Genomic DNA, 55,728 nt, shown 5'->3' with positions numbered 1-55,728 from the left:
CTCGCGCTGCGGCAGGGAGAGGGCGAGCGCGCCCGCGCCTACGTGGCCGAGGCGGTGGAGCGCGACCCCTTCGACGCGGAGGCGAAGCTGCTGCGCGCGGAGCTGGAGGCCGTGGACCTGCCTCCGCCTCCCATGCCAGAGGAGCAGGTGTTGCGCCCGGAGTTCACCGCCGCGCTCACCGCCGCGCTGGGCCGGGCGGGAGTGGCCTTCCGGCGCCAGGGCCGCGACCTGCTGGTGAAGCTGGCCTCGGGCGGTGTGGGCCGCGTGGACGTGGGCTCGCTGTATGCCGCGTATCGCGAGGCACCGGGAGCGCAGGGGCTCACCGCGCACGTGGACGCCTTGGCGTCGAGGTTGGGCGGCCTGTCCTCGGGCGTGGGGCCCACGGGTGTGTCATTGGACACGCTGCGCCCGGTGTTGCGGCCCTCCGGCTTCGTGGCGGGGACGCAGGGCGCGCTGTTCCGTCCCGGGCCTGCGGGGCTGGAGGTCTTCTACGTGCTGGAGGACGCGGAGTTCGTGCGCTACCTGCCCGTCTCCGCGCTGAAGGAAGCGGGGCTCACGCTGGAAGCGGTGGACGCGGCGGCGTGGCACAACCTGGAGCTGCGTCCCGCCGACGTGCGGCCCGTCGTCATCGACCAGGGCGAGGTGCGGCTGGCGGAGGCGTTCTCCGGCATCTGGGCGGTGGCGGGCGGCGACGGGCACGACGGCGCACGGCTGCTCACGAAGTCGCAGCGTCGCAGGCTGGAGGCCGCCACGGGCGGAGGCCCGCTGCGCGTGAGCCTGGGCCGGCGCGAGGTGGCGCTCCTGTGCCGCGACCTGGACGGTGAATCGGTGCGGAGGCTTGCTGAACTGGGACATGCGCCGGACGGAGTGCCTGGGGTGTTCCTGTTGGAGGGATCATATTTGTTTTTGGCGTGAACGAACGCTTTGATTTTGAGAATAGTCTCTGCTCGATCGGCCGCCGCCAAATGGCCTGTCGACATGGACGCTTCTATGCGGCTTTGGAGTATGCGATTGCTCTGTCCACTAGCTCGTGTTCGCCTCTGACTCGGCCATAAAAGGCGTTCCGCATATCGATGATGGCGTTCCGATAGGCACAGATTACAGTTGCTCGATCTAGCCAGTCGGAAGAGTCTCTATAGAGTCCTTCCAGGCGCTCGAAGTCTCTGAGTGACGCAAAGAGACCAATGTATGCAATTGCATATGGGCGAACAATAAAACGTTCTGGCGACCAAGTGGAGAGCGAGCGACAGTGCTCTACTACTGATTCGATTCTAAGCTTGTTGTCGAATAGCCATCTCAGGCAGGTGTAGACTTGGTGGATGAAGAGGGTGTCGCGGCTCTGGATTATTTCAGCTACCGCTTTGGCGATCTCGGCTTCCCGCCCATTTGTCTGCTGAAGATAGTGGAGGCATGTGGATGTTTCTTCTGGGCGCTCAGTCAGCAGTCGCAGGCTATAATCAACTGCATCAGGAACCTTGGCCTTGCCTAGACGGTTCAAAAGATAGTGAAAAAGGGTCTTGTCAAATCCGCCTAGACTTCCCTGTTCGAACTGTCTCCAGGTTCGCTGGAGTACTTCGAGAGGTGGAGATGAAAGATTTTCTAGTGCTCGTCTGGACTCTTCCATTCCGACGTAGCCAATCTCTTCCAGTAGATCGAGCTCTTTAGCGATTTCTTCGCTCACGTTCTTTATTATTGGAGCGACGCCATCAAAAAGGGCGGTTGCTTCATCTCCCGACAATATCTTGCTTTTTGATGTCTGGAGGTTGAGTCCGCGTTCACGAAGGAGCACGGTCACTCTATGAAGTGCTCGCCGCGCTTCTTGTTCTGTTCTGGCGAAAACTCGGATGTCGTCGAGATAGCGGAGATGCGTAAAGCCTTCGTCTTGTAGGTTGTGATCGAATGAGTCTAGGTAGAGTTCTCCAAGTAGATGGCTCGGATTGTAGCCTTGAGGAATGCCTCGCCGCCTCGGCCCAGCCCACTTGTTTAGGCAACTTGAGATCTGATCAGCTGTCTTTGTGGGAATGCTTAGGTTTTTGAGGTCCGAAGAAAGTTTTGATAGGTCTATGTTTTCGTAGTAGCCAGAAATGTCGGTGATGAAGACGAATTTCGCGCCATTAAGGATGGTTTGAATGGACTTCTCGCGGAAGTGTTTCCATCCGCTGTATGCGTCCTTAAACCAACTGCCTCCTTCTGAGATCCAATGAGACTGGCGAATTGTTCCTTCCGACCAGGAGATGGCCTTGCTTATTGTTTGCTTGCACTTAATTAGGAGGTAGCTTATCGCGACTTGGTCCTCTAGTGAGAGGTGTGCCGCCGGGCGAATGTGGTATCCGGGCTTTGGGACATCTACAGGTCGGGCCTGCGCTGCAGTGTACTTGTTTTCGGCGAGTTGTGTGGAGATGCGCTCAAGCCACGATAGGTCTCTCTTGAGAATGTCGATCTCAAAAGGGTGCTTGTAAAACAGATCTCCGCGCTGGTCTTCTGTTACGAGTTCTAGAGCGCGAATGATGTCTGTGTCTGAGGGGCTTGGGCTGGTGCTCATATGTTAATCGTCAAGTTTGCTGGGTGAACTGTTCTGCGGACACTGAGGAGATGGGAGGGGCGCTTGGTGTAATTGATGGGGGCAAGTGTCCTAGCGGCGGACCTGTCTGATTGGATGATAGTATTGCAGGGCCTTGGTCGTTTTCACCAATTGGGTCTTGGGCCACCCAGCCTCCCTATATGTCCTGGGGTTTGCTTGCCTGTGCGGGTGTTCAGGTGGAGGGGAGTGATCGCCGCAGGAGAAATTATTCTCGCGGGCAAGATATACGTGAGGTGCACTTGCGGATGCCCAGCGCTAGTATCAAGCATCGCAGAGTGCCCTGTTGATAGGATAGGCGCACTGCTGCTTAGGCTTGGGGCCCCTGCGGCGGCGAATCAGTTCTCCTCTAGAGAACATGTCGTCTGTGCGCTGACGAAAATGATTGGGTGAATTCCAATGGTCGCAGCGTCGAAGGCTGGAGGCAGCCAAGGGCGGAGGCCCGCTGCGCGTGAGCCTGGGCCGGCGCGAGGTGGCGCTCCTGTACCGCGACTCGGACGGTGAATCGGTGAGGAGGCTCGCAGCGCTGGGGCACGCACCGAACGGAGTGTTCGCGCTGGACGGCGATGTGTTGCGGCCGGGATGAAGCACCCGGCCGTGGAAGGGACGAAGGGCCAGATGGCGGGACGCTTCATCGTGGGGCCGGACGACAGGGAGTGGCGGGCGTCCTCGGGCCCGGGGCTGGGCATGGTCGTGCCGCATGAAGGAATCTGGCGGCAGCGGCCTTCCCTGCACTTCGAGGCCTCCTCGGAGGAGGGGATCCGGCTGATGAGCCAGGGGCAGCCGCTTTTCTGGATGCGCATCCACTTCCGCTGGTCCTGCTGTGGCGTCCTGAGAGGGCCCGCCCGTCCGCCCTTTCCCTGGGCCCTTGCGCCCATCCAGGCCACGCAGGCGCGGGGCGTGCCCCATGAATCGGGTTCCCGGAGCTGGTGGGAGTCCTGGACGTGGCACTTCGCGCGCGAGTTGGAGGCCGCGACCGCCACCGTGCTCCATTCCGGTCGCTGGTCCCTGCATCCGCTGCGGGTGGTTCCCGAAGAGCGTGCCCAACTCAACTCCCCGCCGGGCAATGGTCCTGGCTATCCACCGGCGTCGCCCTACGCCTTGGAGACCGCGCTGCGCTTCGACCCTTTCTGGGTCGAGCGATGGTCGTGGAGCAGCTCGGACGCCCAGCTCTGGCCAGAAGCGAAGATGGGGGCGGTGCTGGCCCTGCGGGAGCCTTCACGTCCTGACGCCAGCCGCGTGAAGGCCTGGCGAAAGCACGTCCGGGACGGAACGCTCCCTCCAGCGTTGCTGCTCTACATGGAACTGCCAGAAAAGTGGTTGGTGGTGGATGGGCATGACCGGATCCACGCCGCCCTGCTTGAAGGCGCCATGCCTCCTCTGCTGGGGCTCTGGCCTGTCATCACCCATCCGACCCGGTTCGAGCACGACAACCCGAGGAGTGGTGGGACGTCGCCTGGCGCCATCACACGGGCCTGGCCCATCCAGAAATCCGATTGGCAGGCCAGTGTGTTGCGGTCCCATCCTCGGCGGCCTGACGGTGTGACCGCCGAGGACTGGGAAGGGTTTGTGGGAGACTGGGCCTGGGCGCGCGGGAATTGATGCGGCACTACGGAGCGCTGAGCGCCTCCTGATACACCTTCAAATCGCGCGCGCTGAAGAGCACCACGGTGACGCGCTCCAGCTCCGGCCGACGTGCCAGTGCCTCTCGCATCTCCCGCAACGCGATGGGGGCGGCCCGTTCGATGGGGAAGCTGTAGCTGCCCGTGGAGATGGAGGGGAACGCCACCGTGCGCAGCCCGTGCTGCTCCATCAGCGCGAACACGCTGCGGTAGCACGAAGCCAGCAGTGCGTCCTCGCCGCGGTCCCCGCCCCACCACACGGGGCCCACCGCGTGGATGACGTGTGCCGCGGGCAGCCGGTAGCCCTTCGTGATGCGTGCCTCCCCGGTGGGACAGCGGCCCAGCGTGCGGCACTCCGCGACCAGCTCCGGACCCGCCGCGCGGTGGATGGCGCCATCCACGCCGCCGCCACCGGACAGCGCGGAGTTCGCCGCGTTCACCACCGCATCCACCGCGAAGCGCGTGATGTCTCCCTGAATCAACTCCAGACGTTCGGTCATCCCGCGCTCCCCACCGGCAGGGTCTCCACGAACCGCACCTCGCGGAAGCCCAGCGTGAGCAGCAGGCCCCGCAGCGAGCGTTCCGCGGACTGCCGCGCCTTCTCCTGGAGGCGCCGGTCCTGCCGCACCTCTTTTTCGAAAGCCAGACGCGCCTTCTCCAGGAGCTGCGCCGTCTGCGTGCTGTCCAGGTTGGAGTCGATGATCTCCGTCTCCCCGGGCCGCAGCGCCACCGTCACCTGCATGGGCGGCAGGAGCACGTCCACGCGCGTGCCCACGGCGTGCAGGTGGCTCGAATCGAAGCGCTGGAAGTCGAACCCCAGGTGCGCGTCCGCGAACACGATGGCGCGGCCGTGCGGGTTCTGGAGCGTGTAGCTGGCCCAGAGCAGCACGTCCTTCCACAGCGCGTCCGTGGCCTGCGGCTCCGGTGTGAACGTGACCTTCTTGTAGAGGGACACGTCCAGCGTCTCCAGCCGGGCCACCTCCCGCATCTGCTCCACCACCGCCGCTGTATCCGGCAGCCGGGAGGACGCGGGACGCAGCAGCACCCAGGCCCCCAGCGCGCCGAGCGCGACCGCGGCGAGGAGGGACAGGGCTCGCGAGACGTTCTTCGCCATGGCGGGAAGTCTACCCGCTTCCGGAACAGGGGCGTCCTGGGGCAGCGTGCGGACGCGGGCTTCCGGACAGGCGCTCGGGATGGAGAGACACGGTGGAGCTGACGGACGCGGAGGTGGAGGCCCTGGGTTCGCACGGGTACTTCGTGCGGGACGGCTTCCTCGGGGAGGCGCGGGCCCTGGCGGTGCGGGCCGCGGCGCTCGCGCGCGTGGAGGCCGGGACGCTGAAGCCCGCGGGCATCCGGCGCGGCGCGGACCACTCGCTCGACACCTCCGTGCGCGGCGACCACATCGAATGGGTGCTGCCCGGCGCGGCCCCCGAACTCGAAGCCCTGTGGCATCGCTTCCAGGCGCTGGGAGAGGCCGTGTCCTCGGGCGCGTACCTGGGGCTGGGGCGCTTCGACGTGCAGCTCGCCTGCTACCCAGGCGGCGGCGCGCACTACGCCCGTCACCGCGACGCGTTCCCGGGCCAGTCCAACCGCCGGCTCACCGCCATCTGGTACGCGAACGCGGGCTGGACGCCGCAGGACGGCGGCCTCCTGCGCCTCTTCCCGGAGGACACCGGCGCCCCGGTGGAGGTGGCGCCCGTGCTGGACCGCCTGGTGGTGTTCCTGAGCGAGCGGCTGGAGCACGAGGTGCTGCCCGCCCACGCCTCCCGCCTGGCTCTCACCGCGTGGTTCTACGGCCGGGGCACCTGAGGGCTTACAGCACCTCCGCGCGTTCTAGCCCGCGTCGAACGCGGCGCCCGCATCGAAGGACGGACCCGGGCCCGCGTCGTAGGCCGTGCCCGCGTCGTAGGACGGACCGGGGCCGGTGCCCTCCAACGTGCCGATGATGTAGATGTCGCCCGTCCCCGTGCCCGGGCAGTTCTGTGGATTGCGCTTCAGCTGGAGCTGCGCGTACGCCACGGAGCCCTGGTACACGTCCACGGCCGCGCTGCCGGCGTACACCTCCAGCCCCGCCCGGTTGTAGGCCCGCACGTCCACGACGCGCCGGGACCCGACGGGGATGTTGCTCAGGTAGCCCTCGATGTAGCCATTTCCCACGTAGAGGGATTGGGGGGAGGAGGGCGGAAGGTCCGGCGCGCTCACGGTCGCCGCGGCCGCCGTGACGCCGCACGCGTCACCCGCCAGGGAGATGCTCATCTTCACGGACTCGGTGCCCTCGGCGTCGTCGAACTCCTCTTCCGGCCCGGCACCGCAGGCCGCGATCATCAGCGCGCAGCCCGTTCCCAGCACGAATCCCCATCCGGTCCGCTTCATGTGGTCCCTCTCCCTGGTGGCGCGTCGTTCGCGCGACCTTGAGACACGCACCGCGTCCGGGTTGGGACATGCCCCGTGACGAAAGTCCCGGACCGCAACGGCGCTGAGAGGGAAAAGACCGGAGCCTGCCTGCTCTCCGGCCGTCTCGGACCCGAACGGATTCCAGGGGGAACGGCGGCGTCCGTGGCGCCTGTCGTGTAGCGGAGGCGTGTCTAGGTTCTTCCCCAGTCATCTTCGTACGGGGGTTTGAGATCATGTTCCAGAACAGGACGAAGCGTCATTGGGTGATGGGGCTGGCGTTGGGGGCGTCCATGACGTTCCTCGCTGGCTGTAGCAGCTCGAAGGCCGCGCGCGTGGACGACGCGATGATGGCCCGCGTCCCCGAGGAGCAGCTGGGCGCCGTGCGTGACGCGCAGCTGGCCCGCACCAAGGCCGCCGACAACGTGACGCGCGCCGAGGTGGCGGTGCGCGACGCCGAGCGCGCCTCGGAAGTGGCCCGCCGCAACGGCGACGCCGCCGAAAGCCGCATGGAGGCGGAGAAGGCCGCGGTGAAGGCCGCCGAGGCCACCGGCCAGCAGAGCCCCATCGCGCAGGCGAAGATCCGGCTCCAGGGCGCCGATGCCGGACGCATCGCCGCCGACGCCGAGGTGGCCTGGCACGAGCGCAAGACGGACACCGCCAAGGCGGAGAAGGACCTGCGCGACGCGGAGCTGAAGGTGGCGGACACCGAGCTCAACCTGGCCCAGTACAAGGCACTGGAGAAGAGCGGGGACGTGCGCGCCCAGGAGATGTCCGAGGCGAACTTCATGTCCGCCGTCGCCGAGGCCAAGCGCGGCGTGGAGGACGCCCGGCGCCGCGTGGGCGAGCAGAAGCGCGTGGAGCAGGACGCCCGCGCCGAGTGGCAGCGGCTGCGCTCGCAGGCCCCGCAGGGCTACGGCGGCAGCGGCACCGCGGACTGACGCCCAGGCGTGAAGCAGCGGGACGACGGCCCCGGGCACCCACGACGGTGCCAGGGGCCTGTCTCCTGGGTGTGGCTACTCCACCTTGAGGGTGGCGGAGCCCTTCAGGTCGCGCTGGAGCGTGAGCCAGAGCGCCTTGCCTTCCGTGTCCACGGAAGCGAAGTAGTCCGTGTCCGGGGTCAGCGCCTGGCCATCCAGGCTGACCGTCGTCGGCGCGCTGGCGGCGGTGTAGCCGTGCACCACGAGCATGGGGTGCGCGAGCGTGCGGCCCGCGGTGTCGAACGTCAGCGTCACGCGGTTGGAGGCGGCCTCCGCTTCCCACGTGGCGTAGACGGGGTTGTAGCCCGCCACGTCATACGCGACGGCGTCCGAGCGGCCCACTCCGCCCGGTCCGCGCGTGCGCACGGAGCCCTCGGAGGCGGTGAGCTTCACGCCCTGCCAGGCCTCCACCTCCGACACGAGCGACAGCACGGGGTTGGCCGCGTGCGTGCCCAGCACCATGAAGACGGAATAGCTCTGGTAGGGATATCCGGAGAGCATCACGCCGTTGTCGCCCAGGCGCGGGTACTGCGACATTCCCACCGCGCCGAAGTTGCTGCCCCACGCGAGCCGGTGGGAGTTGGTGACGGACGGCAGTTCGTACTGGTTGAGCTGGTAGGCCCAGTTGTAGTCCTCGGGCATGGGGCCGTTGGCGTGGCGCGTGCCCCACTGCGGATACAGCCAGTAGCCGCCCGCGGCCTTCTGCTCCCACGTCTGGGTCTGCACCGCGCCCATCTCCGCGTCCGGCGCGGCGGTCCACATGCGCGTGTAGGGGACGACGTTGAGCTCGCGGTAGTCCCAGCCGGTGTTCAGCGTCACGGGCGAGGACAGCGTGACGAAGCGGTATTTGTCACCCCAGCCCAGGCCGGCGATGTCCGTGTTGGCGTTGCCGTCGAAGCCCAGGTCGCCGTAGGGCGAGCGCACGTCGGCTTCAATCTGGTTCGCGGGGAAGCCGGACGCGTCGTGGGTGATGGCATACAGCGGGTGGTCCCGGCCGGTGGCGAACAGGTACTGCACGGTCACCTGCACCACGTGGCCGTCCAGCGACAGGGGCCACTTCAGCTCGTGCAATGCGTGGTGCGCGCCCTTGAAGACGAAGCGGCCGGTGCCGCGCACGTCCTGTGTCCACGCGCCCCACGTCTGGCCGTCCTTCAGGTGGCTGGTCACCATGCCCCAGCCGGGCACCTGCGGGTTCTGGCCATCGCAGGTGCGCTCGGCACCGGCGACCTCGTAGGTGTAGCGGCGGATGTAGCCGCCGTTCCAGCCCGCGGGGTCCGCCGCGTCGTTGCGCACGAGCGACACGGAGCGCACGTGGCAGTCGCGGTCGCGCCAGACGTAGCGGTCCGTCTTGAAGCCGCTCAGGTCCCTGGCGCACTGCAACCGCAGCGGCGCGCACGTGCCACTGGCTGGATCCGCGGTGGTGCTCTCCACGCAGGGGTCCGTCGCGGGGTTCTCATCGGGGGAGGGGTCATCACCCGGGCGCACGTCCTTGCCGCCACAGGCGGTGAGGCCCAGGGCCAGCAGGGCCACGGTGTGTCGCGCGAAGATGAGAGCGGGCTTGATGGCGGCGGAGGTCATGGTCCCGAGGCTTTGCCACCCTCACGCACGGTGATGCAAGCCTCCACGCGGAGCGCCTGGGTGTTTGTTCCCATGGAAGCAGGCGTGCGGCCGAGCGGTGGGGCGCACGGTGGGGAGGCCCCGGAGCCTCAGGGCCGTGTCCACCCTGCTGACATGGCGAACGCACGGCAGCTCGTCACGGTGGGAGTCCTGGGTCTCTTCGCGGTGCCAGCGGTCGCGGCGGAAGGGGTGCAGGGGCGGGTGCAGGAGTTCTTCCTGGGAGACGGGGCGCCACCGCAGCAGCGGGGGCAGGTGGAGCTGGGCACGGGGCTGGAGTGGACGCGGCAGGAGGACGAGACGCGCTTCGAACTGCCCGTGCGCGGCGAGTACGGCGTCAGCGACCGGGTGCAGTTGGAGGCGAAGGTGGCGCTGACGACGCCGGAGGATCCGCGCGGGCTGGACACGGCGGAGGCGGGCATCGGTCTGGCGCTGGTCAATGACAGACAGCGAGGCTTCACGCTCAGCGTGGGCATGGACCTGGAGGCCACGCGGGAGCTCGCGGACGACCGCTTCCGCCCGGGCTTCGAGCCGTACCTGCTGGCGTATCAGGACGTGGGCCCGGTGGGCTTCAACCTCCAGCTCAAGGCGGAGGAACTGCCCGGCGTGCGCGGCCTGGGCAGCGAGCTGCATCCAGACTTCGCGGCGGGAGCGGTGCTGGCCTTGGGGCCGCTGCGGCCCATGGTGGAGGCGGGGTGGCGGGACGAGGACGGCACGTCCACCGTGCTCCTCTCACCGGGGTTGCTGGCGCGCCCGCTGAAGTCATTGGAGTTCGGCGTGGCGGTGCCCTGGAGGTTCCACGCGGGGGGCGCGCGCGACGTGGGCGTGATGGGGATGCTCACGTGGCAGGGCGGTGGGGCGTAGCGGGGGATTCGTTCAAGCGGGGTCCAGGGACCAGGTTCCTTCTTCCCATCGCTTCAGGGCTTCCTGGGCCTCGAACGGGATCAGCCCTTTTCCCTTCGAAGCCTCCTCCAACACCGCCTTTGCTTCAGTGGTGCGATACCGCAGGAGGAATGCCGCCGCTGCCGTTCGAACGTCCATCCGTGGATGGGTGAAGAGGGTTGCGAGCGCATCCCGTCCCACATCCCCCTGGGTCCTCAGCCGCTTGAACGCTGCAATCGATTCATTCGCGTGCTTGTTCGCGGCTTTCGCGTCCCCCTGCATGATGGCCTCTGTTTGTGCCGCTGCATGCTGCGCGAACTTCTCGACGAGTTTCTGAAGGGCTTCCGTCACCATAGTCCGTTCCGAATATTCTCCATTGCGCGCAGCCCGAATGCAGATTGGGCTTCGAATGATTGGGTGCTCAGCCACTGCCGAACGGTCAGCGACGTCGAGCCTGTGATCCGATACTGGTGCGACGAATAGAACGCACTCACCGAGTTATGAAGTGCCTTGTCGAGTGGAACAACATTCTCCGTGTTGTGGAGCGCCTGTGGCCCGAAGCGCGCCACGTTCCCGTCGGTCTGCTCCACGATGTGGTGCCACTCCTTCCCATTCCCCGCCGGACCCATGGCCCGCTTGAACGACTTGAAGGACGCATAGCCCTGCGGCCCGCTCGGTGGAGAACCTCCACCGTTTCCATCGCCCACGGTGTCATCGACTCGTTGGAGGATGATGGCCGCCCCGGGGCCGCTGCTCAACACCGCCGCCGCGCGTCCCACCGGCACGGAGACGCGCTCCAGCACCAGCACACCTTCTGCCGACAGCGACAGCACGGGCAGAGTGGCCTCGGCGCCCGACGCCAGTCCCTTCAGCGTCCGCGTCGTGGCCGACGCCGAGCCCCAGGTGGCGAGCACCCCCGTCGACAGCCGGGCTGTCTCGCGGATCTGCTCGCCGGCCGTCATGTACTGGAATCGCTCCCAGTACTCGGGTGACGAAGCAATGAGGGCTACGACGCCCGCAGGGAGGTTGCGCAGTCCCGCGATGCTGTCCGCGGGGCGGGAGAGGAGTTGCCCCAGCGCGTGGTACAGCTCCACGAAGGCGTCCTCGGCGCCATCCAGCGAGCGGCCGAGGACGTCCGCGTCGTCGTACACCTCGGCCAGAGGCCGCGAGTCCGATGCCTGGAGCTGCGCATCGACCTGACGGAAGACACCGCCCTTGCCGCTGTAGAAGCGGCCCAGTTCGAAGTTGCCCGCGCGGAAGGCGCCCTCTCTCCATTGGATGGGCGCGACCTTCTGCTGCGTGTGGCCGTTGAGTGCCCACGCGAGGTAGCCGTCAGGCCTCAGCACCGCCACCTGCTCGCGGGCGAAGCGCGCCACCCGCCGTGCCAGTTCCTCGCGGGAAACCTCGCCGCGCTCCAACACCTCCCGCAGGAGGAAGCCCGCCGCCATGCGAGGCGGGAAGGTGCCGAGCGTCACCGGCTTCTCCATCAACCGGCCCAGCACTTCCACCGCGTCATCCGGAGTGAAGGGATTGCGGCGCAGGGGCAGCTCGTCCACGTCCTCCAGGCCGGCGCGCACCAGCAACTTCTCGAAGGCGTCCACGTCCAGCAGGCCCATCTCCAGGGCCTGCCGCGAGACCTTCCCGGGAGGCGCGAGGATGACCGTCCCTACCGGCATGCGGGCGAAGGGACGCCGGTGGAGGCGTTGGGCGTCCGCTTCCTCATCGGACTCGTCGTCTCCGGGAGCCTCCGATGGATGGGCGGCACGCTGCCGGAGGACCCGTGAGCCTCCTCTTGCTGAAGAAGTCTCCACGCCCGCGCAGCCCACCATCAGCAAGGCCGCGAACAGCGCCACGACACTCACGCGCATTGGCTACCTCCAGGGAGCCCACCGGGGAGGGCGGACGCCTCGAATGCTTCCACTCCGGTCCGAAATGGCGGCGGCATCGGAAGGCGGTCGATTGGTGGCGCACCGGTTTCAGGGGAACGTCACGTTGCCCAGCGTGACGGTGCGCGGTCCGTCCTCCCAGAGCTTCAAGGAGAACGGTCCCTGGACACCGGCCTCTGGGGCCTCGGCTTCGACCACGATGCTCCGGGCTTCACCCATGGGACTGGATGGCTGCTGCCAGATGCGGAGTACCTTCACTTCCGCTCCGCTCCTGCCCCGAAGTGTCGCCCCCTTCGAGATCCAGGACTGCTCCCCCGCCTTCGTCGTCAGCTTGACCACGACGGCAACAGCCTTCGTGGCTCGGTAGGTGGTGACGGAGATCGCCTTCAGGGCACTTCCAGCCAGCAGAAGAATGTCCTTGGTCACGATGCGTCCCGCCACACCGTTCTCATCCAGGGTTCCGGTGAAGAGGAGTCCCGCCAGCCCGGCCGGAGCCTCATTCTCTGCCATCAACCGTGAGGTCTCGTCCCGGCAGCGCTCCAACTCCGCACGGACCTCCCGGGTCTCTTGTTGATAGGTCTCGAGCGTCCGCTTTCCGCGATAGACCTCGACGAGAGGTTCCGCCTTCGCGGGATGCACCCAGAGGAGAAAGGATGCACTCACCGGCGCCGCACCATCCCTGAAGCGCACGACGAGCCGGAAGTGCTCGCCAGGAGTTACACGCGAAGACGGAATCAGGCGGAGGGTAGCCTGGCCGATGTCCACCAGCGAGAAGCGCTCCCGCCCCTCCAACTCGATGCCCTCACGCACCAGGTCCGAGTCGAAGTAGAGGCCCGTGGAGAGCCCTGCGCTGACCGCGATTTCCGCGATGGATGGACTCCCGTCAGGAGGCAGCTCGATGCGCCGGGCGCCCGGCACGGAGGCCGAGCTCTCGGATTGAGCGAATGCCGCCGCGCTCGCGGACAGGAGCGCCAGGAGGACAACCGTGGAGGAAGAGGTCACTTGGCGGCGTCTCCCAGGCAAGCCTGCTACTCGAACTCACGCACCGCCTTTACACGCACCGTGGTGAAGACCCGGGCACTCGACGGTGAGTCGTCTCCAGGTTCCCTCGCCATGCCCCGGCCTCCCTCCTCCGCGAAGACCTCCAGACACACAGGAAAGCTGTCGCCTGCCTTTGTCGTCGCCCACGTCAAGCGCCCATAGACGCGGTCCCTCACGATAAGCCGGCCTGACAGTGCCGTACCGCTCGGAATGTCTCTCACGTCGTCGGCCAGGAGAAATTGGGTGGGACCTTCGGACACCGACATGATGCGTGGCTGCGAGAAGTCGAAGGCTGCGATGTACTTGTCACCCATCACGAAGCCCCGTTCCTGCATGGCCTTCACCGATCCTATGGGGCAGGGCTCGGGCGGTGGTGGTGGGCGCACCTGTGGGCCAGGGCAGGCCATCAAGGCCGTGCAGGCCGCCGCGCCCGCCGCACGGGTCATGACGCTCCGGATTTTCCTCGCGGGATTCGAAGGGAGCGGAAGGGAGGGAGTCTCTGGCGTCTGGCTCGTCACGGTGGCGGCAACCTCCTGGAACGTCGCGGGAAGTGCGACGGCCGCGGCGATGGCCTCGGGCCCTCTGGGAGCCGCAGCCAGGTCAGATTGAGATGACTTGCCAGCGTGCGCTACTTCCTGACGAGGCGTGACCGTCCCTGGAGATCGAGCCGTCCCGCGCAGCAGCGCTCCCGCGGCGACCACCGCCAGGATTGTCAGCACCACCGCCCACGCCGGGAAGGGATGCAGTGGCTTCACCGTCGTCGGCGCACGCACGTCCTGCCGAGGCTGGTGCATTGGCTGGTTCCGCCACTTCTCGACGCGGTCCTGTTCGCCCTCCGTCGTCGCGGTGTCCTCGCCGGACGCGGCGCACAGGGGCACGTCCCACGCTGCGTCCGCGCCCCTCAGGACTTCCTCCAGTGCGGCCATGACGGCGAGAGCATTCGGCGTGCGCACCTCGGGTGTCTTCTCCAGCAGCCCCATGCACACGTCACTCAACGCTTGAGGCACGCGCTCGTTCACCTCGCACGGTGGCGAGGGTGTCCGGGTGAGCACGGCCTCGATGAACTCCGCGTCGCCCCCACCGTCGAAGGGCTTGCGCCCCGTCAGCAGCCAGTAGAGGACGACGCCCAGCGCCCACAGGTCATCCGGTGCGCTCGCCACGTAGCGGGCACCAGGAACCCGCGCGTGCTGCCGGAAGTACCGCCACGCTTCGGGGGCGCGGTACTCCGACGTTCCCGGCGGCAGGATGTCCTTCGTCAGTCCGCGCGCGCCCGTGTAGTCGCCAATCCCGAAGTCCACCAGCTTGGCCAGGCCGTCCGAGGCGCGCACCATGACGTTGGCCTCCTTCACGTCCCGGTGCAGCACCCCCGCCGCGTGCGTCGCGGCGAGCGCCCGCGCCACATCCAGCACCGCGCGCGCCACCTGCCGTGCCGACGGTTTCTCCTCGTCCGCCCAGACGTCCAACCGGCGTCCGTCCACGTACTCCATGACGATGACCGCGAAGTGCGGCTCGCCCGGAGGCCACAGCCCGTAGCCCTGGAGGCCCACGACATGGGGGTGGTGCAGCTTCAGGAGGATGGAGACCTCACGCTCCACCCGTGCCCCGACTCGCGGCAGGTGCAACAGCTTCAGCGCGAAGGGCTGTCCCGCGTTGCGCGCGAGGTACACCGTACCGAAGCCGCCTTGGCCCAGCTGTCGTTCCACCGTGTAGCCCAGCACCTGGGTCCCGGGCAGCAGGACGGCAGGCGGTGGCCTCATGGCGTCCTCCCTTCTCGCATGCGGCCTCTTCCCAGCGGGGTCCGCACGCCATCCAGCGGGCGAGGGCCGGAAGCGGACATCTCGGATACGCTGCGCACCCTCCATGAATGAAGAACTCGGCATCACCATTGGCGTGGCGGCACGTGCCGCCCGCGAGCAGCTGGGATTGACGCAGGCCGAAGTCGCCGAGCGCATCGGACTGGTGCACCCCGTCTACAGCCGCCTGGAGCGCGGCAAGATGTTGCCCAGCGTCCCATCCCTCTACCGCCTCTGCCGCGAGCTGCGCGTCTCCCCCGAAGCGATGCTGGGCCTGACGCCGGAGGGTGACGTGCGCAAGGGCCGGAAGCCTTCGCCTCGGGAGGAGGGGGATGCGCCGGACCTGCGGCGCCTCCTGCACCTGGCGCGCAAGTTGGACGCGGAGAAGCTGGACGCCCTCCTGCACGTCGCCTCCGTGCTGGCGCGCTGACGCGCTACTTCTTCCTCTCGCTCTCCTCCAGTTCCTCCTGGAAGAGGCCGCCCTCGCCAAACACGCTCCCTTCCGCCAGTAGGCGCGCGGCTTCGTTGGCCGCTTCCTGGCGGCCGTAGCCCGGGTGCCGCCTGACGAGCGCCGCGCGAAGGACGTCACGGATGTCCTCCGCCGTGGCGATCCGCTCCTGGGGTTCGATGCGCAGGGCGGCGTGCAGCAGTTGCTTCACGTCCAGCGAAAGCCGCTTCACCGCCGCCTCGACCTGCGCGGGTCCGAAGCTGGCCAGCCGCACCCGTGTCTGCGTCAGCGGCAGCGGGGGGACCTCCACCCGCGGCGGACTCAGGCGGATGGTTGGGTGGGGCACGTCCTGCACGTCGAAGGGATGCTTGCCGGTGAAGAGCTCCACCAGCAGCAGGGCCAGGCTGAAGACGTCGGAGCGCGGGGTCAGCGGCAGCCGCTCCAGGTATTCGGGTGAGGCATAGGCCACGTCATCCCAGACGAGGTGCGCGGCCGACTCTTCACGTCCAATCACCACGGAATAGGACGCGCCGAAGTTCGCGAGCTTCACCTCGCCGTGCGCCCCCACGTAGACGTGCCGGGGGTTGACGTCGCGGTGGATGATCCCCAGGGGCTTGCCCGCGTCGTCCGTCAGGGTGTGCGCATGGTGCAGCGCCTCGGCGAGCTCCGCCCCCACGTAGAGGGCGAAGGCTTCGGAGACCGGCCGGCCGCGCGCCACGCTCGCGCTCAGCAGCATCTCCAGCGAGGGGCCATCCACGTACTCCATGACGACGTGCAGCGAGTCCTGGTGCACCTTGCGGTGGAACACCTGGGCGATGGCGGGGTGACGGAGGCGGAAGGCCCGTTGGATCTCCTCCCCCAGGCGCGTGCGGCCCAGGGTGGTGGAGGGATTGGCCAGCCGCCGCACGAAGCAGAGCCCGGGCAGGGGGTCCCCCTGCTCCGGATGACGACGGGCGAGCATCAGCAGCTCCCCTGTCCGCATCCGCACCAGCTCGCGAATGGCCTCGTAGCGAACGCCTTGGATGGTGAAGAGCGGCCGGGGCCAGCCGGGCGTGGGCAGGAAGAAGCCGAGGCGCGGCGCAGGGGTGGACGTGGACATGACTCCTCGGGGCCAGGGTTCGGCGCGACGGCGCCATCCGGGGAGTCTGGGCATGGTGAACCTGAAAAGTCCATATGCTTTGGACTTAAAAGGTAAAGTCCGGAAATGAGGGTGGACCGCCCCGGGCTGCATCCCCCTCGCTAGATTGACGGCGCGAGCAGCACGACGGAGTAGCCCACCGCCGTGCGCGCGCCCGGGTTCTCGTAGGAGTGCTTCTGGTCGCCCCGGAAGACGACGACGTCACCCGCTTCGAGGACGAACCGCTCCCCGCTGGCCACCAGCGCGAGGGTTCCGGACTCACAGGCCAGGTACTCGCGCGTGCCCGGGGTGTGGGGCACGCCGGTGATGCGCGCGCGGGGCGGCAACTCCAGCCGGTCGAACTCCATGCCGGGCAGCGGATCCGGCAGGAGCTTGCGCAGGAAGGCCGCCCCCCTTTGACGCACGGGCAGGCTGTCGCGCCGGTAGTGACGGGCGCTCGCCTTGGGCCGGGCCAGCAGCTCCTCTAGCGACACCTGGAGTGCTCCCGCCACCCGGTGCAGCACCGACAGCGTGGGGTTCGCCGCGCCGGATTCCAGATGCGCCCAGGTGGCCCGGGGCACGCTCGCCAGCTTCGCGAGCTGCACCTGCGTGGCCCCCCGCGTCTCCCGCAGGGTCCTCAGGTTGCGCGCCAGTCTGCCCGGAAGGTCCTCTTCGCTCATGCGCTGGCATTCTGCCAACGCATTGGCGGCCATGCCATCCCGTCGGAGCCCCTCCGCTATCCCTTCTCCTCAAGGAGGAGCAAGCCATGGACATGCGGAATCAAGCAGTGCTGGTGACGGGCGCGAGCCGGGGACTGGGCCGGGCCCTGATGGAGGCCGTCGCCCGGCGTGGCGCCCGGGTGGTCGGTGTGGCACGTGACGCGAAGGCGATGGACGCGGCGGTGGCACCCCTGAGGGCACAGGGGCTGACGGTGCACGGGCTCGCCTTCGACGTGGGGGACAAGCAGGCCATCTACCCGCTGGTGGGCGCGGCCACCGCGCTGGTGGGGCCGCTGGACGTGCTGGTGAACAACGCGAGCAGCCTGGGGCCCACGCCGCTCCCGCTCCTCCTGGACACGGCTTGCGAGGACGTTTCGCAGGTGCTGGAGGTCAACCTGCTGGGACCCTTCCGTCTGACCAAGGCCGTTGCCGGGAGCATGGTCGTCCGGGGCCGCGGGCTCATCCTCAACATCACCTCCGACGCCGCCGTGTCCGCCTATCCCCGCTGGGGCGCCTACAGCGTGTCGAAGGCCGCGCTGGAGCACCTGACGCGCATCTGGGCCGCGGAGTTCGAGGGCAGCGGTGTGCGCCTGCTCACCGTGGACCCCGGTGACATGGACACGCGCATGCACGCCGACGCGCTCCCGGACGCCGACCCCGCGACGCTGGCGAAGCCGGAGGACGTGGCCGCGCGCATCCTCGCGCTCGTGGAGGCCCGGGACACCGCGTCCGGCCAGCGGTTCGAGGCCGCGAAGTGGGAGGCCGCATGAACGCCGCGCGCTGGCCCCGGGAACACCTCGACGCGGCGAGGCTCCTTCACGTGGAGCCTCGCGCGGAACGCCTCACCGACACCGTCGCTTCGGAGTTGCCCCAACTCCTGCGTGAAGGCGACCTGCTGGTGATGAACGACGCGGCCACGCTGCCCGGCTCGCTCACGGGCCGCACCGGCGCGGGCGCACCCATCGAGCTGCGATTGCTCTCCCACGAACCGGACGACACCTGGACCGCCGTCCTCTTCGGCGCGGGCGACTGGCGCCGGCGCACCGAGGACCGGCCTCCTCCGCCGGAGCTCCCCGTGGGCTCCCGACTGGAGGTGGGTGGACTCACCGCGCGGGTGCTGGAGGTGCTGCCCCCATCCCCCCGGCTGCTGCGCGTGGCCTTCGACGTGAGCGGCGCGGCGCTCTGGCAGGCGCTCTACACGGCGGGCCGTCCGGTGCAGTACGCATACACGGCGGGACCGCTGGCGCTGTGGCACGTGCAGACGCTCTACGCCTCACGGCCGTGGGCCGCGGAGATGCCGTCCGCGGGACTGCCCCTCACCGCGTCCGTGCTCCTGCGGCTGAAGGCGCGCGGCGTGCGCTGGGCATCCCTCACGCACGCGGCGGGGCTCTCCTCCACGGGGGACGCGGCGCTGGACGCGGCGCTGCCCCGGCCCGAACGCTCGGACATCCCGGAGCGCACGGTGGCGCTGGTGGAGGAGACGCGAGCACGGGGCGGACGCGTGGTGGCGGTGGGCACCACCGTGGTGCGCGCGCTGGAAGGACGCGCGACGCAACACGGGGCGCTGGTGCCGGGCGAGGACGTGACGGGCCTGCTGCTCGGGCCCGGCTACGTGCCGCGGGTCGTGCACGGGCTGCTCACCGGCGTGCACGACCCGGGGAGCAGCCACCATGCGCTGCTCCAGGCCTTCGCGCCGCTTCCGCTGTTGCAGCGGGCCGCGGCGCATGCGGAAGGCGCGGGCTACCTGGGGCACGAGTTCGGCGACACGTGCCTCCTCCTGGATTCATGACGCGCGTCACTGGAGGGTGGCGCCCGGCTCCAGCTCCACCTTCACCCAGCCCGGCTTGCGCAGGTCGAAGTTGCGGTACGCGTCGATGGCGGAGGCCATGGACTTCACGTGGCTCAGGATGGCCGTGGGGTCCACGGTGCCGGAGCGCACCAGCTCCAGCAGCTTGGGGATGTACTTGCGGTGGTTGCAGTTGCCCATGCGCAGGGTGAGGTTCTTGTTCATCGCCTCGCCAATGGGGAACGCGGTCATCGTCTGCGGGTACACGCCGATGATGGACAGCGTGCCGGCCTTGGCCAGCGACTGCACCGCCCACTGCGCCGCCTGGGACGGCCCGTCGCCGGGCACCCAGTTGTCGCCGTCCGGCTTCTGCTTGGGGGCGACTCTCTCCACCTCGCGCTTGAACTCGGGCTTCTCCGCCTTGGCCTTCTTGGCGGCCGGGCCGTGGTGCGCGTGCTGCGCGTCCACGCCCACCGCGTCGATGGCGCGGTCCACGCCGATGCCCGCCGTGAAGCGCTTGAGCGTCTCCACCGGGTCCTCCTGCTCGAAGTTGATGACCTCCGCGCCCTGCATCCGCGCCAGCGCCAGCCGGTCCTCGTGGCTGTCGATGGCGAAGACGCGGCCCGCGCCCAGGAGCCTCGCGCTCACGATGGCGAACAGGCCCACCGGACCGCAGCCGAACACCGCCACGGTGTCACCGGGTTTGATCTCCGCCATCTCCGCGCCGAAGTAGCCCGTGGGGAAGATGTCGGAGACGAGGATGGCCTGGTCGTCGGTGACGCCGTCGGGCACCTTCACCATGGTGACGGCCGCGTACGGGATGCGCGCCTTCTCCGCCTGCATGCCGTCGAAGGGGCCCGTCATCTCCGGGCCGCCGAAGAACGCCGTGCCCGCGGCGGGGCCGTTGGGGTTCGCGTCGTTGCACTGGGCGTAGTAGCCCGCGCGGCAGTACGAGCAGTTGCCGCACGCGATGGTGGAGCAGATGACCACGCGGTCACCCACGTTGAAGTTGCGCACGTCCTTGCCCAGCTCCTCGATGACGCCCACGCCTTCATGTCCGAGGATGGTGCCGGGCTTCATGCCCGCCATGGTGCCGCGGATCATGTGCAGGTCCGTGCCGCAGATGGCGCTGGCGGTCAGCCGGATGATGGCGTCCGTGGGCTCCTTGAGCTTCGGCTCCGCGACGTCGTCCAGCCGGATGTCCCCAATGCCGTGGAAAACGACTGCCTTCATGTTCCGCTCCTTGCCCGCGCCAGGGCCCTGAAAGACGTGAAGGCCCACGGCGCTTCCAAAGGCGCACGGGACCCGTTCGTCTGGACTCTGGTCACGGCGGTGGAGCCGGGCAGGACTGGCGCCGCGCTCCCTCCACCGGTGAGCAGGCGGAGAGGCAGTAACCCTAGCGTCCGGTCGAGTGGACCTGGAACGCGAGCCGCTTGCCGAACACCTTGCGGAACTGGACGACCTCGCGCTCGGCGTTCCACAGCTCCAGGTCGAGGGGCTGCCGGGCGTGCAGGTGCAGGGTCACCGCCTCGCGGCCATCCGTCACCTTGAAGTCGCGGATGGGCTGGTGGTGGCTGTGGTCCAGCGCGTTCGCCAGGCGCAGCAGCGTGGCCAGCTTGCGCACGCGCCGCGCTTCGGACGGGGTGAGCCCGGCCATGCCGGAGTGGGACAGCTCCGGCTGGGAGCGCCGGTGGTAGCGGGCGACGCGCGCGATGATTTCGCGCTCGTGGTCCGCGAGGCCCGGGAGGTCCGCGTTGTGGATGAGGTAGTACGTGTGGCGGTGGTGGCGCTCGTAGCTGACCGACGTGCCGATGTCGTGCAGGAGCGCGGCGACCTCCAGGTGGGGGCGCACGGACAGGGGTAGCTGGTGCAGCGCGGCCAGGCTGTCGAAGAGGGCCAGGGACAGGCGGGACACCTGGCGGGCGTGCTTCTCATCGAAGCGGAAGCGCTGGCCCATGACGATGGCCGCGTCCGCGAGGCTGTGGTCCTCGCGGGATTCGTCCTGGCGGTAGAGCAGGTCCACCAGCAGGCCGTCGCGCAGGCCGCGGTTGACGACGCTGACGGACTCCACGCCCAGGTGGCGCACGACGCCCTCCAGGATGACGGCGCCGGAGACGATGATGTCCGCGCGGCGCGGGTCGAAGCGCTTGCGGCGGCGCTCCGGCGGCATCTTCGCCAGGGTCTCCACGGTCTGGGTGAGCTGGCGCATGGTGGCGTTGCCTCCGTTCTCCGCGGCGGCGAAGCCGACCACGGCGCCGATGGTGCCGGACGAGCCCAGCGCCACGCGGGGCAGGGCGGGGAGCTTCTCCGGGAGCGTCTTGTGGAGGACCTCCTCCACGAAGCTCCGCATCAACCGCAGCTGCTTGGGCGTCACGGCGCGCGCGGTGTCGAACACCTCCGTGAGGCGCACGGAGCCCAGGGCGAGGCTCCAGAGCTCGTCCGGCTTCTCGCCGGTGGCGATGGCGACCTCGGTGCTGCCGCCGCCGATGTCCACGAGGAGCGAGCGGGTGTTGGCGGGCTTCCTGTGCAGCACGCCCAGGCAGATGAGGCGGGCCTCCTCCTTGCCGCTGACGACCTCCAGCTCCAGGCCGGCCTCCTCGTGCACGCGGCGCACGATGTCCTGGCGGTTGCGGGCCTCGCGCAGGGCGCTGGTGGCGACGGCGCGCACCTGGGCCTTGTGGCGGCGGCAGAGGGCGGCGTAGCGGCGCAGGGTGGAGAGGAGCCGGTCAGCGGTCTCCGGGGGCATCTCTCCGGTGGTGAAGACGCCCTCACCGGGGCGGATGGGGTCTCGCTCCTGGTGCAGGGTTTCGAGCGAGCCCTCGGCGTCCGGGCGGGCGAGCTCCAGGCGTACGGCGTTGGTGCCCACATCGATGGCGGCGAGGACGGGAGGCGGGGTCGGACGGGCAGGAAGGGCCATGGGCTCGCGGGCGGAAACGCCTGGGAGGGGCACGGTCCTTCCGGGCCGTGTCCCTCCGGGTGGGGGCGATTCCTAGCGTAGCCGTGTGACAGCCGTGTGGCGTTGGTGAAGATGGGGTTTCAGGAGGGGGAGGCGCCGGACTCGTCCAGGGCGCCTTCGGCGCGGATGCGGCGGGAGCGCTCCATCAGTTCGCGCCAGTTGGCCTCGTACTGGTCGCGGGCCGTCTTCCAGACCTGCCCGCGCGCGTGGCGCATGTTCTTGAGCAGCTCGCCGGCGTTCTTCACGCCGCGCGTGATGAAGTCGAGCTCCTCGCGGGTGAGCAGCGCGTCCTCGGCTCGGGATTGCTTGCGGGAGGCCTCCCAGCGGTCCACCTGGGCGCTCAGCTCACGCAGCTCGTCCTCGCGCTGGCGGCGGTAGGCGACGCGGAGCTCCTCCCAGCGGGTGCCGGCGCGGTCCAGGTGCTCATGGAAGCGGCGGCGGGCCTTCTCCGCGCCGTCCTTGACGCGCTCCCAGTCACTCTGGTCGGCGCGGCGGAGCGCCTGGAGCTCACGGGTGACGTCGTCGTTGAACGCGCGCGCGCCGGTGAGGACGTCGAGCGTTTCTTCGTTGTCGGCGAGTTCCGCCTGGGCTTCGATTTCGCGGAAGCGAGCGGTCGCCTCGCGCTGCTCGGCCTCCATCTTCTGGATGTATGCGTCCTGTTCCGTCATGGCGTTCTCCCAGGCACGTTGGATGGAAGAAGCATGGGAACGCACGCGAGGCGGTGCAGGGCAGGGGGACGGGAGGCGGAGCGCTCAGTCGAGGAAGCGGCGCTGCCAGCGGCGCGTGGAGTCGAAGAGGTCGGAGTCTTCTGGACCGGACGTCTGGTACAGCCAGGGTTCGAGCACGCGCGCGAGCTCCCGGTAGGCCGGCAATGTCTGCCCTTGTTCGGTGTCACCGGCTTCTGGATAGGGGCCTAGCGTGACGACCGCCCGGTCCTGCCCTATCGCCTGCACGGTGGTCCCAGGCGAGTGCAGGCGGGAGCGCAGGGCATCCGTTCCGCCCAGTTCGTTGAGCACGGGAGGGCCCAGGAAGTTCATCCACGCTGGGGCCCGGACGTGGGTGCCCAGGTCCCGCGCTACATCGTCCAGGTTGATCACGTCCATGGCCGGATGGCGGAAGGCGAGCCTCTTCGCCTCGTCACGGACGGTCGATGCAGTGGGGTAACCGTTGAAACAGAGGCCTGCATGGCCGTAGCTGAAGGGGAGTGGCTGCGCCATTTCGAGCGCCCATCCGCGAATGCGCTCGGGCCCATGCGCTTCCAGGATCTTCGTGGGAAATGAAACCCGGAGTGCGCTGACTGCGTCCGGCCCCCTGAAATCATCTGGATGGCTGAATGCATGCCCGCGGTATTCGAAGCCGAATCGGTCGCCAGTCCTGTCTTGGCCCGCCAAGGCAACGGATGCCCACAGGGGGTTGTGGAGTTTCTGGTGTATGGCGCTCCACGCGGCTGCATCGAGGGGCTGCCAGTAGCCGTCGGAATCCGGGGCGCTGTTCAGGGACTCCTTCCCCATGACCTTCAGATAAAGGTCCAAGGCCTGCCGGACACCTGCCCTCAATGTGTCATGTGACTGCTGCATATAGAAACAGAACTCGAGTCCGTCCTGGGCAACAAGCAGCTCACCCTCCCAGTCCTTCACGCTCAGGCGGATGCGAGGAATTGTCATTGGAGCACTCCGTGCCGGGGGACGACGCGCAAGACCTGAGACCTGCTCAGCCCCAATGCTTTCATGTAGAGGTTCTTTTGCGTGGGAACGCTTCCCGGAGACGCGCCTTCTGCTGGCACCTCCCGCCAGACCGCAGGCTCATCGACGTTGTAACAGGAGAACTTGAAGTCATAGACGGCGTTCGCTTCCAAGGGGCTCCCTTCGTGGATGACGACATCGGGGACGAGCGTGCCTTTCAGTTCGCTTTGGAAGCGAGGCTGCTTCAGCAACTGGACCTCTTCGGCGCTGAGCAAGGTCGTAACTCCTGTGCGCCGGTCGACACGGTAGGTTGGCTCAAGACTGAACCGTCCGGGGCGGAGTGACTCCAGCTTCTGCTGGGCACACTCCAATGCCGCCGCGTGCATTTTGTCGCCCAGCCACATGGCACGAGAGACGGACTCACCCTTCTCATTGCGGAGGGTTTCGTTGCATTGCGCCTTCGAAGGGCTCTGGCCGTCATGGTAGCGAAGCAGGACCTGCGACCGTGCCAGGTCCGCGCACTCCTTCAGCACGAACTCCACTGCCCTTTGCGTGTCCTCGTCCATCATCGCCCGGGCACCCGCCACCACCACCGCCACTTCCGCCGCGCGAACCCCCGGGAGCACCGACTCCGCCCCGGTGCACAGCGCCGGCTGGGTCCGGCAGGTGTTCGACACCGAGTCGAAAGCCCGCTGCTCGTACGTGTGCGCACGCGGCCCCGCGCAGCCGCCGAGCCCCACGCACAGCAGCACCCACAGCCAATCCGGCCAGCGTCCCAGTCCCATGTCTCCATCCTGCCAGTCCTCGCCTGGCAGGTAGGCACCCTGGCGTGAGACAGCGACACCGCGCCTTTCCATCACACCTGTGAGAACCCACCCCGTCAGGGAGGGCCCATCGACGCATGAGACGTGAATCGGTACCCTTCGGCCCCGTGACCGCCGCCGCCGAGAAATCCGAAAGACTTCGTCACCGCAAGATTGGCGCCTGCCGCGTGCTCGGCGAGCTGGGCCGGGGCGGCATGGCGCTCGTGTATCGCGGCCTGCACGAGCTGCTTCAGCGCGAGGTCGCCATCAAGGAGCTGCTCCCGGAAGGCCAGCGCGACCAGGAGGCCCTGTCCCGCTTCCGCCGCGAGGCCCTGGCGCTCGCCGCCTTCCGCCACCAGAACATCGTCACCCTCTATGACCTGGTGGAGAAGAACGACAGCCTCTTCATGGTCATGGAGTACGTGGACGGCCCCACCCTCCACACCCTCATCAAGGACGGCCCGCTCCCCCCGGACGTCGCCGCCGTCATCACCGCGCGCATCGCCAGCGCGCTCGACCACGCCCACTTCCGCCGCATCATCCACCGCGACCTCAAGCCCGCGAACGTCATGCTCACCAAGTCCGGTGAGGTGAAGCTCATGGACTTCGGCATCGCCAAGGACGTCGGCCTCGAAGCCCTCACCCAGCAGGGCATGGCCGTGGGCACGCCGTCGTACATGTCCCCGGAGCAAGTGACTGGCGCACCGCTCGACGCGCGCACCGACATCTTCTCCCTGGGCGTCCTCTTGTACGAAGCCCTCACCGGCGTCCGCCCCTTCGTGGGCAAGACGGCCGGCGAAGTCTTCGCCCGCATCCGCGACGGCAAGTTCACGCCGCTCCAGAAGGTGGCCCCGCACGTGCCGCCACCGCTCGCGCGCATCGTGAAGCGCGCGCTGTCGGTGAAGCCGGAGGCCCGCTTCCCGGATGCCGCGGCCATGCGCCGCGAACTGGACCTGTTCCTGGCCCACGAGGTGCGCGTGTCCCACCCCGCGCTGCTCGTGGCCTACCTGCGCTACCGCGAGAAGCTCACCGAGACCGAGGCCCTGGCCCACCTCACCCAGCAGGAGCTGGGCGTGCTCGACGTCTTCGCGACGAAGAAGCCCGTGCGCGCGCCTGGCCGCTTCAAGTGGGTGGTGGCCGCGCTCACCGCGGGCGCGGTCGCGGCCGGCACCGGCCTCTACCTGTCCCAGTCCCAGTGGGCGCCGCTCCTGGAGCAGCTCACCCGCTGAAGGAGGGGCCTCAGGCCTGCTTCTTCTTGTCGTGCGTGACGGTGACGATGGTCCCGATGCCGCCGCGCACGAAGAAGTCACCCACCACCGTCAGCTTGCGCGGCTGGATGGCCTTGATGATGTCGTCCGCGATGGTGTTGGTCACCTTCTCGTGGAAGGCGCCCTCGTTGCGGTAGGACCACATGTAGAGCTTCAGGCTCTTGAGCTCCACGCACAGCTGATCCGGCACGTACTTGATGGTGAAGCGCGCGAAGTCCGGCTGGCCCGTCAGCGGGCACAGGCAGGTGAACTCCGGCACGTCGAAGGCGATCTCGTAGTCGCGATCGGCGGCGGGGTTGGGGAAGGTCTGGATTTCCTTGGACGGCTGAGAGGACATGCGCTGTCGTCTAGCACACGTTCGGCGCGTGTCACCGCCCTCCAAGAAGTCGCCCCCCCGGCTGCCCTGCGCGGGCTTTGTTCGGGTTCCAACGTGCCAGCACCCTCCAGGACAGGAGAACGTCCGGGGGTGGTTGGCGATCATGCTCGGGGATTCCTATCTCCCTCCGGCGACCCCAGTAGCGAGCGCGTCCCGCCCCTCCCATGCTGCCACCCAACGACGTCGAGGATGTCCTCTCGTGCCTGCCCCAAGCGCTCCTGCGCGTGGGTCCTGACCTGCGCGTCCAATGGTGCGAGGAGGGCTTCGCGGCCAAGACGGGCGTGACGCTCTCTCCGGGGAACACGCTGCTGGAGGCCCTGGAGCCCGGCCGCAGCCTGGACGCCCTGGAGCGCGCCATCCGCGAGCAGCGGGCACACTCCGGCCACGCCATCACCCGCGCGCTCCGGCAGGTGCGTGTGCAGGTGAAGCCCACCCACACGAACGGCTCGGCCGGGGCGTGGCTGGTGGTGGAGCCGTCCGGCGTGGACGACGAGGGCGCGTTTTCACAAGCCGTGCGGGAGATTGCCCGCGCGGTGGGTGAGTCGCTGGAGGTGGACCGCGTCTGCTCGGCCGCCGTGGTGTCGCTGGTGCGGTGTGCCCAGGTGCGGCGCGCGGAGGTGTTCCTCTACGAGGAGGACGACGCGACGCTGAAGCGCATGGCGGTGTCGGACCTGGAGGGCCTGGACGCGCCCCAGGACGCGTTCGACCCGTCGGAGGACCCCTACCGGCAGGCCCTGGCCCTGCGCCAGCCGCAGCTGGGCATCCAGCGCGGCTACGGCGACGCGGTGGGCTCCGTGTTCGCGGCGGTGCCGCTGTGCGCGCCGCGCCGCACGGTGGGCCTGCTGCTCATCTACAAGGAACAGGGCGCGTCCTTCTCCGTGCGCGAACTGGAGATGTGGAGCGCGGCGGCCAGCCAGCTGGCGGTGGCGGTGGAGAACGCGCGGCTGCTCCGCGAGGCCCAGTCCGCCCTGCGCGTGCGCGAGGAGTTCATGTCCATCGCGTCGCATGAGCTGAAGACGCCGCTCACGCCGCTGAAGCTGGGCCTGTACTCCATGGAGCGCCGCATCGCCGCGGGGCAGCCGGTATCGCTCGCGAGCGTGCTCAAGTCCAAGCGGCAGGTGGACCGGCTCGCGGGGCTGGTGGACGACCTGCTGGACGCGAGCCGCCTGGAGCTGGGGCGGCTGGCGCTGGACTCGTCGCCGCTGGAGGTGGGGCAGCTGGTGGCGGAGGTGGTGGACCACTTCCGTCACGCCTTCGAGCGCCCCTTCACGGTGGACGTGCCGCACGACGGCGTCTGGGTGCTGGGGGACAGGGACCGGCTGGAGCAGGTGCTGGTGAACCTGCTGGAGAACGCGCACAAGTACAGCCCGGCGGGGGCGCCCATCGCGGTGAGGGTGGGGCGCACGGCGGAGTCCGCGCGCATCCAGGTGCAGGACCACGGCATCGGGATTCCGGGCGCGGATCAGGCCCTGGTGTTCCAGCGCTTCTACCGGGCGCGCAACGTGTCGCACCGCAACTTCGGCGGGCTGGGGCTGGGCCTGTTCATCAGCCACTCCATCGTGAAGATGCATGGCGGCGCGCTGGCGCTCCGCAGCCGCGAGGGCGAGGGCTCCACGTTCATGCTGGACCTGCCGCGCATGTCCGCGCACGAGGTGCGGCGGCTGCCCCGGCGCGTGCTGGTGCTGGACGAGGACTCGCATCAGGAGGCCGCGGCGGAGCGCACCCTGCGCGCGGAGGGCTTCGAGGTGTTCACCGTGCAGAGCGGCGCGGAGGCCCTGCGCAAGGCGACGCACCTGCCGGTGGACCTCATCGTCCTGTCGACGAGCGCCACGCAGGCCGCGGTGGCCAGCTTCCTGGAGACCTTCGCCACGCTGCCTCGCGCGCGGCCGGTGCCCATCCTGCTGGCGGGGGATGCGCGGCCGTGGTGGGCGCAGGAGAACGCCGCGCTGTGTCCCAGGCCGTACCGGCCGGAGGAGCTGCTCGCGGGCGTGCGCACCGTGCTGACGCGCGAGAAGCGCCGGACGTTGACGCCGGTGGAGTCGGAGCTGCCGCTCGTCACGCCCGCGTAGGGTCAGCGCGCGCGGAGGACGCGGAAGTCCGTGGGGTGGACTCCCGCCTGTTCCAGGGCCTCGCGTGAGCGGGACTCCAGGAAGGTGCCGAGCTCCACCTCGCGCTGCGCGGCGTAGCGGGTGGTGACGACTTCGGGCAGGTGGCCCGGGTGGCACATCCACTCCGTGACGCCTTCGCCCGGCAGCGCCGCCAGGGCCGACGAGAAGTGCTCCGGCGTCCAGTACGCCGTCGCTCCGGACTCGCCCACGAAGTGGTCATTCGTGGCCACGCCCCAGGCCCTCAGCGCGCCGCGCATCCGCGCGTCGATGGAGCGCACCGGGAGGCCCGCGCGCCTCGCGACGCGCGCCAGTCCCTCCAGCACCTGGGGATGCCGGTGCAGGTGCTTGTGCACGTCGAGGTGCGTGGCGGCCTGGCCCAGGAGCCGCTCCAGCCGCTCCAGTTGCGCGAGCGCCTCCGCCTCCACCACGTCCGCGGGAAGTTCCCCCACCCGGGCTCCGGCGAGGCCTCCGTCCACGGTGCGCCACTCGCCCGGGAAGGCGGGGTCCACCGGCGGACCCCGGTCCAGGTTCAGGTGCAACCCGATGGCGAGTCCCCGGGCCTGCCTCGCGGCGTCCCCGGAATCCGGCGCGTTCACCAGGAGGGTGGAGGAGGAGACGACGCCCTCGCGCAGCGCCTGGAGGATGCCCCGGGTGATGCCCGGGTCGTAGCCCAGGTCATCGGCGTTGATGATGAGGGCGCGGGGCGGCGTGACGGGCCTCCTTCAGGGACGGGGACGCGCCTGGAAGAAGCGCCACATCTCCAGGGACGCATTCAGGTCCGGCGTGCCGTCATTGTAGAAGGGCTGGCCGGGCCACGCATGCTTGCCGCCGGTGACGGTGCACAGGCTCGCGGTGGCGCTCTCCGGCTGGCAGCCCGTATACGCCACGCAGGTGCTGTTGCCCTGCTGATACGTCTGCTGCTGCGGGCCGGTGCAGCCGTTGAACGCGGCGAAGCGGCGCACGGATTCCACGGCGGACGGGTAGGGCTTGCCGCCGACGACGGTGAGGTTCTCGCCCCCGTCGTAATAGATGGATTCGTCGGCGGTGCCGTGGAAGTGGAGCACGGGGATGGGGCGCGACGGGCGGCAGTCCGGCACGCCATCCATGCCCGCGACGGGCGCGATGGCGGCGATGCGCTGGGCGCGCTCGCAGGCCAGCCGGTAGGAGAAGAAGCCGCCGTTGGAGAAGCCGTTGGCGAAGACGCGGCGCGGGTCCGTGCACACGCGGGTGTCCAGGTCCGCGAGCAGCGCGTCCACGAAGCCCACGTCGTCCACGCCGGCAATCTGCGCCGGGCCACAGCACGCCTCGCCGTTCCAGCCCCGCGTGTCCGCTTCGCCCCGGCCGTAGATCTCCGGGAAGTTGAGGCCGCGCGGGTACACGGCGATGAAGCCCTCCGCGTCTGCCAGCGCGGAGAAGCCGGTCAGCTGCTCCTGCTCCTGCTCGGTGGAGCCGAAGCCGTGGAAGCTGAGCACGACGGGCGTGGGCTTCGTGGCGTCGTAGCCGCTGGGGACGTGGACGCGGAAGGCGCGGGTGTGGCCGCCGTGCTCGACGGTCCAGTCGTAGGTGCCGGGCGTCACGGTGAGACCGGAGCAGGCCGCGCGGTCCGCGGGGGCCACGTCCCCGGGAGGGGTGCCCGGGAGCTCCGTCCCGGCGTCGGTGTCGTCGTCCGTCGTGGAGCTGGAGCCGCACGCGGTGGCGGTCAGCAGCAGGCTGGACGCGGCGAGGGCGAAAAAGCGAAGGCGCATGGCGGGAGACTAATTCCCCGTGCCGCACTCCGCCGCGAGCGCCACCGCCCGGTCCGGGAACCTTTCCGCCAGCGTACGTTTCACCTCGGCCACCTGGGCGGTGTCGCCTTGGTGGACGTGGAGCTGGCAACGCGCGGTGAGGGCGCGGGGATCGTCCGGGGCCAGACGTTCGGCCTCGCGGTACTCGCGCTCGGCGCCGCGAAGGTCGCCCTGCCGGAAGAGGACGGCTCCCAGGTAGGAGTGGGCCACCGCGAGCGTGGGGGCCTTGCGCTGCGCGCGCTTGAGCAGGGCGACGGCGTCGTCCAGCTTCTCCTGGCGGAAGCGCACGAAGCCCAGCTCCGCCAGGGACTCGGCGTCGTCGTGCTGGCGCGTCCAGGTGGTCAGCACGGTGGCGGCCTCGTCCAGCCGTCCACCCTGTGACAGGAGCTGTCCGTAGCGGGGGGCGACCTGGGCGGAACCCGGCGCCTGTGCGTAGGCCTTCGCGAGCGCGGTCAGCGCACCGGGCACGTCGCCCTGGCGGGCCCGCAGGTCGGCCAGGGCCAGCGGCACACGGACGTCCTTGGGGGCCAGGGCGGTGGCCTCGTCGATGGCGCGTTCCGCGCGCTTGCCCATGCGCAGCTCGGTGGCGGCGCGCGCGGCGAGCAGGTGCGCCTCCGCCTCCTTCGGGAAGCGCGAGGTGTACGCCTCCGCCAGCGACAGGGCCTGCGAGTGGGCGCCCGCGTTCAACAGCAGCGTGCCCGCGCGGGCCAGCTCCGCCGCCGTGGCGCGAACGTCCTTGCCCATCCCATCCAGCGCGGACACCTTCGCCTCCGCGGTCGTGGCGGCCTCGGCGGCGGCAATCCGGGCGGGAGGCGGCGGTTCCGGACGCCGCAGGTACCACGTGGCTCCCGCGCCCAGTCCGCCCAGCGCGAGCACCCCCGCGACGATGGCCAGCGCTCTTCGCGACCGGGGCTCGGCACGCGCCGCCTTGTCCTGCGCGCTCGCGGTCGTGGGGCCTGAGGGCGCGACAGGGGGCTGGGGCGGCACGGGGCTGCTCACGCCGCCAGCCGTCACGGGCCGGGTCGAGACGCGCAGCGACACGGTGTGGGTTCCCAGGGGCGGCAGGGGCCGGGTCATCACCGGAGCCTCGGCCGGTGGGGGCACGGGCCAGGACGGAATGCCCTGCACGCCAAAGGGCGGCAGCACGTCCAGGGCCGGCGCGCCATCCGCGCCCGAATTGGACGGATCCGCGAGCCTCGCGCTGCGCAGCGCCAGCCGCTTCGGGTCACTGTCCGGCGGGAACAGCGTGTCCAGGTACGCGGACACCTGCGCCGGCGCGGCGACCTCCGCGGGCCCGCCCAGCAGCTCGATGGCGGCGATGAACGTCTGCAGGCTGTCGAAGCGCGCCTCGGGGTCCTTCGCGAGCGCCATGAGGCACACCGCCTCCAGCGCCTGCGGTACCGACGGGTCGAACGCGGTGGGCGGCTTCGGCTTCCCTTCCGAGATGCGCGTGAGCACCTCGTCGGTGGACATGCCGGTGAAGGGCCGCCGTCCGCACAGCTGTTCGTAGAGCATCACCCCCGCGGCGAACAGGTCCGCGCGGTGGTCCACGCTGCGGCCGGCGATCATCTCCGGCGACATGTAGAAGAACTTGCCCTTCAGCGTCCCGGGCTCCGTCCCCGCCCCCAGCGCGTCCGCCTTCGCGATGCCGAAGTCGATGACCTTCACCACGCCGTTCACGCCGACGTGGATGTTGTCCGGCGTGAAGTCGCGGTGGACGATCTTCAGCGGCCGGCCCGCCTCGTCCACGGCGCGGTGCGCGGCGTCCAGCCCCCGGCACGCATCCACCAGCACGCGCAGGGTGATGCCCAACGGAACGCGCTGGCCGCGCTCGGCGGCCTCCTGCCGCACCTCCGCGAACGAGCGCCCCTCCAGCAGCTCCATGGCGATGAAGGGCTCTCCGCCCTCCATGCCCAGCTCCAGGATGGACACCACGTGCGGATGACGCACCTGCGCGGTGATGCGCGCCTCGTTGAGGAACATCTGCACGATGCGCCGGTCCGCGACCAGGTGCGGCATCAGCCGCTTCACCGCCACGGACGGGCCGCGCTGGCCATCCGGGGTGATGGCGCGCGCCAGATACACCTCCGCCATGCCGCCCGTCGCGATGCGCGCGCTCAAGCGGTAGCGACCTGCCCAGGAAACGCCGGATTCCGACACCAAGGTGGCGGCAGTCTACGGGTCCGCGCCCCCGGCGCCCAACGTCCTGACGTGCCGCCTGCCTGCCTGTCCCCGTCCCCGACGCCAGACACTCCGGGCATGCCCCCCGTATTGGAGGGGCCGGGACGACGGGTGTGGGTGGAAGGATGTGTGGTCCCGGTGACGGAGGACGGCGCGGGAGTGCTAACGTCTCAAGCCTCAAGCGTGACCCCTAAGGGGAGGGGGCCGCCTTCACGAACCTCGCGAACCGTCGCGGATGCAGGGAGGGATGTTGGGCACCGTCCTCAAGGGTGGTTTCGTCGTCGAACTGGAGCCCGCGTCCGTGGAGCGGGTGGACCTGCGCATCGAAGGTGAGCGCATCGTGGCGCGGGGCGAGGACCTGGCGCCCGGCCCCGACGACGAGGTGGTCGCGCTGTCCGGCAAGCTCGTCTTCCCGGGGCTCGTCAACGCCCACCACCGGCTCGCGAGCGTCCTGTCGCGCGGCCTGGTCCGTCCTCCGCCGCCGTCCTACCAGGCCCTGCTGGAGCAGGTGCGCTGGCCCTTCGAGAACGCGCTGGACCTGGACGCGGTGCAGGTGGCCGCCACGGCGGGCGGGCTGGAGTCCATCCAGTGCGGCACCACCACCCTGTTCGACCTGCACGCCTCGCCCCGCGCGGTGACGGGCTCGCTCTTGCGCGCGGCGCGCGGCCTCCATGAGGTGGGCGTGCGCGGCGTGCTGTCCTACGCGGTGACGGACCGCATGGGCGCGGTGGGCCGGGAAGAGGGCCTGGAGGAGACGGTCAGCTTCGCGCGCAAGGCCCGGGGCCGCTTCCGCGGACAGGTGGGCGCGGGCCCCTGCTTCACGCTCGGCGACGACGCGCTCCAGGGGCTGGGCGAGGCGCTCAACACCACCGGCACCGGGCTGCACTTCCCGCTCGCGGAGGATCCGCTGGACGAGCGGCTGTCCACCGAGCGCCACGGCAACGGGCCGGTGACGCGGCTGCTCACCAGCAACCTGCTGTCGCCCCGCGCCATGGCGGCGCACGCGGGCCACCTGGCGTGGGCGGACCTGGCGCAGGTGCTGGCCACGGGGACGTGGCTGCTCCACACGCCGCGCTCCAACCAGGGCCTGGAGGTGGGCTACGCGCCCGCGCTGAAGTTCGGGGCGCGGGCATCGCTGGGCACGGACGGCACGTCGCCGGACCTGTTCGCGGAGGCGCAGGCGGCGTACCTGCGCTCGCGCGAGGCGGGGCAGCCCATCGACGTGCTGCGCTACCTGGCCAACGGCCACCGGCTGGCGTCGCAGGTGTTCGAGGCGGCCATCGGCCCCATGCGCGAGGGCGCGCTCGCGGACCTGCTGGTGCTGGACTACCTGTCGCCCACGCCGCTGACGGCGGAGACGCTGGCGTGGCACGTGGTGCACGGGCTGGGCAGCCGCCACGTGGAGGCGGTGATGGTGGACGGCGTGTGGCGTGTCTGGGCGCGCAGGCCGCTGTCGGTGAACCCCACCGTGGTCGCCGAGCAGTCGCGCGAGGCCGCCGCCGCGGTGTGGGCGCGCATGGCCTCGTCGTAAAGCCTGGAGCCCGGAGCCTGGAGCTTGTGGTGGTGTCCGGGGCCCGTTAAGTCCCGGGCATGCTCAACTCCCTGCTCGTCGTCGGATGGCTCAGCGCAGCGATTCCCCAGGTGGGCGAAACCGCCCCGGACTTCACGGTGAAGGACACCGCGGGGACGACCTACACGCTGTCGGAGATGGTGAAGAAGGGGCCCGTCATCGTGGCCTTCTTCCCCAAGGCGTTCACCGGCGGCTGCACGAAGGAGCTGACCGCGTACCGCGACCGCTACAAGGACATCGAGCAGGTGCAGGGCCAGGTGCTGGCCTTCTCCACGGACGACGCGGAGACGCTGACGCGCTTCAAGACGGAGCTGAAGGCGCCCTTCGCGTTCATCCCGGATCCGGACGCCAAGGTCGTGGGCGCGTACGACGTGAAGATGCCGGTGCTGACGGTGTCCAAGCGCTACACGTTCGTCGTGGGCGAGGACCGCAAGGTGCTCAAGGTGGACGAGGGCAAGGACGCCATCGACCCCTCGGGCGCCATCGTCGCGTGTCCGCTGCGCAAGGGCGCGGCCGCGAAGCCCGCGGCGGCTCCGGCGGGGAACACGCCTCCCACCCAGGCCGAGCCCGCGACGAAGTAGCCGCGGCACGGACGCGGGCCCCTGGCTTCCGGGACGGGGGCACGGTCCACTCGCGGACGTCGCCGTTGCACGCGCGGGCGGAATGCCGTCCATGCCGTTGAGGAGTTCACGCGGCCCGGCGCACGGCTGCTTGTCCGCCCGAGGCTGGAGGCGATAGCCCTGGGGCTTGCCGCGCGCGGGACTTCCTCCATCCGCCGGGCTGGGGGCGTGAGGAGGCCCGAGTGGATGGACATCGTCTTTCTGGGCCCCGCGTGCCGGCCCGCAGCCGGGTCGCAGGCGGACACGGCCCCGAGGCAGCTCGCGCAGGCGCTCCGGCGGCGCGGACACGCGGTCCTCTTCCTGGAGCGCACGGCGCCCGGCACGCAGCGGGAGGAGTCCTCCGCCGTCGCGACGTACCTGGACCTCGCGGACCTGCACGCGCGCTTCCATTCACGGGTGCGCCGAGCGGACCTGATGCTGGTGGACGCGGACGTGCCGCAGGTCGCGGACGTGAGCCGCTGGGCCACGAACACGGCGGGCGGGCTCACCGTCTTCTGGGACCGGGACACGCCCCGGACGCTGGCACGGCATGCCCTGCGAGAGGACCCCGGATGCATGTCGCCGGAGCTGTTCGCGGGCTACCGGCTCTATCTCTGTTCCAGCGGAGGCCCGGTGCCCCGGCAACTGGAGCGCGAGTGGGGCGTGGCCCGGGCGCGCGTGTTCCTGCCCGGTGTGGACGTGGGGCACTTCGCGCCCGGGAGCGGGAGGACGCGCTGGGACCTGGGGCACCTGGGGCCGCTGTCCGCGGAGCGGCGGGGACTGCTGACGCAATGGTTGCTCGGCGCCGCGCGCGGTTGGGCCGAGGGTCGCTTCGTCCTCGCGGGGATGTTGTCGGCGGTGGATGACGCCTGGCCCGCCAACGTGGCGAGGCATGCGGCACCGTCGCCACGAGAGCAGGCGGGTTTCCTCGGCGCGCAACGCTTCACGCTGGCGCTCTCCCAGGCGGAGCACACGCCGGGCGCGAACCTGTTCGAGGCCGCGGCCTGCGGGGCCGCGCTGATCTGCGACCCCTGGACGGGCCTGGAGGACCTCTTCGCGCTGGGCGAGGAGGTGATGGTCGCCCGTACGGAGCGGGACGTGCTGCGCTACCTGTTGGCGATGCCGGAAGCGGACCGGCACCAGCTGGGCATGCGAGCCCGGGCGAGGGTCCTGGCCGAACACACCGTGGCCCACCGAGCCGTGCAGCTGGAGCAATACGCGAACGAGGCGGAGCAGGGGCCCCCCGTGGATGGCTCCGGTGCGCTCGCTGAACTGAGCCTCATGGGCCCGGGATGACGGACCTGAAAGTCTGTCCCCGTGAGTGAGAAGGTGAGAACCCGCTGAGGCTCCCCGTCAGGGGCGCGCCGCACGAACCTGTCCGACAGTCGGACCGGTTGGGAGCCCCGTGGCTGGGGGGCAGCCGCTCCATCCGAGCGGCGGAAACCTGTCCGACAGTCGGACAGGTTTGGGCCGCGTCGGGCGGGGGGCTCAGGTCCCTTGCGGCGCCTTCACCATCTCCCGAGGCGGGAACACGAACTGCGCGGCGCCAGCCACCAGCGGTGATGCGTCGCGCTGGAACGTGGCGAGCTTCGCCAGCCGCTCCGCCGTCCAGCCGCGTCCGTCCGCCGCATCGCGCACCAGGCAGTGCAGGGCCACGCGACGCGCCTCCGGACTGGGGCTGAGCGCCAGGCGCGCGCCCACCGCCTCCATCGTCTCCACCGGCAGGTTCGACACCGCCACCTGGGCCGCCATCAGCGCGTCCGCATGGAGCCACCCCTCCCGGCCCATCGTGTCCAGATGGCTCGCGAAGGCTGACGGAGCCAGCGCCACCACCGCGCAGCGCACGCGCAGCGTCGCCAGACACGGGTCCTTCGTGAGGAGCCCCGTCACCAGTCCCTGCACCGTGTTCAGGGGCACGGGCCGCATCCGCTCCCGAGGCTGGAGCAGCGCGTCCATCGCCACGCTCAGCGCGCGCCGGTCCTCCACCACCGCCGCCAGCATCCGCTCCATCAGCGCCACGTCGCGCTCGTCGGCCCGGTACACCAGCGCCCCCATCGCCGCGCGCACCTCGTCGTCGTAGGGCGAAGCCAGCCGCGCGCCACAGGCGGAGAGAAACACCCGCTCGCGGTCCTTCACCGGCAGCCACGCCGCGCGCCGCAGCAGGTCGATGCGCGCATCCGGCTCCGGCCGCGCCAGCACCTTCGCGAGCAGCGCGGACAGCCGCGCATCCAGCGCCTCGGTCAGCCGGTCCGCCGGGATGTCTCCCACGCGCGACGCCATGATGGCGTCCTCGCCGGAGACGGCGCGCTCGAACACCGCCCACGTGGGCTCGCGGTCCAGGTGGTCCCACAGCGCGCGCAAGAGCGCGATGCGCACGTCACGGTGCAGGGGCTTCGCGTCCAGCTCCAGCAGCCGCGCATAGCCCGCGTCCGAGCGCAGCTCGCCCAACAGGCGCACCACCTCCTTCGCCACCGTGACCTTGGTGAGCGGCACCTCCGCCAGCAGCGACAGCACCCGCGTCACCGGCATGCCGTTGAACGCGCGGCGCAGCCCGTAGATGGCGATGCGCGCGCGCGAATCCTCCAGGCACCGCAGCAGCGTGGGAACGCCCTGGCCCTGGTCGCACCGCGCCATCACCCGCAGGGCCCGCTCCTGCACCGCGGGCCGCTTGTCGTCCGCCAGCGCCAGGAGCGCGTCCATCGGCGCCCAGTCCAGCGCCGCCATCCGCGTCACCGCCGCCAGCAGCGTGGGCGTGTCCCGCTCCAGGTCCTCGCACAGCCTCGCGAGCGCCCGCGAATACGCCCGGTTCTGCTCCACCGTCCACCGGAAGAACCCCGAGTCGAACGGCAATATCCAGTGCGTCGCTCCCGTGGCGAACTGGCCGGTGATGGCCGGCGAGTGGAGGTACGGCCCCAGCAGGTCCTGCCGCCGCCGGTGCAGGAACTCGCGCACCACCGGGATGGCGATGGCGCTCTCGTCCCGCTTGAGCAGCGCGGGCAGCATCCGGTCGAAATCCTTCACCGCGCGGTAGCGCAGCACCCACAGCGCGTTGCCGGACGGCTTGTCCAGCCGCAGCGCCACCCGCTCCAGCTCCTCCACCAGCTCCCGGTGCAGGGGGCGCCCGCGCTTCTCGGCCGCCGCCAGCGCCACCACCTCGTCGTCCCAGCCGCGGTCCCGCCAGCGCCGCAGGGTGCTCGCGAGCGTCGACTCGAAACGCGGCCGGTCCTCCTGCATCAGCCACGCCGTCAGCCCCAGCGCCAGCCGGTTGTCGGGTGTCACGTCACGCACGGAGACGAGCCAGTCCGACAGGCCGGCCACCAGCGCCGCGCGCTTGCCCAGGCTCGCCGCGAGCTGGAGCAGGGGACCGCCGCGCTCGCGCTCCGCCCAGCTCTTGGCCAGCGTCAGCAGGTACGGCGCGGCCCGGCGCACCTCGTCGTCCGTCAACCGGTGGCCCAGCCCCGCGTCGTGGATGCGCCCGCGCTCCTTGAGGAAGGTGCCCAGCCACTGCGCGCCCCACGCCGGATCCGCGCCGAAGGCCCGCACCAGCAGCCGCTCCGCCGACTGCGCCGTCCCCGCCGACAGGTCCGCCGCGTCCAGCGCGTCGCGCAGCATCCGGCCCAGGGCCTCGGTGTGCTCGGCGCGCCACATCCGCCGGGGCCACGCGGCCAGCGCCTGCAGCATCACCCCGCGCACGGGGTCCTGTTCGTTCTTCCGGGCCAGCACCGCCGCCAGCGCGGGAGCCACCCACGCGGGCTCGTCCGGACGCAGGCCGGGCAGCGCCAGCAGGGCGCCCAGTCCCTCGCCGCGCATCGCCGCGTCCGGGTGTCCCAGCGCGCCCCGCAGCGCGCCCAGCGCCTCATCCCAGGGCAGGAAGCGCGCAAAGGAGATGCGCGCCTCGGCGCGGGTGCCCAGCGCCACCACCTCGTTCAGGTGCCGGCGCGCCTCCCGCTCGCGCAGGTCCACCGGCAGGTGCCGCACGTACTCCGGCGCGATGACTCCGTCCCGGTTGCGAGCCCCCACCGTCCAGCGCGCGTAGACGCTCTCGCGAAGGGCCGGGTCCGCGATGCGGGTGATGAGCGGCGTGCCCCACGCGGGCGCGCGCTCCACGGAGGCCGCCCAGGCCTCGGTGAGCGTCTGGCGCATCGGCTCCGTCAGCTCCTTCAGCGCGTCCTCCGCGCGGCCCAGCAGCGTCGGGTCACGCCGGGCGACCCACGTCAGGGATTCGGCATCCAGCGCCGCCACGTTCTTCGCGAACAACAGATGGGGGAGGAACGCCGGGGGATGCTGACGCACGAGCGCCACCAGGCGCATGGGGCGCCGCCGCGCCAGTGCCCGCACGGCGTGCTCATCCGGCGGGATGCCCCGCTCCAGCAGCACGGCCAGCAGCGACTCCGCGAGGTCCGGCGCCCGCTCCGCCAGCCACGTCATGCCCCATCCCAGGTGCTGCCGCGTGACGGGGTCGGGCTCGCCCTGCACCGCGCGCAGCCGCTCCAGCAACACCTGTCCCAGCACCGGCGGCGCATGCCGCGCCAACCGCGCCCAGAACCGGTGGCTGGGCCGCTCCAGCGCCTGGGCCAGGTGCCGGCGCAGGGTCGCTTCGGTGGCCAGGGGCAGGGTGTCCGCGAAGGTGACGTGCTCGCCCCGCTGCGCCAGCCCGTCCAGGAACGCGTCGATGACGGCGTGCCGCTTCCGCTTCCGCAGCTGGTGCAGCACGGACTGCTCGCGGCGCATGCCGTGCGCCATCCGCAGCGCCTCCAGGGCCTGGGCATCGTCACAGGCCAGTGACACCAGCTCGAACGCCAGGGCACGCACGCGGAAGGATTCGTCCGCCGTGGCCTTCAGCACCGCCTCGCCGTCGCGGCGCGTGAACTGGGCCGCCAGGGCCAGCCGCCGCTCGGAGGCGTCCCCCCGGGCCATCGCGTCCAGCAGCGCCTGCGCTTCCGGGTCCGTCCGGGCCTTCGTGCCCAGGGCCACCATGTGACGCACCCGAGCATCGTGGAAGGTGGAGGACAGCTCGGCGCGCAGGGCGGACAGGGCGGGTTCGGACATGGCGCCCAAGGATGCCTGCTCCCCGGGTTTCCTGACAGACCCGCCCGTAGCGGCCTTCCTCTGTCTTGGTCGGACATCTCCATCAGGAATGGAATTGGAGCTTTTGAGTGGTTGCAATTGTCATTTCAATGAATGGCATGTTAGCCATTCGTTTGCCCTCGCCGGAAAGTCAGTCCATGGCCTGGGAGGGCCTACCTCAGACAATGGAGAGCCTCACATGCCGCGCCACGGAGTGAAGTACCTGGCCGTTCCTGCCCTGGTGGGCGCCGCGTTGCTGGCCGCTGCGTCCGCTTCCGCCGAGGAGCCGGGGGACTTCGACTCGCAGCTCATGGCCGAGGAGTTCGTGGCCAGCCTGGGGAGCCCCATCCCGGTTCCCGTGCGCGACCTGTCCGGTTCGCAGCGGCTCATGTCGTACGTCACCGAGACCTTCTACATCGTCAATGGCACCGGCACGACTCTCTATAAGGACGGAAACTCCCTGAGTGGAAACGTCATTGTGCAGACGCCCGCGACGATAAGTGGCACCGGCTTCGCGCAGACAGAGGTTCCGCCCGCAACGAACTGGAGTCAAGGCATCGCCTATACGACGAACCCAGCGGACCCATGGGGCAACGCCAAGGCGTGCGTCTTCGCGGTTGGCGTCGTCTACTCGAGCAGCGGCTGCGAGGCGTTTGTCACCACCTATCCCAAGGGGAACCAGGGCGTGGTGTGCACCTTCTCTCCGCCGCAATCTGGCGTCGACCCCGTGACGTGCGAGCTTGAGCTGACGTTGGGGATCTACTAGCGGTTCGGGGCACGTTGAAGGGCGCTCGCGCGGCGGGAGCTGGATGCGCTCCCGCCGTGGGTGGCTGCCCTGGCGGCAATCCCAGGAGTCGGCCGGGAGCCGCCGCTCAGTGCGTCGCCTCGGAGGGGGTGACGGGGTAGTTGCCCGTGGCGTGCTCGCGTGTGTGCTGCGCGAAGAGGAAGCGCCGGACGGCGGCGCGGGTGAGGAGTCCGCACGGGGCCAGCCCCAGCACGGGGGTCACCGGCAGCGCGTCCACGTCCTCCTGGTCCATCACCTGGAGCGCATGCGCCAGGTCCGAGTCCGGCGCCAGCGCGGGCAGCTTGCGCGCCAGGTCGCTGGCCACCAGCAGCGGGTACATGGATTCGTCGCGCCACACCTCGCGCAGCTGCTCCACCTGCACCGTGCCGTAGAGGTTGCCTTGCGTGTCCAGCACCGGCAGCGTGCCGGCCTCGGACGTGAGCAGCTGGTCCGTCAGCGAGCGCAGCGGCGTGCCCGCGGGCACCGCCGGCACCTCCGTCATCAGGGCCCGCACGTGCGTGGCCACGAGCAGGTCTTCATCGCTCTGCACCTTGGGCGCGGTGCGCTCCGTGAGGAAGGTGCACAGCGCGGACGCGATGGTGCACGTCACCATCAAGGGCAGGATGATTTCGTGGCTGCCGCTCAGCTCGTACAACATCATCATGCCGGTGAGCGGGCCGCGCGTGAGCGCCGCCACCGCGCCGCCCATGCCCACGATGGCGTACGCGCCGCTGGGCCCCGTGGCGTGCGGGAAGAAGTAGTGCACCAGCGTGCCGAACGCGCCGCCCGCCATGGCGCCAATGAGGGCCGCCGGGAAGAACGTGCCGCCGGAGCCCCCCGAGCCGATGGTGAGCGACGTGGCCACGAGCTTCAGCACGCACGCCGTCACCAGGAAGAGGAAGGGCAGCTGACCTGCCGCCGCCAGGTTGATGTAGTCGTGCCCGCTGCCCCACACCGTGGGGCTGAGGAACACGAGGACGCCCGTGCAGAGGCCCCCCAGCGCGGCGCGCACCGGCAGCGGCTTCTTCCCCAACCACGGGGACAGCTTTCCGCCCGAGCGACCTTGGAAGAAGTGCTCCACGCCGTGCAACAGCTTCACGAACGCGAACGCGAGCAACCCACACCCGATGCCCAGCGCCGCGTAGGCGAACACCTCCGAGCCACTGACCAGCTCGTAGTTGACCCGGTTGATCATGGGCGCCTCGTCCAGCACGCCCCGGCTCACCAGGGTGCCCGCCACGCTCGCCAGGATGATGGGGGAGAACACCCGCAGCTCGAACTCGCGCAGGATGATCTCCATCGCGAACACCGCGCCCGCGATGGGGGCGTTGAAGGACGCGGAGATGCCCGCGCCCGCGCCGCACGCCAGCAGGATGGACAGCTCCTTGCGGCTGAAGCCCAGCACGCGCCCCACGCTGGACGCGAACGCCGCGCCTCCATAGACGATGGGGCCTTCGCGGCCCGCGGAGCCGCCGCTGCCAATGGTGATGGCGGACGCGATGAGCTTGAGCAACCCGCGGTCCGCGGGCACCACGTTGGCGCCGCTCTTCACCGCGCGCACCACCTCCGGAAGGCCATGGCCGTGCGTCTCCGGCCGGTCGCGCAACAGCCGCCCCACGGCCAGGCCACCCACCGTGGGCGCGAGCAACATCAACCACCAGGGCAGGTGCGGCAGCGCCGCGGGCAGGTTGTGCGCGTGGCCGAACACGGCGTTCACGGCCGCCAGGCCCACGAGCGGGTAGTAGAGCGACAGCGCGCCCAGCGTCAGCAGCGCCAGCAGGCGCAGGCGGCGCTTCACCTCATCGCGCGGGCCGCCGGGCTCAATCACCCGCGCAAGCAAGAGCGCGCCCAGCGCCAGCGGCACGCCCACGAGCGCGTATTCCAGGTGCCAGCGCGCGGAGGCGAGCGACTCCATCAATGTGCGCAGCCGCTGCGGCCTCAGCGTCGTCGCCAGCTCCGCGGCGCTGAACGTGATGCCGCTCATCACGCCAATGAGGTTGGAGAAGATGCCCGCGGCCAGTCCGCTGTAGAGCCCCACCACCGCGCCCGCGATGGGCAACACCGAGGGGGTCGGCAGGCGGATGCGATTGGACGCGCCCAGCAGGAAATAGATGAGGCGTGAAAGGTTCTGGCGCGCCCGGGCCGTGAGCGCGGCCACCCGCTGCGAATGAGCAGGCGGAGGTTCGTCGGAGTCGTTCATTTGGTGCACCTACTAAACGGAGGACCCCGGTGGGTTTCAAGCTTCTTGATGAAGGTGTCACTCCGGCGCCGTCCGCCTGCACTCCACTCCACACATCGCCCGAGCGGTGCCCGGCTTCCCGCCCCCCGGGCGTGCTACGACGGCCCCGGTTTCCACCCCATGAAGGAGGCATCGCACATGCTCAAGCAGGGAGACGTGGCGCCGGAGTTCACCGTGCAGGACTCGGTGGGGAAGACGCACCGGCTGTCGGACTACCGGGGCAAGAACGTGGTGCTCTGGTTCTACCCGAAGGCGGACACGCCCGGATGCACCGCGGAGGGCTGCTCCTTCCGCGACCACAAGACCCAGTACGAGGCGAAGGGCACCGTCATCCTGGGCATCAGCTTCGACACGCCGGAGGAGAACCAGGCCTTCTCCCAGAAGTTCGGCTTCAACTTCCCGCTCCTGAGCGACGTGGATCGCAAGGTGGGGCTGGCCTACGGCGCCGCGGATGACGCCTCGGCCGCCAACGCGCGCCGGGTGGGCGTCGTCATCGGGCCGGATGGCCGCATCAAGGAGTGGCACGCCAAGGTGGACGCGCGCGCCTTCCCCCAGGAAGCGCTGTCGCGGCTCCAGTAGGGCGCTGGAGCTTCGCCGGAGCTTCGCCGGAGCTTCGCCGGAGCTTCAGGGCGCGTACGTGCGGGACGGCAGGCGCGAGCGGATGAACACCGCCACGCCCGCCAGCACGAACCACGGCAGCACGTGGCCCAGCATCAGGTGGCCCGCGCTGCCATCCGGGCAGTGCACATGCAGTACCAGCAGGCTCACACCGGCGGAGGACAGGCCCGCCGCCAGCGCCCGCACGGGCTGGAAGGCGGAGCGGCACAGGAGCACGAGCGCCAGGGACAGCGGCACCACGGACAGCGCCACCTCCGCGCCCATGCACCCCAGGGTGCCCGCGAGGAAGGGCCGCACCTGGACGCCCGAGCGCCCGGACAGCTGCGCCAGCGCCACGACGAGCGCGCCCACGGCCACGAGCGTGAAGGGCCAGGTGCGCTGCCTCGGCGCCAGGGCCACCATGGCGCCTCCGCCCACGCCCACGATGATGAGCAGCGCCACGAGCGCCACCACCCACGGCGACGCGCTGTTGAGCATCATCCCGTGCCGGCCCACCACGAACAGGCCCACCGCGCCCACGCCCAGATAGGCGGCGAGCAGCACCGCCACCTCCTTCCACCACGGCGTGGGCAGGGGGTGCGCGGCCAGCTCCGTGAGGGACTGGCGCCGCGTCTGTTCGAGCTTCGCCTCATTGATGGGCACGGGGGGCGGAAGGGCGGCGGGAGGCGCCAGGACGTGGAAGCCCTCCAGCAGGGCGCGGCAGTCCGCGCACCCGGCCGCGTGCGACGCCAGGTCCGGGGGCAACGGGCCGTCCAGGCAGTCCAGGACGCGTTCGCACTCGGGCGTCATCGCGAGGTCTCCTGCTGAAGGGGGGCGAGCAGCTCGCGCAGGCGCGCATAGCCCCGGTGGGCGCGGACCTTCACCGCGCTCTCGGTGAGGCCCAGGGACTCGGCGATTTCGGCGAAGCCCATGCCCTCGAAGCGGTGCATGAGGATGGGCAGCCGCTGGCCTTCCGGAAGCTGCGCCAGGGCGCGTTGCACCGCGCGCTCCAGGCCCGCGTCGCGCGGCTCCGGCGTGTCCGCCACGGCGGTGAGGGGCAGCTCTCCCTCGGGCGTGAGGTCCTCCGGCCGGCGGTGGCGGCGCGCATGGTCCCGCGCGGCGTTGGTGGCGATGGCGTACAGCCACGGGCGGACGCGGGCGCCCGCTTGATAGCGGCCCCGCGCGCGCACCAGGGACAGGAAGGTGAGCTGGGCCAGGTCCTCGGCGGTGGCGGGGCTGCCCGTCAGCCGCGCCAGGTACCCCTGGACGGGGCGCGCATAGCGCTGGAAGAGCGCGTCGAACGCCTGCGCGTCTCCCTGGCAGAACCGCTCCATCAACACCTCGTCCGGGTCGCCGGAAGCTCCCGAGGATGCCGGCATGTCCCCGGTACGCACGGGCGCGGCGGAGGGTTTCACGGGAGGGGACGAAGGGCTCACGGGACGGACGCGGACTCTAGGGCCCGCGGGGGGCCGCGAGGGAGAAAGTCGCCCCGCGGCTGCCTGCTCAGGGCGAGGCGGCCGGCCGCAGCCGCGCCAGCCACTCCTCGAAGGGGGGGTGTCCGTGCAGGTGCGCCAGGTCCTCATCGGAGGAGGCATAGGCCCCGTCCTTGAAGCCCAGGGCCTCCGCCCGCTGGAGCAGCCGCACCGCGTCCGCCACGTTGCCCGCACGCGCGAAGGCGCACGCCGCGTCATACGCGATGCCCGGGTCCGGCACGTGCTTCAGGGCCGCTTCGCTCACCGCCGCGGCCTCAGAATAGGCACCCCGGATGAACAGCGCCCGCTCCGCGCACCGGAACGCGGCCGCCGGGTCCACGCCGGGCAGCCGCAGCGCCTCGTTCACCTGGCCCAGCCGGATGAGCGCGCCCGCGTACTCGTGCATCACGGTGCGGTCCTGCGACTCGCCCCACGCCTGCTTCCAGTAGCCCACCGCCCGCGCGTCATCCCCCACCAGGGAGAACGCCGCCGCCACCGCGTGCATCTCCACCGGCTGGCCCTGCACCTGGGAGAAGTGGTCCAGCGCGGGCCGCCCGTGGCCCTGCTTCAGCGCCACCCAGCCCAACAGATAATGAGCGCGGCTGGTGAGCCCCGGGGACAGGCCCTCGGTCTCCAGCAGCAGGTTGCCCAGCCGCCATGCGTCGTCCAGCCGGTCCTCGCGCAGGGCCTGCTGGGCCTCGCGCAGGGCCTGGGCCTTGGGACCTTCCTCCTCCTTCGCCTCGTTGCGCGCGCGCATCACGTCCGCCAGCACGCGGAAAGCCTGGAAGCCGAACATGGCGAAGAGGACGCCCATGAACAGGGCCCCGCTCTTGATGGCGAGCAGCACCATGCCCACGCACAGCCCCAGCGCCAGCACGTGGGACACAATGAAGCCGCGCCGCCCGAACATCCGCGTCGCCAGCGCCGTGCTGATGTGCCCGCCATCCAAAGGAGGCACCGGCAGCAGGTTCAGCACCGCCCACACCATGTTGGCGAAGAAGAAGTTGCCCAGGAAGAAGTCCGCCACCTCCGAGCGGCCCCGCACCTGCATCAGCACCGCCCAGCACAGGACGCCCAGCGTCAGCCCCGCCAGCGGGCCCGCGAAGCTGCTCACCACGTCCTTGTGCCAGGGCAGGGGCGCGTCCGTGTTGGGCCGGGTCACGCCGCCCATGAAGACCAGGTCCACGCTCGGCTGGTATCCAAAGAAGCGGAAGGCCACCGCGTGCCCCAACTCATGGACGAGCACGGACACGAACACGATGAACATCCACGACAGCACGTAGGTCACCACCGCGCCCATGTGCCCGGGCGACGAGGGGTCGGCCAGCTGGTCCCCCATCCACCCGGCACCCGAGTGACGCCCCGGCACCGGCAGGGACTGGTAGGCGAGCACCGCGGAGAACAGCAGGTGACTCGTGTGGACGTGGACGGGGACGCTCCCGAGCCGGAAACGGAACATGGGGAAGGACCTTAATCGGTGGCCCCCCCCTCGCGCAGGGCCGTTCTCATGGCCCGCGCGCTTCTGTTCCCTGCCGGGTATAGGGTGTCTTTCGCCATGCTGAAGCTGGGTCCCTACACGCTCCCCAACCCCTACATCCTCGCGCCCATGGCGGGCGTGAGCGAGCGCCCCTTCCGCGTCATCGCCTTCCGGCTGGGCGCGGCCCTCTGCCCCACGGAGCTGGTCAGCGCCCAGGGGCTGATGCGGCAGAACCAGCGCACCCTCAAGTACCTGCGCTACGACGCCCAGGTGGAGAAGCCCTACTCGCTCCAGATTTTCGGCGGCGAACCGGAGGCCATGGCCCAGGCCGCGCAGGTGGGCAAGGCCGCGGGCGCGCAGCTCATCGACATCAACATGGGCTGCCCGGTGAAGAAGGTGGTGCGCAACGGCGCCGGCAGCGGCCTCTTGTGCGACGTGCCCCGCGCCGCGGCCATCGTCCAGGCCATCCGGGACGCCACCGGCCTGCCCGTCACCTGTAAAATCCGCTCGGGCTGGGACGCGCGCACGCTCAACTATCTCAAGGTAGCGGAGGCCCTCCAGGAGGCGGGGTGCGCGGGGCTCGCCCTGCACCCCCGCACGCGCGAACAGGGCTACTCGGGGCAGGCGAACTGGGCCCACATCGCGGACCTCAAGCGCCACTTCCCGGAGCTGCCCATCATCGGCAACGGGGACGTGAAGACGGTGGCGGACGCGCACCGCATGCTGGACGTCACCGGCTGCGACTTCGTGATGATTGGCCGGGGCGCCCTGGGCAACCCGTGGCTCTTCCGCGAGCTCGTGGGCGGCCCGCCCGCCACGCCCGAGGAGCGCTGCGAGCTGGTGCTGGAGCACGCCCGGGCCCACGCGGAGTTCGTCGGGGACGGCTTGAGCGCGGTGCGCTCCTTCCGCCGGCACCTGGCCTGGTACGCCCATGGCCTCAAGGGCGCGGCGCACTTCCGCTCGGAGGTGAACGGGTTGGACTCGCCGGAGGTGGTGGAGGACAGCGTGCGCCGCTTCTTCGCGGGCGCGGACACCGACCCCACGGCACCTCTAGAGGAGCCCGAAGTGGACTACCGCGCGGCGCTGGGCTGAGCGCTGCCGGGGCCCGGAGCCGCCGGCGGCACCAGCACGCGCCCGGTGGCCACGGTGCGGAAGTAGTCGCAGGCCGGGGTGGGGCGGCGCTCCAGCGTGTCGAAGTCCACGTGGTAGAGGCCGAAGCGCGGGCCCCAACCCTCCAGCCACTCGAAGTTGTCCAGCAGGCTCCAATAAAGGTAGCCCTGCACGTCCACGCCGGCTTCGCGCGCGGCCAGCACCTGGCGCAGGTGCGCGTGGAGATATTCCGGCCGCACGGTCCCCTTGCGGTCGTCGATGCCGTTCTCCGTGACCCACACCGGCTTGCCGTAGCGCTTCACCTCTTGAAGCAGCTGGAGGAAGCCCTCGGGGCGCTGCTCCCACCCGATGTCGGTGAGCCCGCGCCCGTCCGGGTCGCGGTACTTGAAGTCGATGAAGGGCGGGCGCGGCATGAAGCGCAGGTGCGCGCGCGTGTAGTAGTTGACGCCCACGAACTCCACGGAGTCGCGCGCCCCCTCGATGCGCACGTCCGTGGACGCGACGCCCGGCATGAACACGCGCAGGTGGCCGGAGGACAGCGCCTCGTGGAACGCGTGGTTGTAGGCAGGGGCCGCCAGCCGCACCAGCGAGCGGTCCAGGGGATGCCACCAGCGGTCCGGCGCGAACGCGAGCATGTTCTGGGAGATGCCCAGCTCCACGCGGCCCAGGTGCTGGCCCAGCTCTTCCCGAGCGATGACGTGCGCGCGCACCATGTTGCCGAGCGCGGCCATCGTCTTCGCCCCGTCCGTGATGCCCGGCGGCATCAGGCCCTGGAGGTAGCCGCCCAACAAGAGGACCATCGGTTCGTTGAAGGAGATGACGAGCGCGTCCAGCCCCTCCAACAGGGGCGCGCACCGGCGCACGTACTGGCGGAAGGCCTCCAGGCTCTCCGGAAGGTGCCAGGGCGTGGACGCGTGGAACCACGTGGGGTGGGTGAAGTGATGGAGCGTCACCACGGGCCTGAGGCCCAGCGCGCGCAGCCGCAAGAGCCGCTCGCGGTAGCCCTCCAGCACCGCGCCGTCGAACTGGCCGCGCTCAGGCTCGATGCGCGCCCACTCCAGCGACAGCCGGAACGCCGTGGCCCCCACCGCCTTCGCCAGGGCGTAGTCCTCCTCGTAGCGGTTCCAGTGGTCCACCGCGCGGCCGCACCGCACGTGGGGCTCCTTCAACTTCCCCTGCCGCTCCCATTGGGCCCAGTCGTTCTCGATGCCGCCCTCCACCTGGTACGCGGACGTGGCGACGCCGAAGGTGAAGGACGCGGGGAAGGTCAGCGCGCGGGTGCTCATGCGGGCGCGCACCGTAGGTCGCCGCCTCCAGGACGGGAAGCGACGCGATGCGCGCGCGCCGGATGCACGGCAGCGGACATCCAGACCTGTAGCGCGGACCCCCGAAGTGCGTCCGGAGCCGGAAATTCGGCCCCGCACGCGATGCGCCGGACCCCCGAAATGACCGCCACCAACGGTTCGAAGCGCCCGGAGGCCAAAAATCGGCCTCGCCGCGCACTGCAATACATCACCATGCGTTGACACACTGGCATGTCGCCCGTACCATTCATTTCAAGCACTCACGTTCAGTCCAAAGTGGGTGCAGGGCTCGCGTCCTCGCGGGCCTCAACACTGAACGGAGGATTCCGATGGCCGCGAAGAAGAAGACCGCGAAGAAGGCCGCGTCGAAGAAGACCGCGACGAAGAAGACCGCCCGCAAGGCCCCTGCCGCCAAGCGCGGTACGGCCAAGAAGGCCCCTGCGAAGAAGGCCGCCGCGAAGAAGTCCGCGCGCAAGACGACCCGCAAGAGCGCCAGCAAGGCCGCTGCGGCTCCGGCGACCCCGGAAGCCTGAAGTAACGACGTCATTTCGGACGTCGGTTGACGTCCGGTGAACGGCTCGGCGAAACCCGCCGGGCCGTTTTTCTTTTGCGGGCCAGGGGTTACCTCCTCTCATCCCGCTTCCGGGAGGGCCCATGTCGCTGCGTCCGGTGGAGTTCGGTGAGGTCGTGGCGGAGGTCGCGGCCCGGCTGGTGGGCGCGGTGGCCCAGAAGGCGTGGTGCCCGCTGCCCCGCCTGGCCTACCTGGAGCTGCGCGTCCCCGGCAGATCGGTCGTCCTGTGCCTGTGCGCCGAAGGTGAGCTGTCGCGCCTGTCCGTCGCGGAGGACCGCTTCCCCACGCCGGGAGAACCCGCTCCCTTCCAGCGCTGGCTGCGCCAGGAGCTCACCGGCTTCAAGCTCGCGGCCGCGCGCTACCTGGAGGAGAGCCGCGCCATCGTCCTGGAGTTCGAGCGCGAAGACGTGCGCCGCAGGCTGGTGCTGGAGGTGGGCGCGCCCGGGGGACTGCTGCTCCTCAGCGACAACCACCGCGTGCTGATGCTCTCCGGTGAAGGCTTCGGCCCGCGCCGCAACCTCTATCCCGGAGCGCAGTGGTCGCCGCCGGAGCCCGTGTCCGCCGAAGCGCTGGCGAAGGGGCGCGCGCAGCCCTCGCGTCTGGAGCCGAAGGAAGAAGACGCGCTGCCCAGGTTGCAGGCCGCCGAGCGCGTGCTCGGGCAGAAGGACCGCACCAGCCGCGCGGACGCCATCCGCCGCCGGCTCGCGCAGCCGTACCGGGCGCGGCTGAAGCGCTCCTCCCGCACATTGGAGAAGGTGCGCGCGGAGGCCGGACGCGGCCCGGAGGCGGAGAAGCACCGCGAGGTGGGCGAGCTGCTCGCGCAGAACCTGCACCGGCTCAAGCGCGGCGCGTCCCAGGTGACGCTCACCGCCTATACGGAGGCGGGCATGGAGGAGGTCCAGGTGAAGCTGGACCCGAAGCGCACCCCGAAGGAGGAGGCGGACTGGCACTTCCACCAGTACCGGCGCCTCCTGCGCGGCGTGGAGCAGGCCCGCCACCGCGAGGCGGAGCTCGCGCGAGAGGTCGCCCACGCGCAGACCGCGCTCACGCAGATCGAGGCCATGGATGACGCCGCGCTGATGGCGCAGGCGGAAGTGCTCCAGGTGGTCCAGGGAGAAGAAGGCCCGAAGGGGGGCCTCCCCTTCAAGGAGTACGTGGGCCACGGCGGCGCGCGCATCTGGGTGGGGCGCGGCTCGGAGGACAACGACCAGCTCACCTTCAAGGTGGCGCGTCCCTGGCACCTGTGGCTGCACGCGCGAGGCCTTCCGGGCAGCCACGTGGTGGTGCCGCTGGAGAAGAACGCCGAGGCTTCGCAGGAGGTGCTGCTGGACGCGGCGCACCTCGCGCTGCACCACTCGGGGGCGAAGGGCGAGCCGCGCGGCGAGGTGAGCTACCTGCCGGTGAAGTTCGTGCGCAAGTTGAAGGGCGCTGCTCCCGGACAGGTGACGTATGCCCGGGAGAAGACCTTCGTGGTGCGCATGGAGCCGGAGCGGCTGGAGCGGCTGCTCAAGTCGCGTCATGGCGGTGACCCGGCCCTGCCCTGAAGGACGAGTCCCTGGGACGGAATCAACCCGGGGTGTCATGCGCCGCGTGTGGGCGGGGTCGACAGGCAGACGGGCGTCCAACCCCCGGCCTTGAGGTTCGGGAAGTGCCGGGTACGATGCCCCCCGCGTGACCCCCGAAGCCTTCCGCCAGATGTCCCTGTTCCCGCGTGGCTCGTCCGCGGAACGCGCCGCCACTTCCGCGCAGCGCGTGCCGGAAGGCCCCGCGCCCCTGCCGCCGCGCAACCGCGTCGCGGAGGAAGCGCCGCGGGTCCTCACCGCGTCGCGCGAGGAGCTGTGGACGCGCGCGGAGTCGCTCGCGTGGCGGCTGAGCGCGAACCTGGGCATGCCGGTGCGTCTGGCCGTGACGGACAACCGCTCCACCATGGTGTCCTTCCGCCGGGGCTCGCAGGTGCTGCAGCTGCGGCTGCACCACATGTTCCTGGACGCGCCCGAAGTCGTGGTGCGAGCGGTGGCGGACTACGCGGGCCGGGGGCACCGCGCCGCGGGCGCCATGCTGGACGAATACATCCGGGGCCAGCAGCCGCTCATCCGCCAGCTTCGGCGTGAGTCCGACGCGGAATTGAATCCGCTCGGCCGCTGCTTCGACCTGCGGGCGCTCTACAACGGCGTCAACGAGGCCTACTTCCAGAACGCCATCCAGGCCCGCATCGGCTGGGGCCGCATGCCTCCGCGCCGCCGCCGCAAGTCCATCCGCCTGGGCGTCTACGACCACCAGACGCGGGAGATCCGCATCCACCCCGCGCTGGACAAGCCGGACGTGCCGGCCTTCTTCGTGGAGTTCATCGTCTTCCACGAGATGCTCCACCAGCTGTTCCCCAGCAGCAATCGCACCGGGCGCCGCGTGCACCACCCGCGCGCCTTCCGCGAGCGCGAGCGCACGTACCCGCACTACGCCGCCGCGCTGCGTTGGGAGCGCGAGAACCTGGGCACGCTGTTGCGCGGTTGAGCGCACGCCGAGCGGCCTGGACATTTACTGGTTTACCTGCTCGGTCACATTCGGTGACTCCTTGACCGAAACGCGGGGGTCCCGGATGTTCGCGCTCCTATGCGACGAGCAAAGATTGTCTGCACCCTCGGTCCCGCCAGTCAGACCCCGGAGATGTTGGAAGCGCTGCTGGAGGCCGGCATGGACGTGGCCCGGCTCAACTTCTCCCACGGCAGCCACGAGCAGCATCAGGCGAACATCGACATGCTGCGCGCGGCCTCGCTGAAGGTGCGCAAGGCGGTGGGCATCCTGGGTGACCTGCAGGGTCCGAAGATCCGCACCGGCCGCTTCATCACCGGCAGCACGGAGCTGAAGCACGGCGCCACCTTCCACATCACCACCGACGAGACGGTGAAGGGCACGGACGAAATCGTGTCCACCACGTACCCGCACCTGGCGGCGGACGTGAACCCGGGCGACCGCATCCTCCTGGACGACGGCCTCCTGGAGCTGCGCGTCGTGGAGACGGACAAGAAGCAGCTCATCAAGACGGAAGTCATCCACGGCGGCGTGCTGAAGAACAACAAGGGCATCAACCTGCCCGGCGTCGCGGTGCGCGCGGACGCGCTCACGCCCAAGGACCGCGAGGACCTCATCTTCGGCCTCAAGGCGGGCGTGGACTACATCGCGCTGTCCTTCGTGCGCCAGCCGTCGGACCTGGACTCCGCGCGCCAGGCCATGGCGGAGGTGGGCCGCACGGTGCCCATCATCTCCAAGCTGGAGAAGCCGGAGGCCATCGCGCGCCTGGACGCCATCCTCGACAAGACGGACGGCGTGATGGTGGCCCGAGGCGACCTGGGCGTGGAGATTCCCCCGGAAGAAGTGCCGGCCGTCCAGAAGGACATCATCCGGCGCTCCAACCTGCGCGGCCTGCCCGTCATCGTGGCCACGCAGATGCTCAACTCGATGATCGACAACCCGCGCCCCACGCGCGCGGAGGCCAGCGACGTGGCCAACGCCGTGTACGACGGCGCGGACGCGCTGATGCTCTCGGGTGAGACGGCGAGCGGCAAGTTCCCCGTGGACTCCGTGCAGATGATGGAGCGCATCATCCTGGCGGCCGAGTCCTCCTCGCGCGCGCAGTACCAGCCGCGTGTGATTGAGGCCCCGCTGGGCATGCCGCTGCACTTCCCGGACGTCATCGCGCGCGTGGCGTGCGAGGCGGCCAAGGCCAGCGGCGCCTCGCTCATCGCGGCCTTCACGCTGTCGGGCGTGACGGCGCGGCTGCTCGCGCACTACCGGCCCACGGTGCCCATCGTCGCGTTCAGCCCGAACCAGGAGGTGCGCCGCCGCCTGTCGCTGCTCTGGGGCGTGGTGCCGCGCGTGCTGGAGCCCATCCAGGAGACGGAGACCATGCTCCGCCGCGTGGAGGAGGAGCTGGTGTCGCGGGGCCTGGCGCGCAGGGGTGACCGCATCGTGGTGGTGTTCGGCGCGCCGGTGGGGCAGCCCGGGAAGATCAACAGCCTCCGGCTGCACACCATCAGCGCCTGATTCCGGGTGCTACGCCGGGCGCTTCTTGAGCGCCCGGCGGGGAATCTCCGCATCGACGAAGATGGTGAAGAGGTCCTTGTCCAGCTGTCCGGACCCCGCCTCCTTCTTGAGGATGTCCAACGCCAACGCGTGCGGCACGGCCTTCTTGTAGGGCCGGTCGCTCGCGGTGAGCGCGTCGTAGATGTCGCAGATGGACATCATCCGGGACTGCACCGGAATCTCCGGGATGGCGCGAGGGTAGCCCGTGCCATCCAGCTTCTCGTGGTGCGCGTATGCAATCTCAGGCACGCGGCGCAGCGCGCGCGTCCAGGGAATCTGCGACAGGAAGCGATACGTGTGGTCGACGTGGCTCTCGATTTCGCGGCGCTCCTCCGGGGAGAGCGTGCCGCGGGTGATGGAGAGGGATTGGATCTCATTGGGCAGCAGCAGCGGCTGTCCATGGTCGTGCGCGTCGGTGTAGCTGAGCTTGCCCAACTCCAGCAGCCGCTCGAAGTTGCCCTGCGCGAGCACCGTCGGCTTGTTGCAGGTGAGCAGGAAGGACATCACCTCATCCAACTGCGCCAGCTCCTGGGCGAGCCGCGCGTCCTCCTCCTGGTGGATGGTGGGCAGGGCGGACAGGCCGCGAGCCTCCACGGAAGCCAGCCGGCGCCGGGAGCTCTGCAACTGCAGGTCCTTGCGAGCCAGTTGGAAGCGGGCGCGCAGCGTCTCCAGCTCATGCGGGTAGAGCTTCTCCGCCTTGACGAGCACGTTCTCGCGCACGCCCACCTTGCCGAAGTCGTGCAACAGAGACGCGTACCGCAGCTCCTGCAGCTCCACGGCGGTGAAGCGCGTCTGGGCATAGGGGCCGGTGGTGTGGTGCTCCAGCGCCTGGGCCAGGGACACGGTGAGGTCCGCGACGCGGCCGGAGTGGCCCGCGGTGGTGGGGTCGCGCGCTTCGATGGCGACGACGGACGCGGAGACGAAGCCCTCGAAGAGGCGGTTGATCTCCTCGTGGAGGAGGGCGTTTTCAATGGCGCCGGCCGCCTGGGCGCCCAGGGCGAGCAGCAGCTCCTCGTCCTCGGCATCGAACACGCGCCCGCCGCGCTTGTTGAGGGCCTGGATGACGCCCGTCACGTCCCCGTTGGCGTCGCGCATGGGGACGCAGAGGATGGTGTGGGTGCGGTAGCCGCTGGAGACGTCGAAGCTGCTGTTGAAGCGGGGGTCGGCGTAGGCGTCGGGGATGTTGATGACGGCGCCGGTGTGGGCCACCTGGCCGGCAATGCCGCTGCCCATGGGGAGGCGGATTTCATTCTTGGAGCCCTGGGCCACCTTGCTCCACAGCTCCTCGCGCTCGCGGTCCAGGATGAAGAGCGAGCAGCGGTCCGACTCCACGACCTTGGTGGCCTCATAGAGGATGAGGGGCAGCAGCAGGTCGAGGTCACGCTCGGCGCTCATCGCCTTGGCGACATCCAGGATGGACGTCAGCTTCGCGAGCCGGCGGGACAGGTTGGGGGAGGCGGGCACGGACTGAGGAAGCACCGGGGCGGGCTCCGTGGGATGCGGCTTGAGGCCGCGGGCGCGCCAAGTTGTAGCACGCACGGTGTATCGGCCGCCCGGCCCCCCCACCTGCTGGGTCCACCTCTGTCCGCCAGCCCTCTGTCCTGCCGGGCAGAGGTACCGTGGTCAACGGGAAGCGGTTATGAAGCGCCGCCATGACACGCCCCGTCCGCATCTCCCCGTCGCTGCTCTCCTCTGATTTCAGCCGCCTGGCCGAAGAGGTCCGTGCCATTGAAGCAGCAGGAGCCGACTGGATTCACGTGGATGTCATGGATGGCAGGTTTGTCCCCAACATCACGCTGGGGCCGGTCATCGTGGAGGCCATCAAGCGGGTGGCGACGAAGCCGCTGGACGTGCACCTGATGATTGTGGAGCCGGAGAAGTACGTGGACGCGTTCGTGAAGGCGGGCGCGAACGTGCTGACGGTGCACCAGGAGGCGAGTCCGCATCTGCACCGGACGTTGCAGCACATCCGTCACGCGGGGGCGAAGCCGGCGGTGGTGTTGAACCCGGGCACGCCGCTGGTGGCGATTGAAGAGGTGTTGGGGGACGTGGACATGGTGCTCTTGATGAGCGTGAACCCGGGGTTCGGGGGGCAGTCGTTCATCGAGTCCACGGTGGACAAGGTCCGCCGGCTGCGCGCGATGTTGGACGCGCGCGGGCTGGACGTGGACATCGAGGTGGACGGCGGCATCAACGCGCAGACGGCGAAGCGCGTGGTGGACGCGGGGGCGACGGTGCTGGTGGCGGGCAGCTACGTGTTTGGCGCGAAGGACTACGCGCAGGCCATCCGTTCGCTGCGGCCGGAGTGATTCAGGCGGCTTCGGGCGAAACGGGAGGGCGCACGGCGGCGGCGGCCATGCGGGCGATGCGGGTCATGAAGGTGGGGTCGCACGGCTTCACTTCGTAGTCGTCGGCGCCCAGCTCGAAGCACACGTGGCGGGTGAACTGATCCTCCACGCCGCTAAGCATGATGACCTTGCTGTCGCGAGTGGCGGGGTCCTTCTTCAGCTGCGCGAGCAGGTCCCGGCCGTCCTGGTGCTGGTTGATGTCCAGGATGATGACCGCGGGGCGGTGCTTGCGGGCCAGCTCCAGCACATGTTCGGAGGTGGTGTCGGACACGCAGACGAGGCCGGAGCGCTTGGCCTCCCGGGCGAGCGCGGACACGACGAGGGGCTCATCATCCGAGATGAGGACAGTGGGAGCAGTCATGGTCCTCTGTGGGGGAACAGGGGCGGATCAACGTGCTACACCTTGGAAGTACAGGAAGGCCCGGATCTTGTGAAGAGGGTGAACATTGTCCCGTCCTGAAGGGTAGGTAGGACAACAGTCGAGGGGGCGAGGGG

Annotated in this window: 50 protein-coding genes (1 of these 50 only partly in view); 22 read left to right on the top strand and 28 right to left on the bottom strand. The window is 70.0% G+C overall.

The features are described 5' to 3' along the window. Positions 1-915 carry the 3' portion of a tetratricopeptide repeat protein gene (locus D7X32_RS10330; RefSeq protein WP_208752386.1) on the top strand. 342 nt of this gene lie to the left of the window's left edge, so 915 of the gene's 1,257 nt are visible here — the last part of the coding sequence; the start codon falls outside the window, past its left edge; the stop codon is at positions 913-915. Positions 916-988: 73 nt separating this feature from the next. On the opposite strand, the gene D7X32_RS10325 is transcribed toward D7X32_RS10330, so the two are convergent. Then, positions 989-2,542, bottom strand: coding sequence for an RNA-directed DNA polymerase (locus tag D7X32_RS10325; RefSeq protein ID WP_120602350.1), 1,554 nt, complete (start codon positions 2,540-2,542; stop codon positions 989-991). 421 nt (positions 2,543-2,963) lie between these two features. On the opposite strand from D7X32_RS10325, the gene D7X32_RS10320 reads away from it, so the two are divergent. Together D7X32_RS10320 and D7X32_RS10315 are read left to right on the top strand one after the other, a co-directional pair. After that, a complete protein-coding gene (locus tag D7X32_RS10320; protein WP_208752385.1) occupies positions 2,964-3,164 on the top strand; it encodes a hypothetical protein in 201 nt (66 codons plus the stop codon). A gap of 314 nt (positions 3,165-3,478) precedes the next feature. Continuing rightward, positions 3,479-4,180, top strand: a complete 702-nt coding sequence (locus D7X32_RS10315; protein WP_147450098.1) for a hypothetical protein — start codon at positions 3,479-3,481, stop codon at positions 4,178-4,180. Between the two features lie 7 nt (positions 4,181-4,187). On the opposite strand, the gene D7X32_RS10310 is transcribed toward D7X32_RS10315, so the two are convergent. Then, a complete protein-coding gene (locus tag D7X32_RS10310; RefSeq protein ID WP_120602348.1) occupies positions 4,188-4,700 on the bottom strand; it encodes an O-acetyl-ADP-ribose deacetylase in 513 nt (170 codons plus the stop codon). Then, on the bottom strand, positions 4,697-5,314 hold the full coding sequence (locus D7X32_RS10305) for a DUF4230 domain-containing protein (protein ID WP_120602347.1): 618 nt from the start codon (positions 5,312-5,314) through the stop codon (positions 4,697-4,699). The genes D7X32_RS10310 and D7X32_RS10305 overlap by 4 nt, the downstream gene beginning before the upstream one ends. A 92-nt stretch (positions 5,315-5,406) precedes the next feature. Here D7X32_RS10305 and D7X32_RS10300 point away from each other — a divergent pair, with 92 nt between their 5' ends. Beyond that, on the top strand, positions 5,407-6,009 hold the full coding sequence (locus D7X32_RS10300) for a 2OG-Fe(II) oxygenase (protein WP_120602346.1): 603 nt from the start codon (positions 5,407-5,409) through the stop codon (positions 6,007-6,009). Between the two features lie 24 nt (positions 6,010-6,033). On the opposite strand, the gene D7X32_RS10295 is transcribed toward D7X32_RS10300, so the two are convergent. Further along, positions 6,034-6,573 (bottom strand): hypothetical protein, encoded by a 540-nt coding sequence (locus tag D7X32_RS10295; RefSeq protein ID WP_120602345.1) that lies wholly within the window; start codon positions 6,571-6,573, stop codon positions 6,034-6,036. Between the two features lie 254 nt (positions 6,574-6,827). On the opposite strand from D7X32_RS10295, the gene D7X32_RS10290 reads away from it, so the two are divergent. Beyond that, positions 6,828-7,532 (top strand): hypothetical protein, encoded by a 705-nt coding sequence (locus D7X32_RS10290; RefSeq protein WP_120602344.1) that lies wholly within the window; start codon positions 6,828-6,830, stop codon positions 7,530-7,532. Positions 7,533-7,607: 75 nt separating this feature from the next. Here D7X32_RS10290 and D7X32_RS10285 read toward each other — a convergent pair whose 3' ends face one another. Then, on the bottom strand, positions 7,608-9,149 hold the full coding sequence (locus tag D7X32_RS10285; RefSeq protein WP_120602343.1) for a hypothetical protein: 1,542 nt from the start codon (positions 9,147-9,149) through the stop codon (positions 7,608-7,610). A gap of 153 nt (positions 9,150-9,302) precedes the next feature. Between D7X32_RS10285 and D7X32_RS45400 the strand changes: the two genes are divergently transcribed. After that, a complete protein-coding gene (locus D7X32_RS45400; protein ID WP_158625653.1) occupies positions 9,303-10,049 on the top strand; it encodes a hypothetical protein in 747 nt (248 codons plus the stop codon). 12 nt (positions 10,050-10,061) lie between these two features. Here the strand turns inward: D7X32_RS45400 and D7X32_RS10275 are convergent, their stop codons facing one another. The 4 genes from D7X32_RS10275 to D7X32_RS10260 all read right to left on the bottom strand — a co-directional run bounded on the left by D7X32_RS10275 (position 10,062) and on the right by D7X32_RS10260 (position 14,751). Continuing rightward, positions 10,062-10,421: a DUF2019 domain-containing protein gene (locus tag D7X32_RS10275; RefSeq protein WP_120602342.1), complete on the bottom strand. Its 360-nt coding sequence runs from the start codon at positions 10,419-10,421 to the stop codon at positions 10,062-10,064. Continuing rightward, positions 10,415-11,935, bottom strand: a complete 1,521-nt coding sequence (locus D7X32_RS46210) for a hypothetical protein (protein WP_208752384.1) — start codon at positions 11,933-11,935, stop codon at positions 10,415-10,417. Before D7X32_RS46210 ends, D7X32_RS10275 begins: the two co-directional genes overlap by 7 nt. Positions 11,936-12,043: 108 nt before the next feature. Beyond that, a complete protein-coding gene (locus D7X32_RS10265) occupies positions 12,044-12,955 on the bottom strand; it encodes a DUF2381 family protein (protein ID WP_120602341.1) in 912 nt (303 codons plus the stop codon). 26 nt (positions 12,956-12,981) lie between these two features. After that, positions 12,982-14,751, bottom strand: coding sequence for a serine/threonine-protein kinase (locus tag D7X32_RS10260; RefSeq protein ID WP_120602340.1), 1,770 nt, complete (start codon positions 14,749-14,751; stop codon positions 12,982-12,984). A gap of 103 nt (positions 14,752-14,854) precedes the next feature. Between D7X32_RS10260 and D7X32_RS10255 the strand changes: the two genes are divergently transcribed. Next, the gene (locus D7X32_RS10255) at positions 14,855-15,217 is read left to right on the top strand and encodes a helix-turn-helix transcriptional regulator (RefSeq protein ID WP_120602339.1); all 363 of its coding nucleotides are present in this window, start codon (positions 14,855-14,857) and stop codon (positions 15,215-15,217) included. A 4-nt stretch (positions 15,218-15,221) separates the two neighbouring features. Here the strand turns inward: D7X32_RS10255 and D7X32_RS10250 are convergent, their stop codons facing one another. Then, the gene (locus D7X32_RS10250; protein WP_120602338.1) at positions 15,222-16,334 is read right to left on the bottom strand and encodes a serine/threonine-protein kinase; all 1,113 of its coding nucleotides are present in this window, start codon (positions 16,332-16,334) and stop codon (positions 15,222-15,224) included. A 140-nt stretch (positions 16,335-16,474) separates the two neighbouring features. Beyond that, entirely contained in the window at positions 16,475-17,032 is a 558-nt protein-coding gene (locus D7X32_RS10245) for a helix-turn-helix domain-containing protein (RefSeq protein WP_120602364.1), read from the bottom strand. Between the two features lie 92 nt (positions 17,033-17,124). Between D7X32_RS10245 and D7X32_RS10240 the strand changes: the two genes are divergently transcribed. Both D7X32_RS10240 and D7X32_RS10235 read left to right on the top strand, forming a co-directional pair. Continuing rightward, the gene (locus tag D7X32_RS10240; protein WP_279635573.1) at positions 17,125-17,841 is read left to right on the top strand and encodes an SDR family NAD(P)-dependent oxidoreductase; all 717 of its coding nucleotides are present in this window, start codon (positions 17,125-17,127) and stop codon (positions 17,839-17,841) included. Continuing rightward, on the top strand, positions 17,838-18,860 hold the full coding sequence (locus D7X32_RS10235) for an S-adenosylmethionine:tRNA ribosyltransferase-isomerase (protein ID WP_208752383.1): 1,023 nt from the start codon (positions 17,838-17,840) through the stop codon (positions 18,858-18,860). Before D7X32_RS10240 ends, D7X32_RS10235 begins: the two co-directional genes overlap by 4 nt. Positions 18,861-18,866: 6 nt before the next feature. Here the strand turns inward: D7X32_RS10235 and D7X32_RS10230 are convergent, their stop codons facing one another. The 5 genes from D7X32_RS10230 to D7X32_RS10210 form a co-directional block, all read right to left on the bottom strand. Further along, entirely contained in the window at positions 18,867-20,090 is a 1,224-nt protein-coding gene (locus D7X32_RS10230) for a zinc-dependent alcohol dehydrogenase (RefSeq protein ID WP_120602363.1), read from the bottom strand. A 163-nt stretch (positions 20,091-20,253) separates the two neighbouring features. Next, positions 20,254-21,774, bottom strand: coding sequence for a Ppx/GppA phosphatase family protein (locus D7X32_RS10225; protein ID WP_120602335.1), 1,521 nt, complete (start codon positions 21,772-21,774; stop codon positions 20,254-20,256). Between the two features lie 119 nt (positions 21,775-21,893). Further along, positions 21,894-22,481 carry a hypothetical protein gene (locus D7X32_RS10220; RefSeq protein ID WP_120602334.1) on the bottom strand — a complete coding sequence of 196 codons (588 nt, stop codon included), beginning with the start codon at positions 22,479-22,481 and terminating at the stop codon, positions 21,894-21,896. Positions 22,482-22,565: 84 nt separating this feature from the next. Beyond that, the gene (locus D7X32_RS10215) at positions 22,566-23,477 is read right to left on the bottom strand and encodes a DUF3396 domain-containing protein (protein ID WP_120602333.1); all 912 of its coding nucleotides are present in this window, start codon (positions 23,475-23,477) and stop codon (positions 22,566-22,568) included. Then, entirely contained in the window at positions 23,474-24,280 is an 807-nt protein-coding gene (locus tag D7X32_RS10210) for a hypothetical protein (RefSeq protein WP_120602332.1), read from the bottom strand. The genes D7X32_RS10215 and D7X32_RS10210 overlap by 4 nt, the downstream gene beginning before the upstream one ends. 233 nt (positions 24,281-24,513) lie before the next feature. Between D7X32_RS10210 and D7X32_RS10205 the strand changes: the two genes are divergently transcribed. After that, on the top strand, positions 24,514-25,527 hold the full coding sequence (locus tag D7X32_RS10205; RefSeq protein ID WP_439328994.1) for a serine/threonine-protein kinase: 1,014 nt from the start codon (positions 24,514-24,516) through the stop codon (positions 25,525-25,527). 10 nt (positions 25,528-25,537) lie between these two features. Here D7X32_RS10205 and queF read toward each other — a convergent pair whose 3' ends face one another. Further along, the gene (queF, locus tag D7X32_RS10200; RefSeq protein ID WP_120525213.1) at positions 25,538-25,903 is read right to left on the bottom strand and encodes a preQ(1) synthase; all 366 of its coding nucleotides are present in this window, start codon (positions 25,901-25,903) and stop codon (positions 25,538-25,540) included. Between the two features lie 203 nt (positions 25,904-26,106). On the opposite strand from queF, the gene D7X32_RS10195 reads away from it, so the two are divergent. Then, positions 26,107-28,011, top strand: coding sequence for an ATP-binding response regulator (locus D7X32_RS10195; protein ID WP_120602330.1), 1,905 nt, complete (start codon positions 26,107-26,109; stop codon positions 28,009-28,011). 2 nt (positions 28,012-28,013) lie between these two features. Here the strand turns inward: D7X32_RS10195 and D7X32_RS10190 are convergent, their stop codons facing one another. Genes D7X32_RS10190 through D7X32_RS10180 form a run of 3 tightly spaced genes read right to left on the bottom strand, consistent with a single transcriptional unit; the run spans position 28,014 to position 31,928 of the window. Continuing rightward, positions 28,014-28,739, bottom strand: coding sequence for a carbohydrate deacetylase (locus tag D7X32_RS10190; RefSeq protein ID WP_279635574.1), 726 nt, complete (start codon positions 28,737-28,739; stop codon positions 28,014-28,016). A gap of 33 nt (positions 28,740-28,772) precedes the next feature. Further along, entirely contained in the window at positions 28,773-29,795 is a 1,023-nt protein-coding gene (locus D7X32_RS10185) for a CE1 family esterase (RefSeq protein ID WP_120602328.1), read from the bottom strand. Between the two features lie 9 nt (positions 29,796-29,804). Beyond that, the gene (locus D7X32_RS10180; RefSeq protein ID WP_244238944.1) at positions 29,805-31,928 is read right to left on the bottom strand and encodes a serine/threonine-protein kinase; all 2,124 of its coding nucleotides are present in this window, start codon (positions 31,926-31,928) and stop codon (positions 29,805-29,807) included. A gap of 337 nt (positions 31,929-32,265) precedes the next feature. Between D7X32_RS10180 and D7X32_RS10175 the strand changes: the two genes are divergently transcribed. From D7X32_RS10175 to D7X32_RS10165, 3 genes are all read left to right on the top strand, one after another. Beyond that, positions 32,266-33,546 (top strand): amidohydrolase family protein, encoded by a 1,281-nt coding sequence (locus D7X32_RS10175; RefSeq protein WP_120602362.1) that lies wholly within the window; start codon positions 32,266-32,268, stop codon positions 33,544-33,546. Positions 33,547-33,605: 59 nt separating this feature from the next. Next, a complete protein-coding gene (locus tag D7X32_RS10170) occupies positions 33,606-34,166 on the top strand; it encodes a peroxiredoxin (RefSeq protein ID WP_120602326.1) in 561 nt (186 codons plus the stop codon). Between the two features lie 225 nt (positions 34,167-34,391). Further along, positions 34,392-35,480, top strand: a complete 1,089-nt coding sequence (locus tag D7X32_RS10165; protein WP_120602325.1) for a CgeB family protein — start codon at positions 34,392-34,394, stop codon at positions 35,478-35,480. 192 nt (positions 35,481-35,672) lie between these two features. On the opposite strand, the gene D7X32_RS10160 is transcribed toward D7X32_RS10165, so the two are convergent. Continuing rightward, positions 35,673-39,233 carry a hypothetical protein gene (locus tag D7X32_RS10160; RefSeq protein ID WP_120602324.1) on the bottom strand — a complete coding sequence of 1,187 codons (3,561 nt, stop codon included), beginning with the start codon at positions 39,231-39,233 and terminating at the stop codon, positions 35,673-35,675. A gap of 217 nt (positions 39,234-39,450) precedes the next feature. Here D7X32_RS10160 and D7X32_RS10155 point away from each other — a divergent pair, with 217 nt between their 5' ends. Continuing rightward, positions 39,451-40,017 carry a hypothetical protein gene (locus D7X32_RS10155; protein WP_120602323.1) on the top strand — a complete coding sequence of 189 codons (567 nt, stop codon included), beginning with the start codon at positions 39,451-39,453 and terminating at the stop codon, positions 40,015-40,017. Between the two features lie 106 nt (positions 40,018-40,123). Here D7X32_RS10155 and D7X32_RS10150 read toward each other — a convergent pair whose 3' ends face one another. Continuing rightward, the gene (locus tag D7X32_RS10150) at positions 40,124-42,235 is read right to left on the bottom strand and encodes a chloride channel protein (protein ID WP_208752381.1); all 2,112 of its coding nucleotides are present in this window, start codon (positions 42,233-42,235) and stop codon (positions 40,124-40,126) included. Between the two features lie 177 nt (positions 42,236-42,412). On the opposite strand from D7X32_RS10150, the gene D7X32_RS10145 reads away from it, so the two are divergent. Further along, positions 42,413-42,853 (top strand): peroxiredoxin, encoded by a 441-nt coding sequence (locus D7X32_RS10145; protein WP_120602321.1) that lies wholly within the window; start codon positions 42,413-42,415, stop codon positions 42,851-42,853. Between the two features lie 45 nt (positions 42,854-42,898). On the opposite strand, the gene D7X32_RS10140 is transcribed toward D7X32_RS10145, so the two are convergent. From D7X32_RS10140 to D7X32_RS10130, 3 genes are all read right to left on the bottom strand, one after another. Then, positions 42,899-43,681 carry a DUF1109 domain-containing protein gene (locus D7X32_RS10140; protein WP_120602320.1) on the bottom strand — a complete coding sequence of 261 codons (783 nt, stop codon included), beginning with the start codon at positions 43,679-43,681 and terminating at the stop codon, positions 42,899-42,901. Beyond that, on the bottom strand, positions 43,678-44,250 hold the full coding sequence (locus D7X32_RS10135) for an RNA polymerase sigma factor (RefSeq protein ID WP_244238940.1): 573 nt from the start codon (positions 44,248-44,250) through the stop codon (positions 43,678-43,680). The genes D7X32_RS10140 and D7X32_RS10135 overlap by 4 nt, the downstream gene beginning before the upstream one ends. 124 nt (positions 44,251-44,374) lie before the next feature. After that, positions 44,375-45,802: a site-2 protease family protein gene (locus D7X32_RS10130; RefSeq protein ID WP_120602319.1), complete on the bottom strand. Its 1,428-nt coding sequence runs from the start codon at positions 45,800-45,802 to the stop codon at positions 44,375-44,377. 96 nt (positions 45,803-45,898) lie between these two features. Between D7X32_RS10130 and dusB the strand changes: the two genes are divergently transcribed. Next, entirely contained in the window at positions 45,899-46,912 is a 1,014-nt protein-coding gene (gene dusB, locus D7X32_RS10125) for a tRNA dihydrouridine synthase DusB (RefSeq protein ID WP_120602318.1), read from the top strand. Here dusB and D7X32_RS10120 read toward each other — a convergent pair. Beyond that, positions 46,891-48,216 (bottom strand): glycoside hydrolase family 1 protein, encoded by a 1,326-nt coding sequence (locus D7X32_RS10120; protein ID WP_120602317.1) that lies wholly within the window; start codon positions 48,214-48,216, stop codon positions 46,891-46,893. The genes dusB and D7X32_RS10120 overlap by 22 nt on opposite strands. A 347-nt stretch (positions 48,217-48,563) precedes the next feature. Here D7X32_RS10120 and D7X32_RS10115 point away from each other — a divergent pair, with 347 nt between their 5' ends. The 4 genes from D7X32_RS10115 to pyk all read left to right on the top strand — a co-directional run bounded on the left by D7X32_RS10115 (position 48,564) and on the right by pyk (position 52,846). After that, entirely contained in the window at positions 48,564-48,767 is a 204-nt protein-coding gene (locus D7X32_RS10115; protein WP_014399699.1) for a hypothetical protein, read from the top strand. A gap of 121 nt (positions 48,768-48,888) precedes the next feature. Next, the gene (locus tag D7X32_RS10110) at positions 48,889-50,349 is read left to right on the top strand and encodes an NFACT RNA binding domain-containing protein (RefSeq protein ID WP_120602316.1); all 1,461 of its coding nucleotides are present in this window, start codon (positions 48,889-48,891) and stop codon (positions 50,347-50,349) included. A gap of 151 nt (positions 50,350-50,500) precedes the next feature. Beyond that, positions 50,501-51,316 (top strand): hypothetical protein, encoded by an 816-nt coding sequence (locus D7X32_RS10105; protein ID WP_120602360.1) that lies wholly within the window; start codon positions 50,501-50,503, stop codon positions 51,314-51,316. A 99-nt stretch (positions 51,317-51,415) separates the two neighbouring features. Next, complete coding sequence (pyk, locus tag D7X32_RS10100) at positions 51,416-52,846, top strand: pyruvate kinase (RefSeq protein WP_120602315.1); 1,431 nt, start codon at positions 51,416-51,418, stop codon at positions 52,844-52,846. Between the two features lie 9 nt (positions 52,847-52,855). On the opposite strand, the gene D7X32_RS10095 is transcribed toward pyk, so the two are convergent. Next, the gene (locus D7X32_RS10095; protein WP_120602314.1) at positions 52,856-54,364 is read right to left on the bottom strand and encodes an HD family phosphohydrolase; all 1,509 of its coding nucleotides are present in this window, start codon (positions 54,362-54,364) and stop codon (positions 52,856-52,858) included. Between the two features lie 173 nt (positions 54,365-54,537). Here D7X32_RS10095 and rpe point away from each other — a divergent pair, with 173 nt between their 5' ends. Then, the gene (gene rpe / locus D7X32_RS10090; RefSeq protein WP_120602313.1) at positions 54,538-55,194 is read left to right on the top strand and encodes a ribulose-phosphate 3-epimerase; all 657 of its coding nucleotides are present in this window, start codon (positions 54,538-54,540) and stop codon (positions 55,192-55,194) included. Between the two features lies 1 nt (position 55,195). Here rpe and D7X32_RS10085 read toward each other — a convergent pair whose 3' ends face one another. Beyond that, positions 55,196-55,594, bottom strand: coding sequence for a response regulator (locus tag D7X32_RS10085; RefSeq protein WP_120602312.1), 399 nt, complete (start codon positions 55,592-55,594; stop codon positions 55,196-55,198). Positions 55,595-55,728 lie beyond the last annotated feature (134 nt).

Origin of the sequence: Corallococcus carmarthensis, assembly GCF_003611695.1 — a bacterium.
In the GTDB taxonomy this organism is placed as follows: Bacteria; Myxococcota; Myxococcia; order Myxococcales; family Myxococcaceae; genus Corallococcus; species Corallococcus carmarthensis.
The sequence above is the reverse complement of the archived record's forward strand: the minus strand, read 5'-3'. Positions and strand labels throughout refer to the sequence as shown.

Excerpts from the sequence above, each read along its gene's own strand:
- D7X32_RS10325 (WP_120602350.1), bottom strand. The coding sequence starts at position 2,542 with ATGAGCACCAGCCCAAGCCCCTCAGACACAGACATCATTCGCGCTCTA.
- D7X32_RS10310 (WP_120602348.1), bottom strand. The coding sequence starts at position 4,700 with ATGACCGAACGTCTGGAGTTGATTCAGGGAGACATCACGCGCTTCGCG.
- D7X32_RS10305 (WP_120602347.1), bottom strand. The coding sequence starts at position 5,314 with ATGGCGAAGAACGTCTCGCGAGCCCTGTCCCTCCTCGCCGCGGTCGCG.
- D7X32_RS10295 (WP_120602345.1), bottom strand. The coding sequence starts at position 6,573 with ATGAAGCGGACCGGATGGGGATTCGTGCTGGGAACGGGCTGCGCGCTG.
- D7X32_RS10290 (WP_120602344.1), top strand. The coding sequence starts at position 6,828 with ATGTTCCAGAACAGGACGAAGCGTCATTGGGTGATGGGGCTGGCGTTG.
- D7X32_RS10285 (WP_120602343.1), bottom strand. The coding sequence starts at position 9,149 with ATGACCTCCGCCGCCATCAAGCCCGCTCTCATCTTCGCGCGACACACC.
- D7X32_RS45400 (WP_158625653.1), top strand. The coding sequence starts at position 9,303 with ATGGCGAACGCACGGCAGCTCGTCACGGTGGGAGTCCTGGGTCTCTTC.
- D7X32_RS10275 (WP_120602342.1), bottom strand. The coding sequence starts at position 10,421 with ATGGTGACGGAAGCCCTTCAGAAACTCGTCGAGAAGTTCGCGCAGCAT.
- D7X32_RS46210 (WP_208752384.1), bottom strand. The coding sequence starts at position 11,935 with ATGCGCGTGAGTGTCGTGGCGCTGTTCGCGGCCTTGCTGATGGTGGGC.
- D7X32_RS10260 (WP_120602340.1), bottom strand. The coding sequence starts at position 14,751 with ATGAGGCCACCGCCTGCCGTCCTGCTGCCCGGGACCCAGGTGCTGGGC.
- D7X32_RS10255 (WP_120602339.1), top strand. The coding sequence starts at position 14,855 with ATGAATGAAGAACTCGGCATCACCATTGGCGTGGCGGCACGTGCCGCC.
- D7X32_RS10250 (WP_120602338.1), bottom strand. The coding sequence starts at position 16,334 with ATGTCCACGTCCACCCCTGCGCCGCGCCTCGGCTTCTTCCTGCCCACG.
- D7X32_RS10245 (WP_120602364.1), bottom strand. The coding sequence starts at position 17,032 with ATGAGCGAAGAGGACCTTCCGGGCAGACTGGCGCGCAACCTGAGGACC.
- D7X32_RS10240 (WP_279635573.1), top strand. The coding sequence starts at position 17,125 with ATGCGGAATCAAGCAGTGCTGGTGACGGGCGCGAGCCGGGGACTGGGC.
- D7X32_RS10235 (WP_208752383.1), top strand. The coding sequence starts at position 17,838 with ATGAACGCCGCGCGCTGGCCCCGGGAACACCTCGACGCGGCGAGGCTC.
- D7X32_RS10230 (WP_120602363.1), bottom strand. The coding sequence starts at position 20,090 with ATGAAGGCAGTCGTTTTCCACGGCATTGGGGACATCCGGCTGGACGAC.
- D7X32_RS10225 (WP_120602335.1), bottom strand. The coding sequence starts at position 21,774 with ATGGCCCTTCCTGCCCGTCCGACCCCGCCTCCCGTCCTCGCCGCCATC.
- D7X32_RS10220 (WP_120602334.1), bottom strand. The coding sequence starts at position 22,481 with ATGACGGAACAGGACGCATACATCCAGAAGATGGAGGCCGAGCAGCGC.
- D7X32_RS10215 (WP_120602333.1), bottom strand. The coding sequence starts at position 23,477 with ATGACAATTCCTCGCATCCGCCTGAGCGTGAAGGACTGGGAGGGTGAG.
- D7X32_RS10210 (WP_120602332.1), bottom strand. The coding sequence starts at position 24,280 with ATGGGACTGGGACGCTGGCCGGATTGGCTGTGGGTGCTGCTGTGCGTG.
- D7X32_RS10205 (WP_439328994.1), top strand. The coding sequence starts at position 24,514 with ATGGCGCTCGTGTATCGCGGCCTGCACGAGCTGCTTCAGCGCGAGGTC.
- queF (WP_120525213.1), bottom strand. The coding sequence starts at position 25,903 with ATGTCCTCTCAGCCGTCCAAGGAAATCCAGACCTTCCCCAACCCCGCC.
- D7X32_RS10195 (WP_120602330.1), top strand. The coding sequence starts at position 26,107 with ATGCTGCCACCCAACGACGTCGAGGATGTCCTCTCGTGCCTGCCCCAA.
- D7X32_RS10185 (WP_120602328.1), bottom strand. The coding sequence starts at position 29,795 with ATGCGCCTTCGCTTTTTCGCCCTCGCCGCGTCCAGCCTGCTGCTGACC.
- D7X32_RS10180 (WP_244238944.1), bottom strand. The coding sequence starts at position 31,928 with ATGGCGGAGGTGTATCTGGCGCGCGCCATCACCCCGGATGGCCAGCGC.
- D7X32_RS10170 (WP_120602326.1), top strand. The coding sequence starts at position 33,606 with ATGCTCAACTCCCTGCTCGTCGTCGGATGGCTCAGCGCAGCGATTCCC.
- D7X32_RS10165 (WP_120602325.1), top strand. The coding sequence starts at position 34,392 with ATGGACATCGTCTTTCTGGGCCCCGCGTGCCGGCCCGCAGCCGGGTCG.
- D7X32_RS10160 (WP_120602324.1), bottom strand. The coding sequence starts at position 39,233 with ATGTCCGAACCCGCCCTGTCCGCCCTGCGCGCCGAGCTGTCCTCCACC.
- D7X32_RS10155 (WP_120602323.1), top strand. The coding sequence starts at position 39,451 with ATGCCGCGCCACGGAGTGAAGTACCTGGCCGTTCCTGCCCTGGTGGGC.
- D7X32_RS10150 (WP_208752381.1), bottom strand. The coding sequence starts at position 42,235 with ATGAACGACTCCGACGAACCTCCGCCTGCTCATTCGCAGCGGGTGGCC.
- D7X32_RS10145 (WP_120602321.1), top strand. The coding sequence starts at position 42,413 with ATGCTCAAGCAGGGAGACGTGGCGCCGGAGTTCACCGTGCAGGACTCG.
- D7X32_RS10140 (WP_120602320.1), bottom strand. The coding sequence starts at position 43,681 with ATGACGCCCGAGTGCGAACGCGTCCTGGACTGCCTGGACGGCCCGTTG.
- D7X32_RS10135 (WP_244238940.1), bottom strand. The coding sequence starts at position 44,250 with ATGCCGGCATCCTCGGGAGCTTCCGGCGACCCGGACGAGGTGTTGATG.
- D7X32_RS10130 (WP_120602319.1), bottom strand. The coding sequence starts at position 45,802 with ATGTTCCGTTTCCGGCTCGGGAGCGTCCCCGTCCACGTCCACACGAGT.
- dusB (WP_120602318.1), top strand. The coding sequence starts at position 45,899 with ATGCTGAAGCTGGGTCCCTACACGCTCCCCAACCCCTACATCCTCGCG.
- D7X32_RS10120 (WP_120602317.1), bottom strand. The coding sequence starts at position 48,216 with ATGAGCACCCGCGCGCTGACCTTCCCCGCGTCCTTCACCTTCGGCGTC.
- D7X32_RS10115 (WP_014399699.1), top strand. The coding sequence starts at position 48,564 with ATGGCCGCGAAGAAGAAGACCGCGAAGAAGGCCGCGTCGAAGAAGACC.
- D7X32_RS10110 (WP_120602316.1), top strand. The coding sequence starts at position 48,889 with ATGTCGCTGCGTCCGGTGGAGTTCGGTGAGGTCGTGGCGGAGGTCGCG.
- D7X32_RS10105 (WP_120602360.1), top strand. The coding sequence starts at position 50,501 with ATGTCCCTGTTCCCGCGTGGCTCGTCCGCGGAACGCGCCGCCACTTCC.
- pyk (WP_120602315.1), top strand. The coding sequence starts at position 51,416 with ATGCGACGAGCAAAGATTGTCTGCACCCTCGGTCCCGCCAGTCAGACC.
- rpe (WP_120602313.1), top strand. The coding sequence starts at position 54,538 with ATGACACGCCCCGTCCGCATCTCCCCGTCGCTGCTCTCCTCTGATTTC.
- D7X32_RS10085 (WP_120602312.1), bottom strand. The coding sequence starts at position 55,594 with ATGACTGCTCCCACTGTCCTCATCTCGGATGATGAGCCCCTCGTCGTG.